This window comes from Enterobacter sichuanensis (assembly GCF_009036245.1).
In the GTDB taxonomy this organism is placed as follows: Bacteria; Pseudomonadota; Gammaproteobacteria; order Enterobacterales; family Enterobacteriaceae; genus Enterobacter; species Enterobacter sichuanensis.
Genome location: NZ_CP027986.1, coordinates 573,266 through 628,679 on the forward strand (window position 1 = coordinate 573,266; position 55,414 = coordinate 628,679).

Genomic DNA, 55,414 nt, shown 5'->3' on the forward strand with positions numbered 1-55,414 from the left:
CCGCTGGGCGAGGGCTAAGACCTGTTTTTTTCGTGCTTCCGGCATGATAAACCCGAGCGGGTTGTTGCAGTTGGGCACCAGAATCACCGCCTTGATTGACCACTGCTCCAGCGCCAGCTCGAGCGCCTCGATGCTGATCCCGGTTTCAGAATCGGTGGGTATTTCAATCGCCTTGATGTCGAAGCCGCGCAGCATCTGCATGGTGCCGTGAAACGACGGTGACTCCACCGCCACGATATCCCCCGGTTTGCATACCGAGAGCAGGGCGATCGACAGCGCGCCGTGGCAGCCGTTGGTGATCACAATGTCGCTTGCCGATACGGTGGAGCCGCTGTCCAGCATCAGGCGGGCAATCTGCTCGCGCAGCTCCAGACGCCCGTCCAGCACGTCATAGCTCAGCATCTCGCCCGGGTTATGCTGCGCAATGCGGCTCATTTCGCGCCACAGGGGTTTCAGGCTCGGCTGGTTAATGTCCGGCGAACCGCCGCCGAAGGAGATCATCTCTTTGTCGGCGCGGGCATCCAGCAGCATCATCACCTCATCCCACTGGGTAACCTCCACCGGTCGCTGTACCGGGCGGGTCATTGCCGGGACGGGCGGCTGGGCCTTGCGCGGCGAGACAAAATAGCCGGAGCGCGGCTGAGGGGTGATCAGCTGGAGGTTTTCGAGGATCTGATAGGCCTGCTGTATGGTGCTGATACTTACGCCGTGTTCCTGGCTCAGCGCGCGTACCGACGGCAGACGTTCGCCGCTGCGATACAGCCCTTGTTCAATGCGTTCTGCCAGTAGATTGGCCAGATGTTGGTAGCGCGTCATGCTGTATCCTTTGTTTTCACCATACAGATTGTTAAACCAGTACAGATTGATGGGCTAAACGCCATGCAGATACCGTTTTAGCGGATCTGTATGGTAAACAAAAGCAGTTTTTGAATCTGTATTGTACAGGCCATTTTCCATGATGATAAGCCCACTGGCACAGCGAGGAGAGCATCATGGAATTCTACGAAAATCGTTCAAAACGTCCGTTTATTGTGTTTGTCTGGATCGCGAAAACGCTGCGTAACTGGTATCGCATCAACCGTACCCGTCGCATTCTGAGCCAGATGAGCGACGAGCAGCTCAAGGACGTTGGGTTGTCGCGTAATGATGTGTGATCCACGTCGTCGCCGGGTGGCGGCTGCGCCTTACCCGGCCTACTCGAGCCCGTAGGCCCGGTAAGCGTAGCGCCACCGGGCAATTTTCAGCTTAACAGCTCAAGCGTCTGCCGCTTCGGCCTTTCCAGCAAATCCAGCGCCTCCTGATACGACCGCACGTTGTTATAGCCCATCACCAGCCCGTAGCGTTTGCCCGACCCGCGATACCACTCCGAAAGCGCATTAACCTGCAGCTGCTGTTCCTGCCAGCAGCGCGCCACGTCCTGGTCAGCGCTTCCTCTGGTGAGAAATGCCACGATATGCATCCCGCCATCGTTTTGCTCGGTGAAAAACAGATCGCCATACACCTCGCGCAGGGCGGCAATCATCCACTCCCGGCGGGTCTGATACAGGGCGCGCATCTTCTTCAGATGCCGGAAAAAATGGCCTTCATTGAGAAAGGTGGTGAGGATTTTTTGCGTCAGCACCGGCTGGCCGCTGGTGGTAATGTCTGCGCAGTCGGTAAAGGCCCCGACGGTGCTGGCGGGCATCACCACGTAGCCCATGCGCAGCGACGGCATAATGGTTTTACTGAAGGTGCCCATAAAGATCACCCGGTCGTGCCGATCGAGGCTTTTCAGCGACGGCAGAACCTTGCGGGTGTAGTGAAACTCTCCGTCGTAATCGTCTTCGATAATCCATGCGTCGTTCTGGCTGGCCCAGTCGAGCAACTGCTGTTTACGCGGCAAAGAGAGCGTGACCGCCAGCGGACTCTGGTGCGACGGGGTCACGATGGCAAAACGGGCGTCGCGATGGTGACGGAGCAGGTATTCCGTGTCGATGCCGTTGCGGTCGACCGGCACGGTGTGCAGGCGCGGCACGATCCGCTTGAGCAACTGCTGGCCCATAAAATAGCCCGGATCTTCAAACACCACCTTGTCGCTGCGGCTGGCGAGGGTGTCGAGGATCAGGCGCAGGCTGCCGCTGTAGCCGCTGGTGATCAGCACCTGTTCGGCAGTGCAGGACAATCCGCGTGAGATATTGAGATAGCGGGCGATGGCCTGACGCAGCGGATACCAGCCCAGCACCGGCGGGTTGAGCATCTCCTCCTGGCGCATGGAACGCGTCGCCTGGCCTGCCAGCAGCAGCCACTTTTTATAGGGGAAGCTGTCGAGGGAGGGGATGCCGGGACGCAGAAAACCTGCCCGCTCGCGCTGGCTGATAAGCGAGGCCGGAAGCCTGCCGGTGGCCTGTTCCGTCGGCGCAGGAGTGGCCGGCAGCAGGAGGTCCGGGTTGACCCGCGTGCCGCGCGCGCCCTGGCTTACCAGATACCCTTCCCCCGTCAGAATGGCATACGCCGTTTCGACGGTTTTACGCGCCACCTTCAGCTCTTCCGCCAGCACGCGGATGGCGGGCACCTTATCGCCCGGCTTCAGCACGCCGCGCGTGATGTTGTCGCGATAGCGGGAATAAATCTCGTGATAGCCCGGCTTCATGTCCTACCTCATTTCACGCTTTTTGTATCTTTTTACTATGTCATGAACGGCGTAGATTTGCCTCATCGCATCACACATACCGTGTAAATCAGAGGAAAGACCATGAGCACTCGCGTCAACCACCACAAAGTCACACCTGCCCTCGCTAACGCGCTGTCTGCCCTGAGCATGGAGGTGGCGAAAACCTCCATCGACCCGGCGCTGAAGCATCTGATCGACATTCGCGTGTCGCAGCTGAACGGCTGTACATTCTGCCTGGATATGCACTCGAAAGAGGCGAAAATCGCCGGCGAGCGCGAGCTGCGCCTCTACCATCTGGCGGCATGGCGCGAGTCCCCGCTGTTCAGCGCCCGTGAAAAAGCGGCGCTGGCCTTCACCGAAGCGCTGACCCAAATCGGCGTTCATGGCGTGAGCGATGCGCTCTACCGCAGCGTGGCGGAGCACTTCTCAGATGTGGAGATTTCAGAGCTGAACTTCGCCATCGTGGCGATTAACGCCTGGAACCGTCTGGGGATCACCTCCCGCATGGCGCCGGGCGCGCTGGACGCGGCTTACGGGCTGAACAAGGCTAACCTGGAATAATTCCGCGCTCGCGGACCATCGCCACCAGCGCCCGCAACCCCGGCGGGACGTGGCGATGGCCAGGATAGTACAGGCGCAGCCCGGCAAACGGCTGTGCCCAGTCGTTTAAGACGCTCACCAGCTCCCCGCTTTTCAGCTCTTCCTGAATATAAAGTTCCGGTAAAAAACCGACCCCTAACCCTGCTTTCACGGCGCGGATCGAGGCGAAGAGATCGGAGGTGGCAAAGCGCGGCGGCACGGCCAGCGCGTACGTTTCACCCCGACGGGCCAGCTCCCAGCGGTAGATCCCGCCGTGGGCCATCCGCATGCCGATCCCCTGGTGCTGCAGCAGATCGTCCGGCGTCTCGGGTATGCCGTGACGGGCGAAGTAGTCCGGCGTGGCGGTGACAAGCTGGCGGATCTCGCCGGTTAGCGGCACGGCGATCATGTCCTGCGGGACGGACTCTTCAAGACGGATCCCTGCGTCGTAACCTTCGGCGACGATGTCGATCATCCTCGCTTCGCTCACCGTTTCCACGCGCATTTTCGGGTAGCGGATCATGAAGTCGATCAGCAGCTGGTCCAGAAACAGGGTGCCAATATTGTTCGGCACGTTGAGGCGCAGCGTGCCGGCAGGTTCCCCGGTGTCGCTGTGGATCTCCTCCCCGGCGAGACGGATCTCCTGCAGGGCCGGACCAATTCGCGCCACATAGCGCTGCCCGGCGTCGGTGAGGGCCACGCTGCGGGTGGTGCGGTTAAAAAGGCGCGTCTCAAGGCGGCTCTCCAGCCCGGCGATGGCGTTGCTGACCGCGGTGGCGGACATCCCCAGCTCCTGCGCCGCGCCGCGAAAGCTGCCGCGCCGCACCACCGCCATCACCACTTCCAGCTCTGTCAGACCTGAACGATGCATAGATTATCCTGAAAATCGAAACAACCCTTGCAGCATAGCGTGGATTATCGCAACGGAGAAGCCGTGCCAGACTGGACCCACACAACCTGAGGAGGATGATATGCACATCATCGAACAGATCTTTATCAACGGCGAGTTTGTTACCCCGCATGGTACCGAACGTTTTGACTTGTACAATCCGGCAACGGCGCAGGTTATGGGTCAGGTTCGCCTGGCGGATGAGGTTGACGCCGAACGCGCTATCGCGGCGGCGAAAGCGGCGTTTCCGGCGTGGTCCCGGACCACAAAGCAGACGCGCATCGACGCGCTGAAGCGGATGCACGCCGCCGTGGCTGCCCGTCACGATGCGCTGCTGGACGCTATTGTCGAGGAGTACGGCGCGCCGGCTTCGCGCTCGGCGTGGATGGCAAGCTACCCGGCGGAGGTGATTGCTCAGGCCATTGCGGCACTGGAGGCGTTTGAGTTTGTCAGCACCGCAGGTGCCGCAACGGTACAGATGACGCCGCTTGGCGTGGCCGGGCTGATCACGCCGTGGAACAGCGATGCGGGGTTTATTTGCGGCAAACTGGCGGCCGCGCTCGCCGCGGGCTGCACGGCGGTAATCAAGCCGAGCGAAATGAGCGCCCTGCAAACGCAGATCGTTACCGAAGCGCTGCGCGATGCTGAATTGCCGCCGGGGGTGTTTAATATCGTCACCGGGCGCGGCGAGACGGTGGGCGAAACCCTCAGCCGTCATCCGGACGTGGCGAAGATCTCGTTTACCGGTTCGACCCATACCGGCAAGGCGATCCTGCGTAACGCGGCGGAAAGCTTTAAGCGCGTTACGCTGGAGTTAGGCGGTAAATCGCCGACGATCCTGCTGGAAGATGTGGATCTGGCGCAGGCGATCCCGCTGGTGATCCAGGCCGGATTTATGAACAGCGGACAGGCGTGCGTGGCCGGGACGCGCATTCTGGTGCCGCAGTCGCGCAAGACAGAAATGGAAGCCGCGCTGGCGCAGGCCGTGGCGGCGGTGAAATCCGGTGACCCGCGCAATAGCGCGACAGAGGTTGGCCCGATGGTCAGCGAGAAGCAGTGGCAGCGGGTACAGGGGTACATCCGCAAAGGGATCGACGAAGGTGCGCGCCTGCTGGCGGGCGGCGAAGGGCGGCCGGACGGGACGCGGGACGGCTGGTTCGTGCGTCCGACGCTGTTTGCCGACGTGAACAACCGGATGACCATTGCCCGTGACGAGATTTTTGGCCCGGTGCTGTGCGTGATCCCTTATCAGGACGAGGCGGAGGCGATCGCCATCGCCAATGATACCGAATACGGCCTGAGCGCGATGGTACTGGGCCGTGATGAAGAGCGGGCCCATCGCGTGGCGCAGCAGATTGTCTCCGGCCGCGTGCTGGTGAACACCCTGGCGCATGAGCCGAAAGCGCCGTTTGGCGGGTTCAAACACTCCGGCGTAGGGCGCGAGATGGGCGAGTGGGGGATCCGGGCGTTTATGGAGCCGCGGTCGATTGTGAGCTAAAACCCGCCCGGTGGCGCTACGCTTACCGGGCCTACATGCGCCCGTAGGCCGGATAAGCGCAGCGCCATCCGGCACAACATTTCGCTTCCTGCCGAAGCATTGCATTTTTCCCTCCTGCATTCTCTCCCCAACATCACAACGGAGAGAAAATCATGATCGCAGTCCTTTTTGAAGCCAAAGCCGAGCCCGCTCATCAGGCGCGCTACCTGCAGCTTGCCGCCGAACTCAAGTCGCTGCTGGCTGAGATCGACGGCTTTATTGATATCGAACGTTTTCAGAGCCTGACCACCGACGGCAAAATCCTGTCTCTTTCCTGGTGGCGGGATGAAGAGGCTGTCCGCCGCTGGAAGCAGAACGTCTTTCACCAGGCGGCGCAGGCCGAAGGGCGGGAGTCGATTTTTGCGTACTACCGCATTCGGGTGGCGCAGGTAGTGCGGGAATATACCTCTGAAACCGGAGAATATGTCGATCTATAATATTTATGTATTTTTTAGCGATATCCCCGGGGAGCCGGGCGAATGAGCGGCCGCGCTGGCCGCAGAGATCACCGAACCCTGGGCGACCCATGTTAAAAACGAGCTTACCCCCTGATAACAGCGCGGCGCTGGAACTGGCCATTGCCGCGGTGGCGGCTGCAATGGCCGATCCGTCGCGCGTGAAGATGCTCTGTGCGCTAATGGACGGGCGGGCGTGGACGGCCACCGAACTGAGCGCGGCGGCAGAGGTTGCACCGTCGACCGCCAGCGGGCATCTCGCCCGGCTGGTGGAGGGAAAGCTGATTACCTGCCTGTCGCAAGGGCGGCATCGCTATTATCGCCTTGCCGGGCCTGACGTCGCGGCGTTGGTCGAGCAGATGATGGGGCTCTCCTGGAGCCGCATTACCCCGCCGGAAACCACTGCGCCGAAAGCCATGCGTGAAGCCCGTACCTGCTACGACCATCTTGCCGGTACGGTGGCGGTGCAGATCTATGATTTTATGCAGGCAGAAGGCTGGCTGGAGGCCGACGGTTCCGCGCTGACGCTGTATGGCCGGAAGCAGTTCCTGAAGCTCGGCATTCCGTTAAGTGCTCATCCCCGTCGCAAGGCCTGCTGCGCCTGCCTGGACTGGAGCGAGCGGCGGTTTCACCTGGGAGGTGAGGCCGGCGCGGCGCTGCTTGTTTATCTGGAAAGTAAAGGCTGGATCCAGCGGGTGGCGGGGTACAGGGAGGTGGTGGTGACGGCGTCGGGGAAGGCCGCTGTAAAGAGGTTTTTTAGCCGCTAAACGCCTCTGCGTGAGGGGTTACCTCAACGCCACGCATGCACGGAGGGCCCCCTCTCCCTCGAGGGAGAGGGCTGGGGTGAGGGGGAACATACGGCTGTGGTGGTAATTCCGTTCACATTATGTTCCTTGCTACTCTGTAACAGCATGACCTGTGAACGTGCCAGGGCAGCTCAATCGCCGCCGCCCTGGCGACCCGGGCTCCCGGCGGTAAATCGCCGCTTCGCGGTACCCTCAGCTTATTCCTTCAGGCTATCGGGTCGGGCATGAGCCTGCATCCCTGCAGGCCACGCCCTCTCGGCGCATCCCTGCGCCTCGCCCCGGCCTTACGGAAACGCTTCGGCGATTTACAGCCGGACCAGGGTGTCGCTGTAAGTCATTAATTTTGCTGATGCAGCATTCATCGCTTCAGGTAAAAAATGACCAGGGGTTCCTCGGAGAGAGGGAGAGTATCGTTTTCGCAATTCCTGCGCTTTTACCTCTCGTTTCTTGATACTTACCCTGATAACTATTATCGTGGCTGCGTGTTTCGAGAGGTTTCCCCATGAGTGAAGAAGAACTGTTCTGCCGCAGGCCGATGGGCATGCGGATGGCGATGATCGTGCGCCAGTGGCGTGCCGTTATCGACGACGCCATTCTCGATACCGGGTTAACCCAGTCGAGCTGGACGGTGATGATGCAGCTTCATCAACTTGGGGATAACGTCTCGGTGAGTGAGCTTGCGGAGGTGCAGGGCATTGAGCTGCCACCGCTGATGCGCACTCTGACACAGCTGGAAAAGCAGGGTTACCTGTTGCGCACCATATCGCCTTATGACAAGCGCATCCGGCTTCTGACGCTGACGCCTGAGGGAAAAGCTGTCCTTCAAAGGCTCACCCAGGTCATTGAGACGCTTCAGACGCGCGTATCGCAAAACATCGCGCCGGAACATCTCGATATTTTCAGCGCCACCCTGAATCAAATCGCCTGCAATTTGCGGACAATCCGCGAAGAAGATAACAAGACCGAAAAATAATGACTCCTGAACAAAAGTTTGCCCGCTGGGTAAGGGTGAGTATTGCCTCTTTCCTGCTGATGTTTGTCTACTTTGTCGTCGCGGATATCTGGATCCCGCTGACGCCGGACTCCACCGTGATGCGCGTGGTGACGCCGGTTTCACCACGCGTTTCCGGCTATGTGGCGGCCGTGCATGTGCATAACAACAGCCAGGTGAAGCGGGGTGATCTGCTGTTTGAACTCGACGACACGCCGTTTCGCAATAAAGTGGAAGCGGCGCAAATCGCGCTCGAGCAGGCTCGCCTGTCCAACGAACAGCTGGACGCGCAGATCGCCGCCGCGCAGGCCAGCCTGAAGACTGCGGTTCTGACCGCGCGTAACGACAAAGTGACCTTCGATCGCTACCAGAAGCTGAGCACGTTACAGAACGTCTCGCAGGCGGATCTGGATAAGGTCCGTACGACCTGGCAGAGCAGCGAGCAATCCGTCAGCACGATTCAGGCCAACATCCGGAACCTGCGCATCCAGCGCGGGGAGCGGGATGAGCAGCACAACGTGACGTTGCAAAAATACCGCAACGCGCTCGATGACGCGGAGCTAAACCTCGGCTGGACGAAGGTTTACGCCCAGGCAGACGGCACGGTCAGTAACCTGCAGTTAAGCCCCGGCTTTTATGCCTCCTCCGGCTCCGCCGCGCTGGCGCTGGTGAACAACCAGACCGATATCGTGGCTGATTTCCGTGAAAAAAGCCTGCGTCATACCCATCAGGGCACCGATGCTGCGGTGGTGTTTGACGCCTTCCCGGGGCACGTTTTCCGTGCCCACGTGACCAGCCGCGATGCGGGGATCCTCGCCGGTCAGGAGGCCGTTAATGGCCAACTTTCCGAGCCGGAAACCTCTAACCGCTGGGTACGTGACGCCCAGCGGATGCGCATTCACGTGACGCTGGATGAGCCCCTGCCGAAGCATCTGCCGACCGGTGCGCGGGCGACCGTTCAGCTTTACAACAGCGAAGGGCCGTTTGCGCGCTTCTTCTCCGGGATGCAAATCCACCTGGTGAGCCTGCTGCACTATGTCTATTAATACGCTGGCGCGGGTCTTTACCCCGCACGGCAACATCGTCTATACGGCAAATGACTTTCGCCAGACCCTGCGCATCGTCTTTGCCGGGATGATTGCGCTCAGCATCTCCAGCTTTTATAACACCAGCTACGGCGTCTTTTTCGTGGTCTACCCGATCATGCTGCTTTCGCTGGTCCCGGTGTTTAACCGCCACGTGGCGAAGCAGTTTATCTTCAGCGCGTCGCTGAACTGCGTGGAAATGGTGATTATTATCGGCTATCTGTCGCAATGGCCGGTGATCATGACGCTGGTGGTGTTTGCTCTGTACGTGATGCGTTTTCGCTTTATGAGCAAGGGGCCGCTGTTTCTGTTCGGGTCCATGGGCGTGGTGTGCCAGAGCGTGATGCTCAATTTTATGAGTTACCCCACCACTAACTGGCACACGCTGCTGTTTTCCAACATTGAAGCCAGCGTGATGGCGGTGTGCCTGAGCGCGCTGATGAACTATCTTCTGCCGGACGTTGAGCCGCGCAAGCCGCCGCCGCTGATCGAGAAAGACGACGCCCGCGTACGCCACGAGTCGCTGCTCTCCGGTACCGTCGCGACGCTGATTTTCGTTGTTTTTCAGATTAGCGATTTAAGCGATTCGCTCTCGGCGCTGATGGCGGGGATTTTGATCCTGTTCCCGATGCACTATCGCGGCGCGGTGATGAGCTCCATCTGGCGCGTGGTCGGCGTGGTGCTGGGCTGTCTCTACATTCTGGTGGTGCAGCTAATACTCTACGATCACAGCAGCCATATGCTGCTGATGATGCCGCTGATTGGCCTCGGCCTGGCGTTTGGCGCGCGACTCCACGTGATGGAAAAAGTGGGGGCGGGCGTGGGCTTTTCCAGCATCACCACCATCGGCATTATGTTCGGGCAGAACATGCACCCGGACAGCGACCTGGTGTTCAGCGATCTCTATCGCATCACCTCCGTAACGTTTTCGCTGGTGGCGACGCTGACGATGGTGTTTCTGGTGCATGTGATCCTGAACCGCTTCGGGGCGACGCGCTATATCATCGCGCCACCCAAAGCGGATTAATGCCCCAGCACGGCGGGCAGCTGCGAGAGTAAAAACAGGATCAGGCCAATCGTCCCGCCCACCAGCGTGCCGTTGACGCGGATAAACTGCAGATCTTTGCCGATGTTGAGCTCAATCTGCCGGGACATGTCTTTGGCATCCCAGCTTTTGACCGTGTCGCTGATGTGGCGGGTCAGGAACGCCGCGAAATCCGGCGCGAGACGATGCGCGGCCTGCTCCAGATGCTCGTTCAGCGACGCCCGCAGGCTGGCGTCGTTTGTCAGCGTTTCGCCAAACCACAGCCCGGCGTTAGCGATGCGCTGCTTCACGCGAGAGTCCTCACTCTGCATATCCGCTTTCAGCCACTGGCGCAGGTCGGCCCACATCTCGCCCAGATAGCGGTTAAACGCCTCGTCATTCTTCAGGTAATGTTTGATGTTGTCGGCTTTTGCCGCCATCTCCGGGTCGTTTTTCAGGTTGTCGATAAGCTTCAGCGTGGCGCGGTCGAACGCCTGGCGGATCTGGTGCGTGCGGTCGTGGCTGATGTCGTCCAGCAGCGTGTTCACCGCGTTCGACACCATCTCCGCACTCTGATCGCCCAGCCACTCGGTGGGCAGCACCATCGCCTTGCGGGGATGCTCGGTCTTCAGCCAGTGGACAATCTGGTCGGCAATAAAGTCCCGCGTGCTTTCCCGCTGAATCAGGGTAATCAGGCGGTTGATGATGGCGTCCAGCAGCACCTGGTGACGGTTGTTTTTGGTCATGCTCTCCAGCATCACGGCGCTGGTTTCGGTGAAGTCGACCTTGTCGATGGCCTTATGCACCGCGCGTTTGAGCAGGCGCTGGATGCGTCCATCATCGGTCAGTTCAAGAAAACCGCTCATCACCTGCATCAGATGCAGCCCGACGCGCTGGGCGTTGTCGGGCTTGCTGAACCAGGCACCGATCATCTGTGCGGGTTCATAACGGCGGATCAACGCCACCAGCGACTGGGTATCCAGAAACTTCTCCTGCACGAACTGGCCAAGATTGTCGCCGATCCGGTCTTTATTACGCGGGATGATCGCCGTATGGCGCGAAATAAACGGAATGGGCACCCGGCGGAACAGTGCGACCACGGCAAACCAGTCTGCCAGCGCGCCGACCATCGCCGCCTCGGCAATGGCCTTCACGCCGCGCACCCAGAAGGTCTGCGGCAGGAACAGGGTGGTGATAAACGCCGCGGCGGCAACCAGCAGCAGCGACAGCGCCAGCAGCTTGGCGCGTTTGAGTTCAGCTATTTTTTCCATGGGTTAAGGATAGAGGTAAGTGAACCAAAAGTGCAAAACTGGTGTAAGGGGGAGACGCATTCTCAGCGTGAACAAATGGCGTCTATATAAAAAATATATACATCTAAATTATCTATTATTAATTTTTCTATATTTTTTGTGCTTATTTATTTTCGGACGTAATGTTTTGTGACCGTTGTAGTCATTTTAACGCTCTCATTAGCCATAAGATAAAGAACTATTTATGAAAGGAGACGGTATTGATGACATGGGAGTATAAAGTTTCGACGGGGGTATTGAGCCATAATGGTGTGTTTGTCGCTAACTGCTACAGCGGTGCGGGTGAATCGAAAGATAAGCCTGAGTGTGAAAGTCAGCGAAACAGAGGCCCCATTCCCAGAGGTATTTATTTTATCGCAGGGTGGAATAATCATAAAAGTGCAGAGGCCATTATTCTTGAGCCTATAGCCGGGACCAATACCTTTGGTAGGGATCATTTTCAAATTCATGGTGATAAAAAAGGTCAGCCACCAGGATCAGCATCAGCTGGTTGCATCATTATGAACGGCCAGGACAAGCGCCATATGATTTATGATTCGGGTGACACAATTCTGGTGGTGCGATAATGAAATATGTTATTGCGCTATTCTTCTTATGCTTACCGGTGGGTTTAATTGCTAAAAACCACACGCCTGAACAGATATTGCAAATGATAAACGACAAAGGAGCCAGGGTCGTTGTAAGTGAAATGGATTCAAATGATAACGGTGTGTCAGAATGGTGGAATCATGTCATTCCAGAGATAGGTAAAGGAACTCAGGCATGGTTAGCCGTAGCGACCGCCCTTGAGCCCGGAGTGGACGCCAGTACAGCTGAAGATCTCAAGGCGGCGCTTTCTAAAGCTATCCCACATAATCCTGCAGGCGTTTTGGCAATCTTAAAAGACGATAAACCGGTACTCACTATTGAACAAATCTGCGCTTTCGCTAATTTTCCGCAGACAGAAGCAGAGAGCAATAAGCTTTTTGTCGATTCAATCAGGGAGATGTTTAAAATAAAAAGTCCTGAGGGGCAAAGATGTCTCGCCGTTATGATCGCAACTGTGGAAAACTCTGTTTCATTCGATAAGGATATGTAAATGGCTATTCCGGGATATATGTCATTAACTGACGATGCGGGTAATATCATAAACGGGAATGTGAAAGTTAAAGACCGTGAAAACCAGATTGAGGTTTTGGGACTTTATCATAACGTAAGCTATAACTCTGACCTGCATAATGGCAGAGCGTTGAGCAAACGCCAGCATCGTCCTTTTCTCATTGAGAAAGAAATTGATGCTTCAAGCGTTCTGCTATACAAAGCGTTGAGCACTGGAAGGACACTCAGGAAAGCGATTATCGACCTTTACAGAATCAACGATGCCGGTCAGGAAGAAATCTATTTCACGATAACGCTGGAAGCGGTGAAGGTCGTCACGTTGTTTTCATTGATGCATGATGTGAAAGAGACTTATCATGAAAAACAGGGGCACCTTGAACTTGTTCTGCTTCGTTATGAAAAGATTACCTGGCACTATCGTGACGGTAATGTTATTCATTCGGATGACTGGGATTATCGGTTAGGCGTTTAAGAAGAGCCCTTTAAAATCCTTTCATAGCAGCCGCCACAGCACCCATCCCCCAAACCCCATCAGCACCATCCCTGCCGTGCGCTCAATCCACCAGAGCGAACGGCTAAGCCTCTGTTGCACCGCGGGCAACCCCATCAGCGACACCAGAGCCAGATCCCATACCAGCACCACCATCACCATCCAGACACCGCAGGTCGACTGCTGAAGCAGCGTGACGTCCGGCCCCAGCAACGCCGTCATCAGCGCCAGATAAAACAGCGCATTCTTCGGGTTAAGCAGCGCCGAGCCGAGCCCCAGCAGGAGCTGCTTGCGCAGCGGGGGAAAGCGCTGATGGGTTTCATTCAGTGCCAGCACTTGAGGGCGGCTGCGCACCAGATGCGAACCTGTCCACAGCAGGTACAGCGCCCCGCAAAGCTCGATAAGCGTAAACAGCCACGCAAACTGGCGCAGCGCGCTCCAGCCGATAATCACCAGCAGGATGTACACCCCGTTGCCTGCGGCGATGCCGAAGCACAGCCCCGCGCTGCCGCGCAGACGGTAGCGCGCGGCGTAGCCCACCAGCAGGAAGAAATCCGGGCCCGGGCTTAGCAGGGCAACAAAATGCGCCAGTGCCAGGGCGAGAAAAGCGGAAGGGAATAACAGTTCCATAGCAACCTCAGTGTGAAAATCTGAGGTCAGAATACGGGGCCGCAAAACCTATTTATTGTGGGATATTGATCGGCCCGTGGCGTACTGGCGCGGCGTGGCGGCGGTATAGCTGACAAAGGTCTTGTGAAAATGGCTCTGGTCGGCAAACCCGCTCTGGTAGCCGACATCAGCAATATTATCCCCGGCGCGCAGCCGCGCTTTGGCGTACTCCACGCGGGATATATTGAGGAAGCTGCCCGGCGTCAGGCCGGTGTCCTGCCTGAAGGTGCGGATCAGCGTCTCCTTGCGCAGCGAAAATCGTCGGGCGAGTTCATCAAGCGAAGGCGGTGCGGCCAGGTTGGCAAGAAACGCCTGCTGAACCTGCTGGCTGGTTGAGCGAAGCGTCTCTGCGTTATCCGCACTGCGGGGAAGGGCAGAAAGCAGCGTCTCCACGGCGGCAGGAGACATCGTCTCCACAATAGCAAGGTAGTGCTTAAAGAGCGCAGGGTCGCGAATGACCTGGAATGCCACGGGAAGATCGGTGTCGATATACAGCATGTGATAGCTGCGCGGCTTGCCGGCGACGGGGTTGCAGCTGTGCGGCGCAGAGGCCGGGATCACAATGAGTTCCCCGGGGTGAAGAATGTACTCTTTGCCATGACACACGCAGCAGGTCTGGCCTTCCACAATCGCGCCGATGGAGAGCTGAGGGTGACAATGACGTTTGTACGCCTGCGTGCTCTGCCACGTGCTGCGCCGCTCAAGGCCTGAGACGCGGTGAAAAGTCTGGCGGATGTGTCGGGTATCGGTCATAGGGGCTCCTTCTGGAGGTTTTATACCACGGCCGCGAACTGTCGGGCAGCGCTTCATTAAGAACCCTCCGGATATACCGAACTTTACCTTCAGAGCCAGTCATGTTGACTACCCTTAATACCCTAAGCGGTAAAACAAGGAGATTCGACATGGCTTATCAGACAGTAAATCCTGCCACTAACCAGCTCATCAAAGAATACCCCTCCCATACCGATGCGGATATTGAAGCGGCGCTGAAGGCGGCCGATGCGCTGTACCATTCAGAATGGGCGAAAGGTGACATCAGCCAGCGCCTGCCGGTGCTGCATAAGCTTGCTGACCTGATCGACGAGCGCACCGAGGAGCTGGCGAGAATCGCCAGCCAGGAGATGGGTAAGCTCATCGCACAGAGTCGCGGTGAGGTGAAGCTGTGCGCGCAGATTGCCCGCTATTACGCCGACAATGCAAAGCAGTTCCTGGCCCCGGTGAAGTACGATTCTGAGCTTGGGGAAGCGTGGGTGGAGCATCACCCTGTCGGCGTGCTGATGGCCGTTGAGCCGTGGAACTTCCCGTACTACCAGCTGATGCGCGTGCTGGCGCCAAACCTGGCGGCGGGTAACCCTGTGCTGGCTAAGCACGCCAGCATCGTGCCGCACTGTGCCGAGGCCTTTGCCCACCTGGTGCGCGAGGCGGGCGCGCCGGAAGGGGCATGGACCAACCTGTTTATCACTTCCGATCAGGTGGCGAACATCATCGCCGACGATCGCGTGCAGGGCGCGGCGCTAACTGGTTCCGAAAAAGCCGGCAGCGTGGTGGCCGCGCAGGCGGCGAAGCACATCAAGAAATCCACCCTTGAGCTGGGCGGCAACGATGTCTTCGTGGTGCTCGATGATGCGGACCTGGACAAAGCCGTGAAGATCGGTGTGAATGCGCGGCTCAACAACGCCGGGCAGGTCTGTACCGCGGCGAAGCGCTTTATCCTGCACGAGAAAATTGCAGATGCCTTCCTGAGTAAATTCATCGAGGCATTTAAGCAGGTGAAAATTGGCGATCCGCTGGACGAAAGCACCACGCTGGGCCCGCTGTCGTCTAAAGATGCGCTCGAAACGCTGACCAGACAGGTTAACGAGGCGGTGAAAAACGGTGCCACATTACACTACGGCGGCAAGCCGGTGCAGCGTGAGGGGTGCTTCTTCGAACCGACAATCCTGACGAATATCTCGCGCGATAACCCGGCGTACTTCGAGGAGTTCTTCGGCCCGGTGGCGCAGATGTATGTGGTGAAAAACGACGACGAGGCGGTCACGCTGGCGAACGACTCCCACTACGGCCTGGGCGGCGCGGTGTTCAGTCGTGATATTGAGCGCGCGAAGAACATGGCGTCGCGGATTGAGACCGGAATGGTATACATCAACTGGCTCACCGATACCGCGCCAGAGCTGCCGTTCGGCGGCGTGAAGCGTTCAGGCTATGGGCGCGAGCTGTCGGATCTGGGGATCAAAGAGTTTGTGAACCAGAAGCTGGTGGTGGTGCGTAAGTAAGAGGTCAAAAACCTGCCAGATGGCAGGTTTTTTGTTTCTTCGCAGGCTTAGAAGGTGACTCCACCGCCCACGTAGGCGCCGTCAATCAGCGTGTGGCCAGGACGACCGTCTTTACCATCAACGCTCACGTGGCGGTAACCCACTTTCAGAGTCACTGGCGTGATCGGCGTCCAGCTTACGCCGCCGTTGGCTTCGACGTAGTTTTTCACGCTGTTGTTCAGCCCTTCTGGAGCCGCATAGCCTTCACCATACACGTGGATGCTGTCGGTCAGCGCAACGTTTACGCCGCCGCCAATCGGGAAGGCCACGCCGTTATCGCCTTTTTTCGGGCCGAGGTAGATTGCCTTCGCGCCCGCATTCAGCATCACCGGTCCCACTTCCAGGTTGTAGCCTGCGCCAACGCCGCCGGTCTGGGTACCGTCGTCGGTGTTTTTGAGCCAGTTACTTTCCAGATAAACACCGGAGGAGGATTTCCCCATTTCCAGATTGAGGTTAGTAAAGTTTTTACCCTGCTCAACGGTGCCGCCCATTGCCAGTGCGGAACCTGATACGGCAGCCAGCGCAGAAAGAAGAAGGATATTCAGTTTTTTCATGTTTTATGCCTCGTCATTAAATTAATCTGGGCGCACCTTAACAAGTGACGTTTATGACTGCAAATGTGACGAGGGCCGATTTTTTATGCTGATGTTGTTAATTTTTTTGTTTGAAATGTTGCATCGATGTTTGGTTGTCAGGGTGTCAACGCGTGACGTTCAGGCATTTAGGAACCGTTTAATTTTTTGACTAAACACAAACTGAACGAGGAAGGGAAAGTGATGAGAGGTGAATTAATGGAGTTTCTAATAATTTCCAGAAGTATTTCTGATGTAACATAATACAACACAACCTTACATTTCCGGGCGGTGAATATACACTTCCTCGCGCAGGCTGATTGCCTTTCCATGTCATTTTTCTGACACGTTTATTCTTTACGTTGTTGGCTTCACTCACTGGACACTAACAATATGAAAAGAAAAATTATTCCTGCACTTATCGGTTGTGCGATCTCTTTCTCTGGCATGGCGGCACAGCCTACCGCTGAGCGCTACGTCGTCAGCTTCCCTGACGGCTCACATGTGAAATACAGCGGCGCGTTTGCCGATGCATTCCCGAACGGGCTCCCGGTGGGGATTGGTTCTGGCCTGCTGTTTACGGGCAAGCAGGGCGATGCCCTGACGTTTGCGACCGTGACCGATCGCGGTCCCAACGCCGATGCGCCAAAAATGGGTAAAAACGAAGCCAAAATATTTGTCACGCCGGATTTCGCGCCGCTGCTGATGACCATTCGCGTCCAGAACGGCAAAGCGGAGGCTGTTGATGCCCGCCCGCTGCATGACGATAAAGGCGAGATTAACGGTCTGCCGCTACAAAGCGGCGTGATTGGCTCCACCAATGAAGTGGCATTCAGCGACACGTTAAAGACGCTCAAGGGTGACAACCGCGGGCTGGATACAGAAGGCATCACGCCGGACGGCAAAGGCGGCTACTGGCTGTGCGATGAGTATGGCCCGTTCCTGATTAACGTCGACAGCAAAGGGAAGATCCTGGCGATCCACGGGCCGCAGGCGGCTGAAGGGGAGAAATCCATCGCCGGCGGTCTGCCAAACATCATTAAATGGCGCCAGCCAAACCGGGGCTTTGAAGGCCTGACCCGAATGCCGGACGGGCGGATTATCGCCGCCGTACAAAGTACGCTGGATATCGACGGTAAGAGCAAAAAGCAGGCGCTGTTTACACGTCTGGTGAGCTTCGACCCGGCGACCGGCAAAACCGCGATGTACGGCTACCCCATCGACAGCGCGGCCTATGACAAAAACAGCGACGCCAAAATCGGCGACATCGTGGCGCTCGATAACCAGCACATCCTGCTGATTGAGCAGGGCAGTGATAAAAACGACGGGATGCGTAACCTGATTTACAAGGTGGATCTCAGCAAGGCAAGCGATCTGGCCACCTTCGACAAGCCGGGCGAGTACCCGGAGTTTGATGATGAGAAAACCCTGGCGCAGCGCGGCATTACCCTTGCGGCAAAAACGCAGGTGCTCGATCTCCGCGCCCTGGGCTGGCAGCAGGAAAAGGCTGAAGGGCTGGCGCTGATCGACAGCAAAACGTTGGCGGTGGCGAACGATAACGACTTTGGCGTGAAGGTGGCGATGCAAAAACCGGTGGAAGGCAAGAAGCTCAAGGATTATCGGGTGAACGCGGAAGGCAAGCTGACGCTTGATGATAAACCGGTTGAAACCACGCTCAGCGTGAAGCCGCTGAAGAAGCCGGAGTCCGACAGCGAGCTGTGGATTGTGACGCTGCCGGAGGCGGTGAAATAAGTTTACCGCTCACCCCTCTCCCCACAGGGGAGAGGGGATTGTTCGGAGCGCATAGTTAAGCGGGGAGGCTATTTCTTCAGACCCGCAAACGCCGCCCGAATCTCCTCTTCCGGCAGCTGGATGCCAATAAACACCATCACGCTGTGCGGCGCTTCGTCGCCCCACGGTCTGTCCCAGTCGGCGCTGTACAGGCGCTGTACGCCCTGGAACAGCAGGCGGTTCGGCTCGCCCTCAATCCACAACATTCCCTTGTAGCGCAGCAGCTTGTCGGCAAACGACAGCAGCAGCTTCTCCATGACGCGGGAGACCTCGCTGATGTCCACCGGGTAGTCCAGCTCCACCACAATCGATGCCACGTCGTTTTGCTTATCGCCCATAAAGTGGAAGCGCGGTTTCGCGGTGACGTTCTCCTCCAGCATAAAGCCGTTGGTGTTGAACAGCAGAGACAGATCGATATCGCCGTGCGTCACGGTGTAAACCGGCGCGCGGGAGTTGATGCGCGCCAGGCGTTCGCGCAGTTTTTCGCTGTCACCGGCCACGTCGGTTTTGGTCAGCAGGATGCGGTCGGCATAGCCCACCTGAGACTGGGCGATGGTGAACTGGTTCATCTGGTCGTTGGCGTGGACCGCATCGACCAGGGCAATGACGCCGTCCAGCAGGTAGCGCTGGCACAGAATGTCGTGGGAGAAAAAGGTCTGAATAATCGGGCCCGGGTCGGCCATGCCGGTGCACTCGATCACCAGACGGTCGAAGTCGATTTCCCCGCGATCGCGGCTGTCGAGCAGATCCAGCAGGGCGTCTTCCAGCTCGTTAGAGCGGGTGCAGCAGATACAACCGTTGGTCAGGGTTTTGATCTGGGTGGCGCGATCGCCAATCAGCTGGTCATCAACGGAGACTTCGCCGAACTCGTTTTCGATGACGGCGATTTTGAAGCCATGCTGCTCGTTCAGAATGTGGCGCAGCAGGGTGGTTTTACCGGCGCCGAGGAAACCGGTCAACAGGGTGACGGCAATCGGGGTCATGGTCTCTCCTTTAGCAGCAGCGGACGCCGCCTTCTCCACTTCCGCCGTAGCGCGCTTCCTGCCGCTCGCGGAAGAATTCAGTGTAGGTCATGTACGGCTTATCCGGATGGTTGGTCTTCATATGCTCAACGTAGTTGTCATAGTCCGGAATACCAATCAGCATTTTTGCCGCCTGACCGAGGTATTTTTTTGCTTCGCCTAAGTTACCAAACATTGTGGGTTCCAGATAGAAAAAGCCCGGTGGCGCGCAGCGATCCGGGCCTACGGTTACAGGCTGGATTAATGGTGTGAAGAGGTCTTCACGCCGCCTTCCGGCACCGGCACGTACGGGGTTTCTTTATCCGTACGACCTTCAGCGTTACGCACCTTCAGCCAGGTTTTGATGCCATAGAAGATGATGCTGTACACCACCACCAGGAACAGAATGCTCAGACCCGCGTTGGTGTAGTTGTTCACCACGATATGGTTCATGTTGGCAATCTGCTGCGCGGTCAGATCCGCGCCGCCTGCGGCAATCTTCTCTTTGTACTGGTTGGCCATGAAGAAGAAACCTTCCAGCTGCGGGTTGGCGCTGAACAGCTTCAGGCCAAGCGCCCAGGTGGTGCAGAGCAGCAGCCACAGCGCGGGCACCACTGTGACCCAGATGTATTTGGTGCGCTTCATCTTCACCAGCACCACGGTGCCGAGTACCAGCGCCACGGCGGCCAGCATCTGGTTAGAGATACCGAACAGCGGCCACAGGCTCTTCACGCCGCCGAGCGGGTCAACAACGCCCTGGTACAGCAGGTAGCCCCACAGGCCGACGCAGCCCGCGGTACCGAGAATGCCCGCCACCAGAGAGTCGGTTTTCTTCAGGAACGGCACGAAGTTACCCAGCAGGTCCTGCAGCATAAAGCGACCCGCACGGGTACCGGCGTCCAGCGCGGTCAGGATGAACAGCGCTTCGAACAGAATACCGAAGTGGTACCAGAAGCCCATGTCCGCCCACGGCAGCACTTTGTGGAACACGTGTGCGATCCCCACTGCCAGCGTTGGTGCGCCACCGGCGCGGTTCAGTACCGACGGTTCGCCAATGTCTTTCGCGGTCTGCATGATCTGCTCAGGCGAAATCACAAAGCCCCAGGAGCTGACGGTCGCCGCCGCGTGTGCGCTGGCGTCTTTCAGCTGCGCCATGATCAGCGCCGCATTGTCGCCACCCATCTCGTGCAGGTTTGGCATAGTGATGCCCAGGCCCGCCGGCGGGGTGTTCATTGCGAAGTAGAGACCCGGTTCGATGATGGACGCGGCAACCAGCGCCATGATCGCCACGAAAGACTCCATCAGCATGGCACCGTAGCCGATCAGACGCGCGTCTTTCTCGTTCGCCAGCAGCTTAGGCGTGGTACCGGATGAGATCAGGGCGTGGAAGCCAGAGACCGCACCACAGGCGATGGTGATGAACAGGAACGGGAACAGGGCGCCTTTCCACAGCGGGCCGGTACCGTCGATGTACTGCGTCACTGCCGGCATTTTCAGATCCGGGTTAATCAGCAGGATGCCGATCGCCAGACCGACGATCACGCCGATTTTCAGGAAGGTGGCCAGGTAGTCACGCGGGGCCAGAATCAGCCAGACCGGCAGCAGCGCGGAGATAAACGCATAGCCAATCAGCGCGAAGGTAATCGTTGTGTCCTTGAAGGTCAGCGCCGGGCCCCAGTAAGGGTCGTGCGCAATCACGCCGCCGAAGTAGATGGAGGCGACCAGCAGCACAATACCAATGACCGACACTTCACCCACGCGGCCCGGACGGATAAAGCGCATGTAGATCCCCATGAACAGCGCAATCGGCACGGTTGAGCAGACGGTGAAGACCCCCCACGGACTTTCGGCCAGCGCTTTCACCACGATTAACGCCAGCACCGCAAGGATGATGATCATAATCAGGAAGCAGCCGAACAGGGCGATAGTCCCCGGCACGCGGCCCATCTCTTCTTTGACCATCTCACCCAGAGAGGCGCCGTTACGGCGGGAAGAGATAAACAGCACCATAAAGTCCTGCACCGCACCGGCCAGCACCACACCGGCGAGCAGCCACAGGGTGCCCGGCAGGTAGCCCATCTGCGCGGCCAGCACCGGGCCTACCAGAGGGCCAGCGCCGGCGATAGCGGCAAAGTGGTGACCAAACAGCACGTAGCGGTTGGTGGGTACGTAGTTCAGGCCGTCATTGTTAATGACCGCCGGGGTGGCACGCGTCGGGTCCAGCTTCATGACCTTCTGCGCGATGTACAAGCTGTAGTAGCGATAAGCCACAAGATAGACGGAAACCGACGCGACCACGATCCACAGGGCGCTTACGTGTTCGCCCCGGCGTAGTGCGACAACCGCCAGACAAAAAGCGCCGAGGATCCCGAGTAAGGCCCAGGGCACGTGCTTCAGTAGTTTTTTAGTATCCATAGTAAGACCTGGTTTTTTATGTAACGAAAAAAGGGTCAGGGTTCGTTGTGAGGAGGTGGTGATTAATGCTGGAGCGATCGTGCCAGAACGTCGCGCGCGTAAGGGAGGGTAAGTGAATGAGTGGTAGAAAGTGCCGGGTGAGCGGTCAAAGAGGGCGGCGAGCGGTTCCAGCTCGCCGCCAGTGGGCGAAATTATGTGATTGAGATCACTTGATTATTCGGGTTACGCTCCACGGCCAGGTAGCCCTCCAGCGTTCTGAGCAGTTTTTCCTTCAGCCAGTTCGGTTCCAGGATCTGAATATTGGGCAGCCAGTAGAACAGCAGCGGCAGGATCTGGTTCTCGTGCGCCGCCTGGCAGCGCAGCGTGACACCGTCCTGCTGCTCCTCCAGCAGTTCCTGTTCCGGGAGAAGATCCCGGCGCAGGAAGTAATGTGAAATATTATCTTTGATAAATATTTTCACTGCGAAAGTATCTTCAGATACCCAGGGATCGGGGCTTTTCTCCAGCAGCTCAAGGACATTTTCTTCCGGGGTGAATGTCGTTTTCTGAATATCAAACCAGCTAATCTGGCTCAACGAGAAGGATTTCAGGTGGCTATTTTCGGTAGCCTGTAAATACCATATATTTTTTTTGTTAATGAGTTTATAGGGATTAATCAGTCGGGTTTTACCCTTATAAACTATCTGGCAAACATTATGGTTTTTAATCGATTTCTCGATTTTCGTTAAATGGCGGCGAATATCGCGTTGTACCGTGTGTTCGGCTTCATTTGCAAGAATAAGAATATGGTTTTCGTCGACGCGCGTTTCCAGCTTCTGCCAGAACTCCGTATTTCTGTCAGGGAAAAAGCTGTCAGCATTCAGGAAGTTAGCAAGGGTGTGGTGTAAGCCTTGCCCGCCGGGCGATTGTGCGGAGTGGATCAGTCGATATAGCCCATTACCGGTATGTTCTACAATTGGAGAAAGGGCATTTAAATCCCGGTAGACGGTACGTTCGGTAATATTAAATTTCTCCATTAGCGCACTGCGATTTACCACACCGTTTAAATGTAGCTCAAGGAGAATATCGACCAGACGTTCAGCCGAGCGGCTCCGCGTCGTTTTAGCCATAAGGTCTTCCTGTATATTGAGGTATGCGCTGAATGATGCGGGTGCACTGACACGCGGTGTCAGTATTCAGGCACAGAAAATTTATCTTATGGTTATATAACGGCGTGATTTAGCGGAAACCTTAGGAGTTTTTGTAGAAAGCGGCGCTGGCCGGTAAAAAGGCCAGCGCGAAGGGGATTACACGGCGACTTCCGTCTCCAGCATGACCGGGTGGAAACGGCGTCTGAAGTAGATCAGGCCGTGTCCCGCATCACTCAGAATGATGTTTTTAATTTCAACAAGATAAACAAGATGCGTGCCGATGGTTTGCACCTGGCTAATCTCGCCTTCCAGGCTTGCCAACGCGCCCTTCAGCACCGGCTGCGCCAGCGGGCCTTTTTGCCAGCAGGAAAGGGCAAAGCGCTCCTCCATCGCCATACCGGTCATCCCGGCGAAATGGCGAGCCATGATCTCCTGCTCATGGTTCAGCACGTTAACGCACAGCCTGCCGTTGCCCTGAAATACCGGATTCATGGCGCTGTTGGCGTTGATGCACACCATCACCGACGGCGGGGTGTCCGTGACCGAGCAGACGGCGGTGGCGGTAATGCCGCAGCGGCCTGCCTCACCCTCGGTGGTCACCACATTGACCGCGGCCGACAGGCTGGCCATGGCGTCGCGAAAACGCAGGCGTTGTTCTGATTGCATGATAACCTCCCGCTGCATTATTTCAGCAGCTTATCCAGCATGTTGATATCGCTGTTGTTGTGCAGGTGCGGCACCGTCCAGCCGTGTTGGTCGTACTCGGACATGCAGCGGTCGACCATCGCCATCATCTTGTCCATGTTGCCGGAGCTCTGCGCCTGGCGCAGACACTGCAGGCGGATTTCATCCTGGCTACCGGAGTAGTTGATCTCATACAGCTCGTGACGACCGCCAAACTCGCTGCCGATGGCATCCCACATCAGCTTCAAAATCTTGATGCGTTCGACGTGATCCATGCCGTTAGAGCCGCGCACGTATTTCGCCAGGTACTGGTCGATCTGCGGGTTGTTCAGATCCCGCGCGCTGGACGGCAGGTAGATCAGCCCGGACGTCACGTTACGCTCGATGATGTTCTTGATCTTCGCGTAGGCCATCGGCGCCATCACGCGGTAAGTTTGCAGCGCGGCGTGATCCGGCAGATACGCGCCGTTGACCCACGGGGTGGCTTCGGAACACATGGAGTCGCTCAGCGCCCAGAACATGTTACGCCAGGCCACCACTTCGCCGAGATCCGCCTGTACGCCGCGGAACTCCAGGGTACCGGTGCACTCCAGGGATTTCTTCAGCAGGGCGGTGATGAAGTCGAGTTTTACCGCCAGACGCACGCAGGCCTGCAGCGGGTACATGCGGGCAAAGCCGCCCTCCATCGTCCAGCGACGGCAGCGGTCGAAATCGCGGTAGATCAGCACGTTTTCCCATGGGATCAGCACGTGATCCATCACCAGGATCGCGTCGTTCTCGTCGAAGCGGCTGGAGAGCGGGTAGTCATACGGCGAGCCGGTTGCGCCTGCCACCATCTCGTAAGAGGCGCGGGAGATCAGCTTCACGCCCTCGGCATCCATCGGCGCGACGAACATCAGCGCGAAGTCCGGGTTTTCCCCCATCACCTGCGCAGAGCCAAAGCCGATCATGTTGTAGTGGGTCAGCGCCGAGTTGGTGGCCACCACTTTCGCCCCGCTGACGATGATCCCGGCATCGGTCTCTTTCTCCAGCTTGATGTAGACGTCTTTCACCTCGTCCGCAGGCTTATGGCGGTCGATGGGCGGGTTAACAATGGCGTGGTTGAAGTACAGGCCGCTTTCCTGAATGCGGGTATACCAGTTGCGGGCGTTCTGCTCGAACTGGCCATAGAAGGTTGGGTTGGCGCCGAGGGCGCAGCCGAACGCGGCCTTGTAGTCCGGCGTGCGGCCCATCCAGCCGTAGCTCAGGCGTGACCACTCGGCAATGGCGTCGCGCTGCTGGCGCAGGTCGTCGGCGCTTTTTGCCACGCGGAAGAATTTATGGGTGTAACCACCGCTGCCGGTGTCGGTGCCCCAGCACAGCGTGTCCTGCATCTCCGGCTTGTGCAGCACGTCGTACATTTGCGCGATGGACGCCGCCGCATTGCGAAAGGCCGGATGGGTGGTGACGTCTTTGACGCGCTCGCCGTAGATGTAAATCTCGCGCCCGTCCTGCAGGCTTTTTAAATACTCTTCACCGGTTAACGGGCGTTTGGCGTCAGCACGGAACTCTTCAGGCTTCATAGGGACCTCGTATCGGAATCGGGTTGTTAAATTTATGTTTTGTTTTTGTTGTTTAATTGAAGCCTGAGAGGGGCGGGACGTGAAGGGACGTTTGGGACAACGGCAGGTACTTTTCGGGTGGGATGTGATTTTGTGATCTGTGCGGCTTTTCGGCGGGTGGCGCTGCGCTTACCCGCCCTACGGACCGCGATGCGTTCAGGAAACCGGTACTTTCTGCGCCCGGTACGCGCTTGGCGAGCATCCCACTAAGCGGTTAAAAAAGCGGGCAAAATAGGCCGGATCCTTAAACCCCAGTTGCCAGGCAATCTCGCTGACCGCGCTGTCGGAGAAGAGCAGCAGCCGCCTGGCTTCGCGCAGCTGCCGGTCGAAGATCAGCCGCTTCGGCGGACGGTTGGCGAAGCGGCGGCAGATATCGGTCAGGCGGGATTCGGTCAGGTGCAGCTCGCTGGCATATTCCGGCACCGTCCAGTGCTGGTGGTAGTGGGCATCAATTAGCTGGGTAAAGCGCTGGAACAGCTTTAACTCGCCGCGCATGCCGCCTGACGCGTGGTCGTCGAGCTTCGCGTTGCGCAGCAGCAGGGTGAAAACCGCCTGCGCCAGCAGGGCCAGGGTATGCTCACGACCGGGCAGCTGCTCCGTGGATTCCCGGGCAATCAGCTGCCAGTAGTGCCTGAGCGCCGCCAGCTCGTCCGGCTTATCCGCCAGCGAGAGGCAGATCCCCGGCAGGCCAAACGCCTCCCGCGTGCCGGGGTAGAGCACTTCCAGCAGCGGCCAGATCAGATCCTCGCGCACCGTCAGGACGTGACCGTCGCTGTCGGATTCGGTGATAAACGCGTGCGGCACCGACGGCGGCGTGAGGACGAACAGCGGGGCCTGCACCGAATAGCGGTGATCGTCGAGCTGCAGCTCAATCTGCCCGGTATCGAGAAAGTGCATCTGAAAGTACTGGTCGTGACGATGCGCCTGCATGTCGCGGCCAAAAAAGGCCGCCATGCGGGCGAAAGACTGGTAGTGCACATCGTCGGTGCCCAGGCTTTCGTCGTACTCCTTGCTGATGTCGATATTGGTAATGGGGCTCTGGCACATACCCGCTCCCTAGTGGATCTTCTGCGCCGCGATGCCCGGCTCGCGCGCCAGGCTTTCGCGCTGCGTCATCGGGATGCGCGTCAGCACCAGTGCGCCGACCACCAGCAGCCCGGCGACAAACCACAGCCCGGAGCTGAAGCTGCCGGTGGCGTCGCGCAGGATGCCAATCAGCAGCGGGCTGACGGCAGAACCGACATTGCCGATGGCGTTGATCACCGCCAGCGCCACCGCGCGGGACTGCAGGCTAATGACCCGATCCGGCGTGGTCCAGAATATCGCCATGGCGGTAAACGATCCGGTTGAGGCCATGATGATGCCAAGCAGCTGGATCAGGCTGTGATCGGTGGCCGAGGCCAGCATCCATCCCGCCGCGGCGAACAGGTACGGCAGGATGGTGTGCTTTTTTCGCTCTTTCAGCCTGTCTGAGCGGCGGCTCCACCAGATCATCCCGAGGATGGTACAAAATTGCGGGATCGCCGCCAGCAGGCCAATCACGATATTGCTGCTGCCCGTGTTGAAGCTTTGCAGGATCTGCGGCGTCCAGATGTTGATCGCGCTCAGCGTATTGGTCAGGCAGAAGTAGGCCAGCGTGTAGAGCAGCACCGCCGGGGTCAGCACCTCGCGCAGCGTTGATTTCGGCGTGACGGGCCGGGCAATGGCGACCTCCTGCTCGCGGGCGATCATCGTTTTCAGCGCCCGTTTCTCGTCATCATCCAGCCAGCTGGCCTGATCCGGCGTGTCGTTGAGGTAAAACCAGGTCACCACGCCGAGCACCACGGACGGCAGCCCCTCCAGCAGGAATAACCACTGCCAGCCTTTCAGGTTCCACAGCCCGTCCATCGCCAGAATGTAGCCGGAGAGGATCGAGCCGAGCATCATGGTCACCGGCATGGCGATCATAAACAGCGCGTTGGCGCGGGCGCGGTGATACGCCGGGAACCACCAGGTGAGATAGACCAGGATCCCCGGCAGGAAACCTGCTTCGGCAATGCCCACCAGCATGCGCAGCACGTAGAGCGTTTCCGGGCTGGTGGCGAACATGGTGCAGGTGGAGGCGATCCCCCATACCACCATGATCCCGGCGATCCAGCGACGTGCGCCGATCTTTGCCAGCATGATGTTGCTCGGGATCCCGCACAGCACGTAGGTGACGTAAAACAGCGTCGCGGCCAGGCCAAACATGGTGGAGGTCAGGCCCAGATCTTTACCCATCGTCAGCCCGGCAAAGCCGATGTTGATGCGATCGAGAAACGAGAAGACAAACAGGATAAAGAGAAAGACGATCAAACGCCGGAACAGTTTGTTAATGGCGCGCTGTTCAACAGCGTGATTATTTTGCAGGGTAGAGGTCGTCATGATGCGCTCCAGATCTTACGTTTAGTAGATGGATTTATTGTTATTAACTGACGTAACCGGGTTTTCGATAAAACGTGCCGCCAGCGCTTCCGCGCCGCGGGCGAGCAGGGTGGTGTCAACGCCGACGGCAACAAACCGCGCGCCGAGATCGAGATAGCGTTTTGCCAGCGCCTCGTTGGCCATCAGAATGCCGGGGGCTTTACCGGCGCTGAGGATCTGCGCGATCGCCTGTTCGATGGCGGCCTGCACTTCCGGGTGCTGTGGATTGCCGGCAAAACCCATGTCGGCGCTGAGATCCGCCGGGCCGATAAACACCCCGTCGACGCCGTCCACGTCCAGGATCTGCGGCAGGTTTTTCAGCGCTTCGCGGGTTTCGATTTGCACCAGCACGCACATGGCGTCGTTAGCCTGCTGCAGGTAGTCCGGAACGCGGTTCCAGCGCGAGGCGCGCGCCAGAGCGCTGCCCACCCCGCGAATGCCCGCGGGCGGATAGCGCGTCGCGCGTACCGCCAGACGGGCCTCGTCGGCGTTTTGCACCATCGGCACCAGCAGGGTTTGTGCCCCCACATCCAGCAGCTGTTTGATCTGCACCGGATCGTTCCACGACGGTCGGACCACCGGCTGGCTCGGATAAGGGGCGATGGCCTGCAGCTGGGTTAAGACGGTCTGCACGCTGTTCGGCGCATGCTCGCCGTCGATCAGCAGCCAGTCGAAGCCGGCGCCGGCCAGTAACTCCGCGCTGTAGCTGCTGGTCAGCCCCAGCCATAAACCAATTTGCGGGCGGCCTGTCTGCAGCGCCGCTTTGAATGCGTTTTGCATCGTTCTCTCCTAAACAAAGCGGCAGCTGATGGCGCCCATGTTGCCGTAGTCCACGTGGAAGGTGTCGCCCCGGCTGGCGGTCACCGGGCGGGTAAACGAGCCGCCGAGGATGATCTGCCCGGGCTCCAGCTGCACGTCATACGGGGCGAGCTTGTTTGCCAGCCACGCCACGCCGTTGGCCGGGTGGTTAAGCACGCCTGCGGCGACGCCGGTCTCTTCAATGACGCCGTTGCGGTAAAGCAGGGCGGAGATCCAGCGCAGATCCAGCTCGTCGGGCTTAATCGGGCGGCCACCGAGGATCACCCCCGCGTTGGCGGCGTTATCGGAGATGGTGTCGAAGACCTTGCGCGGGCGCTGGGTCTCCGGGTCGACGTTGTGGCAGCGGGCGTCGATCAGCTCCAGCGCGGGGATGACGTAATCCGTGGCGTTGTAGACGTCGAAGAGGGTGCAGTTCGGGCCGCGCAGCGGTTTTGCCAGCACGAAGGCCAGCTCCACTTCGATGCGCGGGACGATAAACCGATCGACGGGGATGTCGCTGCCGTCGTGGAAGAACATGTCGTCCAGCAGTGCGCCGTAGTCCGGTTCGCTAATCTGCGAGCTGGCCTGCATCGCTTTGGAGGTAAGGCCGATCTTGTGGCCCTTCAGCACGCGGCCTTCGGCAATTTTCAGGCTGACCCATTCGCGCTGAACGGCGTAGGCGTCGTCAAGGGTGATCGTCGGGTAGTCGAGGGAGATCTGGCGGATCTGTTCCCGGGACTGCTCCGCCTGATGCAGGCGATGGGCGATCAGGGTGTGGGTGTGTTTGTCGAGCATGGCGATATCCTTTATGCGGCTGTTGCCGGGTGGCGCTTCGCTTACCCGGCCTACGATGTAAGGGGCGGTGTGCGCTCGCTATTTAAACAACGCGTGCACGTTGTTTTGTTTGTAATTGAGCGTCGGGTGCAGTTCGTCCAGCTCAAACGACAGCGCCAGATAGCGGCTCGCCATCAGCTCTGCAAAATGCGTTTTGATCAGCGCAAACAGCATTTCACCCACCTCTTCCCGGCTCTCCAGGCTGCGCCCGGCACCTATCTTCAGCGTCATATGGACAAAGGCGTAATCATGTTTACCGTCGGCCATCTGCCAGGTATCAAGCCAGTGGGCGCGGCTGCGGATACCGCCGAGCGGGAAGATGCCTGTGGCTGCCAGCGCCTCGTTGACTTTGGCGAACAGCCCCGGCAGGTCGGCCTGCTCGCGGATGTTGTCGGTACATTCAGCAATAAAGTGCGGCATGGTGGCTCCTTAGGCGGGCAGAGGGAAAACGGCGTTAACCTGGCCGGTGCCGGAGCTGGCGAACAGCTCGGTGAGAAACTCCACCTTGCCGTCGTATTTGTCCCAGCCGAGCATCCCCAGCAGCATCACCGTGTCGTGCATGTTGCCCTCGCCGTAGCAGTAGTCGGCGTACTCCGGCAGCATGCTGCAGAATTCTTTGAACTGGCCCTCGCGCCAGAGCTTTACTACGCGCTCGTCCATCTGGCGGTCGAACTCGCGGGTGTAGCTGTTCATCCCTTCCTCCGCGCGCTGGTCGTCAATAAAGCGGTGCGACAGCGAGCCGCTGGCGAGCACCGCCACGGTGCCGTCGTATTTTTCGATGGCGCTGACGATGGCCTCACCCAGTCTGCGGCTGTCGGCGAAGTCGTGAACCGTGCAGAACGCCGAGATGGAGACCACTTTGAAGTGCTTATCCGCGTTCATGTAGCGCATCGGCACCAGCGTGCCGTACTCCAGCTTGAGACTCGGAATGTTGTGCGCTTTGGCGCGCACGCCGAGCTTCACCGCCTCGTCGGCGATCAGCTGGCCAAGTTCCGGGTTGCCGTCGTAGTCGTAGGTCATGTCACGGATAAAGTGCGGCAGCTCGTTGCTGGTGTAGACGCCAGAGAAATGGTCCGCACAGTTGATGTGATAGGCGCTGTTCACCAGCCAGTGGGTGTCAAACACGATGATAGTGTCCACGCCCAGCTCGCGGCAGCGCTTGCTGATCTCTTTATGCCCGTCGATGGCACCCTGACGGCAGCCGTGGTTTTTACCCGGCAGCTCGGAGAGGTACATCGACGGTACGTGGGTGATTTTTGCTGCTAACGCCAGTTTACCCATGTTCAGATCCCCCACTTTGGAATCGGATGGTCGCCCATGGAGATGCAGACGTTCTTCATCTCCGCGAACACTTCAAAGCTGTATTCGCCGCCTTCGCGCCCGGTGCCGGAGGCCTTCACGCCGCCAAACGGCTGGCGCAGGTCGCGCACGTTCTGGGTGTTGACGAACACCATGCCCGCTTCGATGTTGCGCGCCAGACGCAGCACTTTGCTGACGTCCTGGGTCCAGATGTATGACGCCAGGCCGTACTCCACGTCGTTGGCCAGGCGCAGGCCTTCCGCTTCATCTTTAAACGGCAGCAGGCAGGCCACCGGCCCGAAGATCTCTTCCTGCGCCACGCGCATGCGGTTGTCGACATCCGCCAGCACGGTCGGGCGCAGGAAGTTGCCGCCCTTCAGGTGCGCAGGCAGGTCGGTCGGCTTGTCCGGACCGCCCGCCAGCAGGGTCGCACCTTCCTCAATGCCAAGGCGGATATAGCCCGAGACTTTTTCCCAGTGTGGCTTGCTGATCAGCGCGCCAATCTGGGTGTTCGGATCCGTCGGGTCGCCCACGCGCAGGCGGTTGGCGCGCTCGGCAAAGCGCTTCACGAATTCCGGATAGATGCTCTGCTGGATGAAGATGCGCGAGCCGGCGGTGCAGCGCTCGCCGTTGATGGAGAAGATGGTGAACAGGGCGGCGTCCAGGGCGCGCTCGATGTCGGCATCCTCAAAAATCAGCACCGGTGATTTGCCGCCCAGCTCCATGGAGTATTTCTTCAGCCCGGCGTTTTTCATGATGTTGCGCCCGGTGGCGGTGCCGCCGGTAAAGGAGACGGCGCGAACGTCATGATGGCGCACCAGCGCATCCCCCGCCGTTGCGCCGTAGCCCTGCACCACATTCAACACGCCCGCCGGAATGCCCGCCTCCAGCGCCAGCTCGCCCAGACGATCGGCGGTCAGCGGGGAGAGTTCAGACATCTTCAGCACCGCGGTATTGCCTAACGCCAGGCACGGGGCGACCTTCCAGGTGGCGGTCATAAACGGCACGTTCCACGGCGACACCAGCGCGCAGACGCCCACCGGCTGCACCAGGGTGTAGTTGAGCATCTTGTCGTCAACCGGGTAGGTTTTGCCGTTCATCTGCTGGCACACCTCGGCGAAGAATTCGAAGTTGTGCGAGGCGCGCGGGATGAGGACGTTTTTGGTCTGGTGGATCGGCAGGCCGGTATCGGCGGTCTCCATGGCGGCGATCTCCGGCACGTTCTGGTCGATCAGCTCCCCCAGGCGACGCATCAGGCGCGCGCGCTCTTTCATTGGCAGATTGGCCCATTTCGGGAAGGCCTCTTTTGCAGCCGCTACAGCCTGATGGACTTCGGCTTCACCGCCGGAGGCCACTTCTGCCAGTACCTCGCCGGAGGCCGGGTTGGTAGTGTGGAAGTAGTCGCTTCCCGCCACGTTTTTGCCGTTGATCCAGTGGTTAATTTTTTTCATTTTGCCGTCTCCTCATTCACAATCCGGTTCACCAGGCGTCCAACGCCCTCCACTTCCACCACCACTTCATCGCCCGGCACCACGTCGGAGAGCCCTTTCGGTGTGCCGGTGGCAATCATGTCGCCCGGCTGCAGGGTCATAAAATCGCTCAGATACGCAATCAGGTACGGGATGCTGAAGATCAGATCCGCCGTGGTCCCTTCCTGGCGCAGCTCGCCGTTGACGAAGGTGCGCAGGGTGAGGTTGTGCGGGTCGGGAATGGCCGCTTTCGGCACGATGTTCGGGGAAATGGGCGTCAGCCCATCGCGGCTTTTGACCCGCAGATTCGGGCGGTAGTAGTTTTCCAGGTAGTCGCGGATGGCGTAGTCGTTGCAGACCGTATACCCCGCGACATAGTCCATCGCCTCGGCTTCACTGACCTTGCGTGCGGTTTTCCCGATAACCACCACCAGCTCCGCCTCGTAGTGCATGTACTCAACGTTGTTCGGGCGTACCGAGGCCTGGTTGTCGCCGTTGAATGTGTTCGGCGCTTTGATAAACACCAGTGGCTCGGTCGGCGGCTTGAAGTCCAGCTCGCTGGCGTGATCGGCGTAGTTCAGACCGAGGGCAAACAGCGTGGGATGCGGATGCGCGCCGTAAGCGATGGCCACGTCGCGTTCAGCCACCACCGGGTTTTCCAGCGGCGGAAATCCTTTCGCCAGAATGCGCACGCGATCTCCCGGCTGCAGCGCGACGCGGGAGTGTGGGGTGCCGAGCAGTATGGCATCACCCGGATTGAGGGTAGCGAACTCGCTCAGGGCACTCAGCAGTTCGGCGGCGTTACGCTGCAGATCGGCGGTGTTCCAGTGGTCCGCTTCGCGACCGTTGATCTCGGTGATGATGGTCAGGTTATCCACGTTATCAACGGTGGCCAGCTCGCCGAGCGGACAGAATCCGTCGCGGCATTTGGCCTTGATGGCCGGGCGGTAGAAGCTCTCTTCCGGCAGGCTCACCTCGTTGGCCAGCGCATATCCCGCGATGTACTCCGCGGCATTCTCGACGCGCACCCTGCTGGCGGTTTTGCCCACCACCAGTGCGACCGTCGCGCCGCTTAATACCGTTTCTCCCTGCGGGAACGGTATCGGCTCGCCGGCGCGAATCACGGTGTTATGTGGCTTGATGAACCACACCGCCGTTTTTGGCGGGGTGTTGTAGGGGGCTTTTTCGAACGCCTCACGCCAGGCTTCACTCTGGCTTTGATGGTTCAGCGCCACGGCAAAAACAGTACCTTTCATTCACATACTCCTCACCCCGGTGGTCCGGGTGGTGATTTCATTAATATGTTAATGATCTGGTTTTAAGCTTTTGCTGTTTATTTCGCAATCAGAAGTGAAGAATTTGTGATATGAATAACAATAAATTTACATATCAATCATTATTTCAAAGTAAATCAGTGTGTTAATAAAATTGACGGGTTTCTGTTAGACTTTTTGACAGAAAACGCGTTGTTTATAAAAACATCTATTAGTGATTGTTTACTTGTTAATGATGTGAAGGGGAGAGCTATGCATGACTCATTAACCATTGCGCTGTTACAGGCGCGGGAAGCGGCGATGTCGTACTTCCGACCGATTGTGAAGCGCCATAACCTGACCGAGCAGCAGTGGCGGATTGTGCGCGTGCTGGCTGAACATCCGTCGATGGATTTTCACGATCTGGCGTTTCGTACCTGTATTTTGCGCCCGAGCCTGACCGGCATTCTGACGCGGATGGAGCGCGACGGCCTGGTGCTGCGCTTAAAGCCGGTGAACGACCAGCGCAAGCTGTACGTGTCGCTCACCAAAGAGGGCACTGCGCTGTATGAGCACGCCCAGGCACAGGTGGAAGAGGCGTATCAGCAGATTGAGGCGGAATATACCCCGGAGAAGATGAAACAGCTGACCGCGCTGCTGGAAGAGTTTATTGCGCTCGGAAACCGGCATAACGCAGCGCGGGAAGAAGAGTAAAAACCCCAAATTCCAGGATGATTTTCGTAAAGTTTTCTCTTTCCAGGCCGAAAATTCTGTATCTGTCTGAGGAAAGAGAAAACATGTTAAACCGTATCAAGATTGTCACCAGTTTAATGCTGGTTTTAGCGATATTTGGCCTTTTACAACTCACATCCGGTGGTCTTTTCTTCAATGCCCTTAAGCATGACAAAGAGAATTTCACTGTTCTGCAAACCATTCGTCAGCAACAGTCCACGCTGAACGCCAGCTGGGTAGCGTTGCTGCAAACCCGTAATACCCTGAACCGTGCGGGTATCCGCTATATGATGGATCAGAGCAATATCGGCAGCGGCGCGACCGTTAACGATTTGATGCAAATTGCATCTGCGTCTCTGAAACAGGCGGAAAAAAACTGGGCTGCCTACGAAGCCCTGCCGCGCGATCCGCGTCAAAACGACGCTGAAGCGATGGAGATCAAACGTAACTATGACATTTACCACGGTGCGCTGGCGGAGCTGATTCAACTGCTGGGTGCAGGCAAAATCAACGCCTTCTTCGATCAACCGACCCAGAGCTACCAGGACGGTTTTGAGAAGCAGTATGTGAGCTACCTGCAACAGAACGACAAGCTGTACCAGATTGCGGTTGAAGACAGCAACAGCTCCTTCAGCCAGGCTATCTGGGTGCTGGTAAGCGTGCTGATTGCCGTGCTGGTGGTGATCGTGGCCGTCTGGCTGGGTATCAAGCAGGCGCTGATCTCCCCGCTGACGCGTCTGATCGACAACATTCGCCATATCGCCAGCGGCGACCTGGTGAAGCGCATTGAGGTGCAAGGCGCTAACGAGATGGGTGAACTGGCCGACTCGCTGCGTCATATGCAGAGTGAGCTGGTGCGGACCGTTGGTGACGTGCGTAACGGCGCGAATGCTATCTACAGCGGCGCGAGCGAAATCGCGATGGGCAATAACGACCTCTCCTCCCGTACTGAACAGCAGGCGGCTTCCCTGGAAGAGACCGCTGCCAGTATGGAACAGCTGACGGCGACCGTTAAGCAGAACGCCGAGAACGCCCGTCAGGCGAGCCATCTTGCGCTGAGCGCCTCTGAAACCGCGCAGAAAGGCGGTAAAGTGGTGGATAACGTGGTGCAAACCATGCGCGATATCGCGGGCAGTTCGCAGAAAATTGCCGACATTATCAGCGTGATCGACGGTATTGCTTTCCAGACCAACATTCTGGCACTGAACGCGGCGGTTGAAGCGGCGCGTGCGGGCGAGCAGGGTCGTGGTTTTGCGGTGGTGGCAGGTGAAGTGCGTAACCTGGCACAGCGCAGCGCCCAGGCGGCACGTGAGATCAAGAGCCTGATCGAAGACTCCGTGGGCCGCGTGGAAGTGGGCTCAACCCTGGTGGAAAGTGCCGGTGAAACCATGGGTGAGATCGTGAATGCGGTCACCCGCGTAACGGACATCATGGGGGAGATCGCCTCTGCGTCTGACGAACAGAGCCGCGGTATCGACCAGGTGGGTCTGGCGGTGGCGGAGATGGATCGTGTGACCCAGCAGAACGCCTCGCTGGTAGAAGAGTCTGCCGCGGCTGCGGCCGCGCTGGAAGAGCAGGCGAGCCGCCTGACGCAGGCTGTGGCGGTGTTCCGCATTCAGCAGGAGCAGATGAAAGCGCGCGAGTTTGCATCCGCAAAAACGGTGTCCGCGCCGGTGATGACGCGTAAAACCGCGACTGCCGATGCCGGTGATAACTGGGAAACCTTCTAACGCCGTGTGTGGTGCCGGGTGGCGGCTTCGCCTTACCCGGCCTACGGTTCAGGTTTTTTAGGCCCGGTGGGCGATATTACAGAGGCAGGCGCATGGCGCAGCGAGCGTCATACGCCAGACCGTGCGCTGCCTCTTCTTCCCTCTTCTGACGCAGCTCAGGCGTGAGTTCAGTGACGTATTCAAACCCCAGCCGCGCATAGAACGGCGCATTCCATGGCACCTCGCGAAATGTCGTCAACGTCAACGCTGTCAGCCCCATTTTGCGGGCATGGTCAGCCGCACAGGCGATGAGTTGTCGACCTATCCCTTTTCCCTGCCAGGCCCGATCAACCGAAATCTCCACAATAAACAGCGACGACGCGTGCGCTTCGGTAAGGATAAACCCCACGGGGCGGCCGTTCGCCAGCGCCAGCCAGCTGAACCCGCGTTCGGCATAGTCGAGGTGTTGCTCAGCGGTAATGACCTCGCCGTCAGCAAGCCAGGCGAATTCCGGGATGTCACGAAATCGTCCGGCCGCCGCGCGTTCAATAGCGGACAGGGCGGCCACATCGCCGGAACGTGTGGGACGAACGGTAATGTGAAGGTCGGCCATCAGCCTGCGGTTCTCACAATTTTGATCTCTACCATGCCAATCCCAATCTCACGCGGTGAGTGTCCAAGAATATTCCCCTCATTCGTCGACTGCGGGTCAGGTGGAACAATCACCAGGGTATTGCTGCGTGAGGGATTGTCAAAATGCAGCGTGTGTGTGGTCACGTCGTTTCCAAGCGTCAGCGTCTGCTCGCTATCGCCCACGCGGACCGGCACGGGCTTGTTGGCGTTGGGGCCGTACGCTCGGGCCGTGATCACCAGATCAAATTGTTCCGGCAGAGGATGGGTGTACTCAATTTTCACCTCGTTGCCCAGCTGCGCGTTCGACCAGCGCCCCCAGGACTCCGGACGGGAGATGCCGCTAAACTGTTTCACCTCTTCCGGCGCACCGGCCACGTTAAAGATAAAGCTGTCCGCCTTGTAGCGAATGTCGTTATCGACGATTTTCAGCATGTCGACGTTGCGCTGATAGCGCGCGGTATCAATCACCGCGTCTTTGAAAGCGGTTTTGCCTTTCCATACCGCTTTATCCACATGCTGAACGGTTTGCTCCCCGCCGAGCTGGCCCTGAGAGACGCACCAGTCGGTAGAGAGCGCCAGCGGCTGGGACCAGAGCTGGCCCATTTTGTAGCATCTGTCGACCCAGACAAAGTTATCGCGCGGGGCAAAATCGGCGAGCTGATAACGCAGCGGCGCGGAATATTCGCTTTCCGGCAGCGGCTCGACGCGACTCTCCGACACGCGTAACAGCAGCGGCAGGCGGAAGTTGCTGCCCGAGAAGGCAATGGTGTTTTTATCGCGATCGATGGTGAAATCTTTCATCTCTTTCGGGAAGTTCCACAGGCGGATGATGTCTGGCTTCCAGGCGAGGATTTTCTCCTTCATGTTGAGGAACACTTCCGACAGGGATTGCCCCGACAGCGTGCTGCGGCCAAGGCCAATAAAGTTATCTCCGCCCAGAATGTCCAGCACGGTCGCCCCGTTATCCATGGAGTTGCGTTTGGTGGCGATCACCTCCTGCCGCGGCTGGTCGCCGCGCAGGACAAAGAACAGATTGCTGCGATCCTGCTTGTTGAGCTGATCCCAGGCGCTGTTTTTCATCGCCAGATGGTCAGACGAGACGACGATGACGGTGTTTTTAAACCAGGGCGAGGCTTTGATCTTCTCGACCAGCGCGGCGATGTGCTCCTGGCTACAGGTCACGGCGCTGAAGGAGGTGTTGTTTTTGCCATCGACATCATAGCGTTTGCGCTTACAGGTGCGTGAGACGAACCCATCCGGATGATGCGTATCCACCGTGAGCGCAAAGAGCGAGAAGCGTTTGCCCGCGCGGGAGAGTTCCTCGAATTTCTTCCAGGTTTCGTCCAGCACGGTATCGTCATAGAAGCCCCAGTCGTTACGGTAGCCCGGATCGGCCACCGTCGTTTTTAACTCTTCCGAGCCGTACAGGTGGTCAAAACCGTGGGATTTCAGGAACACATCTTTTCCGGCGAAGCGCAGGTTTGCCCCCTGCATAAAATAGTTTTCGTAGCCGGAGTTTTTCAGGATGTCGCCGAGGCAAATATTCTGGGGGAAGAACGTCGACATTGAGGCTGAGGCGTTCCCTTCAAAAGGGGCGAACAGCGGAATACCGCACTGGGAGGCGACCATCCCGGCGATGGTGTAATCCGTACCGGGTAACTGCATGGTGTGGCTGAAATCGAGGCCTTCGTTTTTCAGTGCGCCCAGGTCTGGCGTCAGGTTCGGGAAGGCGTCGTTATCAAAGTAGGTGCGCTCCAGGCTTTCACCGTAGATATAGACCAGATTGAGTTTCGGGTTGGCGATCGTTTTCGACGGTTCTTTGTAGTAGGCCACAAAATCCGGGTCGCCGTCGCGCGACTGGGATTTCACCAGCTCGGTGATCTGATGGAACGCCGGGCTGGCGTCGACGGAGGCCAGCGCCAGGACTAACGCCAGCAGGCTGTAACCATGGTGGTGCGGATGATGGCGACGTCGACGCAAGACCCAGGCAAGCGCGCCAAAAATCGTCACCAGCGCGACGACGAGGCCCAGCCCCGGAAGTATGTACTTACCTACGCCTGCGCCGGTCAGGCTGTTCGTCAGCGTGTAGAGCACCGCGTCGTTAATGCCGTCACCGGTAAAGTAATCGCTGGCGTATAAAGTAATGTTTAAAATAATAAAAATGCCAAGCACCACCAGCGTGGCGATAAACCACCAGGTGTTACGGCCGGCTTTCCAGGCATAGACGCCGACAGAAGCCAGAAAAAGGGCAAGGGACATTAATTCTGACAACAGCCTATCCTCATGACGCCAGGTGCTTCGCTGGCTAACTGTTTATTTTTTAGGTCATACACTGTAATTGCGATGTCGTTTAGCTGCAATTTTAGTGTCACGAAAGTGTGCTGTTGTTAGGATTTGGTTTAGAAAATCGTTTTTATGAAGGGTGTCGCATCCTGACAAACGGACGCTCTGACGGTGGCTGGTGGGGAAAATGCTCGTTTAGCGCCGCGTTGCAAGACTATCGCATTAAACGCGGCGTGTTGTGGCAGAAAATGGGGGCGATCAGGAGATGAAATTAACGCCTTGTTTCAGCACCAGATCGCAGGCTTTGGTTTTCACCTCTTTTGCCAGAGACGAGTTGCCAAGAGTGCTCAGGTTAAGCTGCTGGCCGTTTTGCGCGTTAAGCAGACCCTGAATACCGTCCATATAGTTGGTATCCGCTTTCTGCTCCTGGGTATCCAGACCCAGTTTACCCAGCACCTGGTTTTTCACGTTTTGCGCGTCAGTCACGGAGGCCAGTTTTTGCTTCGCGCAATATTCCAGAATCCCCGCCGCGTTGTTCATCGTGCCCGCGCTCAGGCTCTGGGCGCTGTTACCCAGCAGGCTGGTGAGGGAAGAGGCGGAGAGGCCGCCCTGAGAGCTGCCGCTCTCTTTGGTCAACTGGTTTGCGGCGCTTGACAACGACTCCTGCCAGGACGCTGCCTGCGCTGCGCCGGTAACCAGCAGCGCGCCTAAAAAGGTGCTGATAACAATCTGTTTTTTCATATTGGCTTTCTCAAAAAGGTCCGTTTTGGGCCGGAAGGGGTTCCAGTATATACCTGCGCCCTGTCGGCGATTCCTGGAACTGTCTTAATACTCTTTGCCGGTGACGCGGCTGCGGTAACTTTCCCAGTCGAAGATGACATACAGGCTGTTACCCAGCTTCATGCGGTCCATGACGCGTTCCCCCAGCAAGCGGGTCATCTCATCGATATTGTGGTTCGTCAACATGCCGGTGGGGCGCTTGGAGGAGGAGCGGCGATCGACAATCTGGTTGATGATCACCTTTTCATAACGGGATTCGGTCTGAACCCCGATCTCATCGATGACCAGCAAATCCACATTACTCAGATCGTTAAGCAGTTGCTCTTCGCTGGTTTCCCGGTTGCTGAAGGTGTCTTTCATCGCAGACATGATATCGGCCACGGTGATGATAAGGACCGACTTCCCGCGCAGAAGCAGTTCGTTGCAAATGGCGGCGGCCAGATGGTTTTTACCGGTGCCCGGCTTACCGCTGAAGATGAAGCTGGCAATATTGCCGTCGAATTCATCAACATACTGACGTGCGGCGGCGAGCGCGTTCATCTGCCCGTTGGTCTCGATTTTATAGTTATCAAACGAGCAATTCTGGTGCAGGGGACGAATACCGGAACGGTTGAAGGTGCGCTGCATTTTCATCGCCCGGTTTTCGCGGGCGAGGGCCGCGGCGCGGATCTTGCCCTGCTCTTTTTGCCACGCCAGCAGCTCTTCCCCCGTCGTGAAAGCGGGCTTTACGTTGGCAGGCATCATTTTTTGCAGTCGTTTCATCAGGTCGCCGACATTCTTCATTTCGCACCTCGGAATCCACTCGGGATCTGTTTATCCGGTTCGGAAAACGCGTTGATATCGCGTTTTGGCTGGCCATTGTTACTGGCGCGGGTAATTTGCAGGTGACGCGCGAGCTTTTGCTGCCACTGAATATGGGTGAAGACTTTACCTTCCGCCTGCCACCAGGCGGTAAATGCGGCGAGCTCTTCAGCGGTAGCCGGCTGGGTTAACGCAATGCCCCACAGCGCGGCCTGGCGCTGAAAATCTGCATCCGGTTGCCAGCCCGCGTAGAGGGCAAATTTTCCCATCGGAACGGTCACGGGCGCGTTAACCGGCTCATCGAAGAACTGGTTATCCAGCGTGATATCACTCGCCGGGCGTGACAATTGCGCTTCAGTTTCCAGGAGCTGTGCCAGACGTTCCGGTGTGATTGCGTAAAACGCCGGAGCGTTGTCGGCAAAAACCGCAACCGTGCCACCTTCGGCGTGGGTCAACACACCGCGTGGGTCGCGCATAAAGGCATCAATACCAGCAATGCTGGTGGTCAGGATTCTGGAGGACATAACGCTTTCTCTACTGAATGACTTCGGGCGTGATATGGGCTTATGGTAGCACAGAGAGGATGAGGGAATGGAGGGGGATTTCCCCGGCGGCGCTGCGCTTACCGGGGCTACAGTGGCAGGACTGATAAGCGCAGCGCCATCAGGCATTTATCACGCGATGATATTCAGGGTCACGTCGATGTTGCCGCGGGTCGCGTTAGAGTACGGGCATACAATGTGCGCGGCATCCACCAGTTTTTTGGCTTCCGCCGGATCCATACCTTCAACATGGATGTTCAGCTTTGCTTCAATACCAAAGCCGGTTGGTAGCGGACCAATACCTACTTCACCTTCAATAAAGGCGTCTTTTGGCAGGGTGAATTTGTCGCGCGCGGCCACGAACTTCATCGCACCCAGGAAGCAGGCGGAGTAGCCCGCCGCAAACAGCTGCTCAGGGTTGGTGACGTTTCCGCCCATGCCGCCCATCTCTTTTGGCACACCCAGTTTGACATCCAGTACACCATCGGAAGAGGTCGCGCGGCCGTCACGGCCACCGGTTGCTTTTGCTTTGGCGGTATAAACAACTTTTTCTAAAGACATGGCAGGTTCCTCATCTTGCTTTAATGTGTGCTATTAAATAGCGTGCGATATATATGGTTAAATAAAGACGCGTAAAGTATAGCCTTACGCGCGCTGAATATGTTGTCGCAAAAGCTCCAGCTGCTGCTTGAGCGACAGCAGGGTGTCGGTATCACACTGCGCTGCGCATCCCACCGCATGGGGGATACCCGCTGCCTGCTGCTGAAGTTCACGTCCCGCGTCACTCAGGGTAACGGCGACCTGACGTTCATCCTGGCGCGAGCGCTGACGGTTTATCAGCCCGGCGCTTTCCAGACGTTTTAACAGCGGCGTTAGGGTGGCAGAATCCAGAAACAGCCGTTCACCGATGTCCGACACTGTGATGTCATCCTGCTCCCACAGCACCAGCATGACCAGGTATTGCGGGTAGGTCAGGTTCAGCGGTGCCAGCAGTTGCCGGTACAGCTTATTTAGCGCCAGATTTGCCGAATAAAGGGCAAAGCAGAGCTGGTTATCCAGCCTGAGCGCAGCGGTTGCGTCGTGTGTTTTCGCGTTCATGAGATAAATATAGGTAGTGTACGATTTAATTGCAAGCAATTTTATGGGCAGGTATAACGCAGGGCCACCTGAACGGCCATTTTACGGTAGTGCTGGCGCTGCGCCTCTTCATCTGCGCCCTCTTCAAACAGCAGCGTAAAGGTGTAGCTGTTGGCAACGTAATGAAAGCTGAAACTGCTGATCAGACGATGCAGATCGCGCGCGTCAACCGTCTGGCTGAACAACTGTTTTTCTTTCCCCCGGCACAGGATCCCTTCCAGCAGATCGAGCGCGCTACGGTTGACCTGGCGAAGGTAACTTGACTGCTGCATAAAGCGGCCACGCTGCATGTTTTCCATGCAGATAATCCGGATGTAATCCGGGTGGTCGGCGTGGTAGTCAAAGGTGGCTTCCACCAGTTCGACCAGCGCTTCGACCGGTGACATGTCTGCGAGGCTAAGCGCTTTTTCACTGGCGCGGATCTGGGTGTAAACATATTCCAGTACGAGGAGATACAGGTTTTCTTTGTTCTTAAAATGGTAAACCACCATCCGCTTGGTGGTGCCTGCTTTCTCTGCGATCTGCTCCATACGGGCGCCGTTCAACCCATATTCGGCAAAAAGCGCGATAGCGCTCTGAAAAATTTTCTCTTTCAGGCTGGATTCTTCAGGGAGTTCGCTGCCAGGGTTAGCCACATCCTTTCCTTATGTTCACCAAACGGACCAGAAAGATTATCTCCATGGCAGCGGGATAACACAAATATCAAACGCGTGGGCGTTTACGGTAGAGCCAGAGTCCGGGGATCGACAATCCGATAGAGAGCGCGCCGACAATGGATGAGGCCTTAAGAAAGTTGCTGAGAAGAAGGATCATCTGCGGTTCGGTGTAGCCAAAATGGCTGATTTTCACCGCCGAAATCATCGCCGTATAGGCCGAAATACCGGGGAACATCGGGATCACGGCGGCGACGGTGAAGACTTTCGGATGCGCCAGATACCAGCGCGACCACTGGATACCGATGCTGCCGACCAGCATAGAGGCCATAAAGGTCGACCATTCGATGTTAAAACCTGCCGTCATCATCACCATGCGCGATCCATGACCGATGGCGCCCAGCAGTGCACACCATGGCAGAGCGCGTTGCGGAACGTTAAATACCATCGCAAAGCCGACGGCAGGAATGGCGGCCAGGGCCATATCCTCAGCCAGCGCCAGCAGAAAATCTATCACGCCCATCCGCGTAACCCCCAGAGTGTCATGGCCATGACCACGCCGATGCAGGTCGCCAGGGTCAGCAGACTGGCGATCGCCCAGCGTGCCAGGCCAGTATTGATATGCCCTTTAAACATGTCGGCGACGGCGTTAATCAACGGGAAGCCCGGTACCAGCAGAAGGACACTGGCGGCCATGGCGATCGTCGGGGTGCTGGCAAATTGCGGCAGACGCAGGAGCAGGCCAGACACCGTGGTGGCGACAAATGCGGTAATGCAGAAGTTAATTTGCGGGTGTAGCTGCCGGTGTGTCAGCAGCTGGCGAACATACATGGCGATACTGCTGGCAAAAAAGGTGACGATCGCCCCATCCCAGCCGCCTTTATTGAGCTTACAAAAGCAGGCGCACGAGAGCCCCACCATCAATACGACCAGCCAGCGCGGATAACGTAATGGCTTAATCTGGTTGAACCTTTTTTCTATCTCATTGAGATCGAGAAGCTTATGTTCAGCAAGAATGACGATATGTTGCACTTCGGTCACGACGTGCATGTTAATGCCACGGTCATGATTTTTGCGGGTAGAGGTCAGGCACTGACCGTCTTTGATGGTGGTCAGCACAATGGCGTTGGATGAGATGGCGCTTTCAACGCTGTCCATACCCAAAGCCAGCCCCAGCCGTGTTGAAAGCTCCTCAACCAGCGCGCTTTCCGCGCCGTGCTGGAGCAAAAAAAGACCGCACTTTATACAGAGCCGCGTGATAGCACGCTGCGTTGACCGATCTGCCTGCATGTATTGTCCCGAAGATGATGATGGAGAGTTGCCGTTTAGCTCACGATGATTACTTTTAGCACAAAGTGCAGTGTCTCTTGCTGTGGGTCAGATCAAGGTTTATGCAAACAGTGGCAACCCGTATCGCAGAAGGGTAGGGGATTAATCTATTAATGCAGTGAATTCTTTATATAGAGATATAAATTATTTGTATTAAGTTATTCTAATTTTATATTGTCATTATTTTAATGGGTTCGGAATTAAATTTATTTGCGCTTTGTGAGATATTACCGTTGTTTTAGGCATTTCCTAAACTAAAAAACATATCTCATCTTCTGCTTGTATTAATCGGTTTTATACTCAGGGACGAAAATAGTGATAGAGCGATGTGTTTTGACGTTACACATTCTATGAAAAATGGACACGGAGGGTCTATGTTGTCATTGCATGGTAAGCATGGCGTGGTTATTAGCCGGATACCCGTCATGCAAAACGGGTTAGGGGGCGTGATGTCACGCCATTTCCCTGATGTTGAATTGACGTATTGCCGCTCACTGCAGGAGTTAACCCTGCTTCAGCTACGCCGCGCAGATGTCATTATTGCCGATATTTCAGGTGAATACAGGAATCCTCGGGGCACGCTCGAAGAGTATTACGCGTTATTGAATCAATATCGGGAAATTCACTGGATCTTTTTAGTTTCGCGCCCGCTTTATCCTGTTGCCGTTGAGCTACTGATGCGGCCAGAAAGCACGTTGCTTTCTGAAATGGAGCCGATTGAAGGCGTGGTGGCGGCTATTCGGGCTGGTCGCGAGCGGGCGGAGCGGATAAGCCAGACGTTATTAACCCCGGAACCTCAGGAAGTGGAAGAGGAAGACGAGTCATTTATCGCGCTCACCCACTCCGAACGCAAGGTATTACGGCTGTTAGGTAAGGGATGGGGTATTAACCAAATCGCCACGTTGCTCAAAAAGAGCAATAAAACGATTAGCGCCCAAAAAAACAGTGCGATGCGACGGCTCTCCTTACGAAGTAATGCCGATATGTACGCCTGGATCAACAGTACGCAGGGAATGAGAGAGCTGAGTTTAATGTCAGCCTATGGAGAGTTCGAGGAATGGAAAAAACCGATTCACCAAGACATATCGCCGTCATCGAAAATTGCACGATGAGTGCTATTGGGCTACAGAATCTTTTTACTCTGTCCACGCTGAACCATTATCAGCTGCACCTGTTCAGTGAATTTGACAGTTTTAAGAAGGCGCTTCATCAGGTCAATTTTTTCTCGCTCATCTATTCACTTTCCGATGCGCGAGAGGAACGGCGTAACTGCCTGGCACATCTGCGGGACCTCGCGTTCACGCATAGCCATATCCAGCGCATTATCCTGGTCTCTGATGTGACAGAGGCTCGGTTAATTAGCCATCTTTCGCCGTCACGTCTTCACGGCGTGGTCAGTAAGTCAATGACGCTTGAGCAGTTGCAAAATGAATTCGTGGTGTTGTTGAATGAAACGCTGCGCATCAATGACAATATGCTCAATCACTGGTACCACAGTCAAAACAGGATGTTAAGCCCAACGGAAAGGGCCATTCTGCGTTACATGTCTTGCGGTTATTCCATTCCTGAAATCGCGGCTGAGCTTGAACGCAATATTAAGACCATCCGGGCGCACAAGTTTAATGCGATGGTGAAGCTGGGGGTCAATTCTGACGTAGGGCTACTCGATGCGGCGGATATTCTTACCCATCTTCCGGCAAGGGATCCGCAAAGTTTGGCCCTCAGCAAGGCCACATTTTTATAATCCGTCTTATACGCGCCAGATGGGCTCTGGCGCTTCGGTCAGATGCAGACATCAACCCATTTTGCGGAAGTCAGCTCTGCCATTCTGTCAGGTGAAATACGCACAGCACTGTGGATGGCGCCTGCGGCTGGCAGCACTTCAGCATACTGCTTTAAAGAGACATCGCAGTAGACCGCGAGTGGATTTTCCAGTCCGAACGGGCACACACCGCCAACCGGATGACCGGTAATGGTAACCACTTCATCACTGCTGAGCATGCGCGCTTTCGCACCAAAGGTGTCTTTCAGTTTTTTGTTATCCAGACGCGCATCGCCTTTCGCCACCACCAGAATCACTTCATTCTTCACCTTCAGTGACAGGGTTTTGGCGATCTGTCCAGGCTCAACACGATGGGCGGCAGCAGCCAACGCAACGGTAGCAGTACTCTGGCTAAGCTCGATGATGTCTATATCCGGCGCGTTGTCGGCAAAAAACTGCTGTACAGACTGCAAACTCATTGTTTCCTCCTGACAAATATCCTGCGTAATCTGTCATAAGAAATTATGCTCTGTAAATATCTCTTAAGTAACAAAGATCCCGGACGGCAAAATTCTGGATCCCCTTCACAATCACGGAAACCGGTTACAGTAACCGGTTGCAGAGCGTGGTGCGTAGATTAATACTGAGTACGTAACGTCCCCTGTATCCAATAATAAGAGCAAATTATGAAACCATTTCGTCTGAGTAGTACCGCGGGTACACAAGCCAGCAAGGTTGTGAAGCTAATTTATGGAACAACGTACGGCGCGAATGCGCCTGTAATAAACGCCTGACAGGAGATCTGCCATGTCTGCCAACCATGCTGCGTTTAACCTGATATTCCGTTTCGTTGAAAATTACGTCAGCCCGATTGCCGGGCGGATCTCTTCCCAGCGTCATGTTATGGCTATCCGCGATGGGTTCATCTCCGCGATGCCATTTATGATTGTGGGTTCATTTTTATTAGTGTTCGCTTACCCTCCATTTTCGCCGGATACCACCTGGGGCTTCGCACGCGCCTGGCTGAATATGGCGAAGCAATTTGAAGGCCAGATCCTGACGCCGTTTGATATGACGATGGGTATTATGTCCATCTATATTTGTGCGGCCATTTCCTACAACCTGGGTAAACACTACGTCAAATCACATCAGCTGGATCCGTTTATGTGCGCCATGCTGTCGCTGATGGCGTTTCTGCTTGTTGCGGCACCGAAAACCAAAGGCATGCTGCCCGTCGACAGCCTGGGTGGAACAGGGATTTTTACGGCGATTCTGGTGGCCATTTACTGCGTTGAGATGATGCGTTTCCTTAAAGCGTATAATATCGGTATTCGTCTTCCGGACCAGGTTCCACCGATGATCAAAAACTCTTTTGATCTGTTGATCCCGGTGCTGGTGGTGGTATTGACCCTCTATCCGCTCAGTCTGGTGATTCAGTCACAGTTTGGCATGCTGATCCCGCAGGCGATTATGTCGGTCTTTAAACCGCTGGTTTCCGCTGCGGATTCGCTGCCTGCCATTCTGCTGGCCGTGCTGATTGGTCATCTGCTGTGGTTCGCCGGGATCCACGGTGCCGCTATCGTCTCCGGGATGCTGCAGATGTTCTGGTTGACTAACCTTGGCGCAAACCAGACCGCGCTGGCCGCCGGTCAGCCTCTGCCGCATATTTTCATGGAAGCGTTCTGGACGTTCTTTATCGTGATTGGTGGGTCGGGCGCCACAATGGGGCTGGTGATTTGCTATCTGCGCAGCCGTTCCGCTCATTTACGCTCTATCGGGCGTTTAAGCGTGGTGCCCAGTTTCTTTAACATTAACGAACCGGTCATTTTTGGTACGCCGATCGTGATGAACCCGGTGTTCTTTATTCCCTTCCTGCTGGCTCCGATGGTCAACGCTGTGCTGGCCTGGGCGGCAATGACCTTTGATCTGATTGGCCGTGTCATCTCTGTGGTACCCTGGACGGCACCAGCGCCGATAGGCGCAGCGTGGGCCCTGGGATGGGATTTCCGCGCGGCGATCCTGGTTGTGGTTCTGGCCTGCGTATCGGCAATCATCTACTTCCCGTTCTTCAAAGTTTACGAGAAACAGCTGCTGGAGCAGGAAGCGGAAGAAGCGCAGCGTAACGCGGAGGAGGATAATCAGCAGGTGGCCTAGGTAAAAGCAAAACGGCAACGCAGGTTGCCGTTTTTAGTGTTTGTTCCCTCTCCCACCGGGAGAGGGTTAGAGTGAGGGCATCAGGCTGAGCCCGATTACTTCAGCGTGCAATCCCCGCACTGCTTAACGTCCGGCAGGCGATAGCGCTGGCAGCAGGTGCGGCGCACCAGAAGCCCATCACGAAGGACAACGGTACGGAATAACGGGTTGTCTCGGCCGTCGGAAAGCTGTTTTGCAAAGAAACAGGACTGACGCAGAGCATCAACACTCTCCTCACCAAGCAGCGGCTTCATTTCCGTGAGATACCAGTGGATTAAATAGCCGGTATTGCTCCAGATAAGCTTCCCGTTAATCTCTCCCGTGGCTTCCAGCGCATCCACGACCGGGATCAGCGCCCGTGTGATCAACAGTTCCATACGTTCCCGGGCAGTCAGTCGCTCTGCGCTCTGGTCTTCGTGAAGATCAATCCAGAAACAGGCCGCGCGTCCGGTTTCGTGAAACTCGACGTGGAAATGCTCAGGTGAGAGTTCCAGCATACTCTTCTGGGTTAACAACGCCAGCATGAGCGGAGGCACCATCAGTCCGATATACCATTGCGCCCAGAGAGAGAGCAGGGGCTTATTTTCCCGCGTCATGGCAGGCTGATTGCGATAAATATGGTCGGAATAGGTGGCCAGCAGCGATTGCAGTTTTGCCGGTTGACGCCACTCAGCGAGCGTCATGGCGTGATGCGGGTGTGCTTCATCAAACCGGATAAAATCCAGCAGGTGGGCGCGCGTTTTGGCAATCTTCTCCCGTATGGCATCCGCAAGCGAAACATTCCCGCTGGTGAGGGGGGCTCGCCAGAGGAGGGGCTCGACAATATGTGCGGTATGCGTGGCCATAGGTTGGATAGAAATCTAAATGATAATGATTGCCAATCCTAACTATTGCTCATACCAATGGCAAGACTTTTGTCCTGGTGATGTTGCTGTCGTGTTTACGCCGTCTGCAACTCTTCACTCAACAGAATATTGTTGCGCCCCATATGCTTGGCTTCGTAGAGCGCTTTATCCGCTTTTTCCAGCGCGCCTTCTACATCGTCATTCTCGAAAATGGCGATACCAATGCTGATGGTGACATTTGTCGCGACGCTTTCGTTAAACAAATGCGGGATTTTCAAATCGTAAACTTTCTGACGGATCCGCTCTGCTGTCTGGCGGGCATGCTCAAGGGATATATTGGTCAGCAGCACCATAAATTCTTCCCCACCAAAACGTGCCACAATATCGCGAGAACGCACGGCATCGCGGATGGCGGCAGAGACACGTTTCAGTGCCTGGTCGCCCATCATATGACCATAGTGGTCGTTATAGGCTTTGAAGTGATCGATATCCATCAGCAGGACAAAGTGCTCGCCATTTTCTACCGTCGGCAGGTTTTCCAGACGGCTTTGCAGACCGCGACGATTATAGAGTCCGGTAAGAGGATCCATCATGCTCAGGTCGGTCAGGGTCTCTCGTTCTTCCAGCAAGCGAGAGAGCAACTCCTGCGCGAAACGATCGTTACGTCGTTGCAAAATGTTATGAATGGCAATTGCCACGACAGGAAGTGCGAAAGAGTAGGACATTCTCAGCCATATATCGTGTTCACTTAGCCACAGGCAGACAATAAACGCGGGCAGTGAGTGCAGGGTAAATGCTTTGATATTACTGGCGAATGCCAGCGTCCCGATAAAAAGCACGGTTAACAGGGCGATTAACAAATAGGTCGTTTGGTCGTGGGTAATTAAGGAGAATTTGGAGGCAATTTGCCAGGCCCACAAAATACCGAAGATCGCTGAAACGACAGGAATATTTATCTTCCGCGCTCTCTTTCTCCAGTGCCAGACGAACAGACCGGTACTGATAGAGAAAATAGCAATCAGGGGGGCAGATAACACGCGTACCGAATTGAGCGGATTTGTTACCGAGAACACTGCAGAGGTTGCGTTCAGAAATAAAAATAAACGTAACGATAATTGATATTTTCTGTGAACCAAAGACCGCCAGGATTGTGATGTCATAGTCGTGTGTTTTTATTAAAATTTAATTAAAACAAATAAGTAGGTGTTGTTTCGCAATAAAATATGCAAAAAACTCAAAGAGTAATTATCAGAAAATCTTTAGATGTTGTTAACAGGTGCGCAATTTATCACCTTAGGCAATTCCTGTCATTACGGGAAAGGTAAAGGTCGGTGGTTTTTAATTCATTCAGCTGACAAATGATAATCTTTGTCATATGATATTGGTTATCATTATCGTTGTAAGAGGCGGAACCATGTTGCACAGGGCGCTGGGAAGTGGTTGGGGGGTATTGCTACCGGGAGCCGTTCTCGGCGGGTTGATGTTTGCCGATCTCTCCCTTGCTGTCTGGAAAGCCATTATCGTGGCAGCACTATTAGTCACGTCAGCCATGATTTGGCACAAGCAACTGCGCCACTTTCTGTTACTGCCATCCTGTGTCGCACTGGTCAGTGCAATGCTGGTGATACTGATGAGTCTGAAATAACAGGGAGAAGAGAACACTCAGAAGGGGTGTAAGATAATTGGTGCGAGGGGGGGGACTCGAACCCCCACATCCGTAAGGACACTAACACCTGAAGCTAGCGCGTCTACCAATTCCGCCACCTTCGCACAGTCATCTTACTGGTTTGATATCGCCTCGTTGGTGCGAGGGGGGGGACTCGAACCCCCACATCCGTAAGGACACTAACACCTGAAGCTAGCGCGTCTACCAATTCCGCCACCTTCGCCCAGTGCGAGCAATATCATTGTGATTTATGGTGCGAGGGGGGGGACTCGAACCCCCACATCCGTAAGGACACTAACACCTGAAGCTAGCGCGTCTACCAATTCCGCCACCTTCGCATACCATCGATACTGTAAAAGTATCGTAACCACGGAGGCGCATTCTAGATGTTTTCAGCTTTACGTCAACAGAAAAGTGCGCGTGATGCCTTGATTGATGCAAAAATGGCCGATAGGCGCGTCGTGTATGGCCGGATGGCGCATTCGCTTATCCGGCCTGGAGGGGCGGTGATTACTTTTTGGCCTGACGGGTCATCACGGTGCGGTAGACTTTAAAACGTCCCGTCTGGGCGATGACTTCGTGGAAGCCGAAGGTTTCATCCAGCACTTTCGGGTATGCCAGGAAGGCGTTCGCGACGATGCGCAATTCACCGCCGCTGTTCAGATGGCGCACTGCACCACGGATTAGCGTTTGCGCGGCTTCGAGGCTGGTCTCCATGCCGTCGTGGAACGGTGGGTTAGAGATGATCATATCAAAACGACCGGTGACATCAGAAAAGACGTTACTGGCAATCACGTCGCCTTCAATACCGTTAGCGGCAAGCGTTGCGCGGCTGGCCTCTACCGCCGGTGCGCTGACGTCACACAGGGTTAAACGGACTTTAGGAGAATGGCTGGCGAGCACGGTTGCCAGCACGCCCGCACCGCAGCCGACATCCAGCACTTTGCCTTTGGTATGCGGCGTGAGGGTGGAAAGCAGCAGCTTGCTGCCCGCATCCAGGGCGTCACGGCTGAACACGCCCGGCAGGGTTTTAATGGTCAAACCGTCAAGCGTGTATTCGTCCCAGAATGTCGCGGCATCAAATGTTGCCTGTTTTTCCAGACGGCCATGGTACAGGCCACAGCGGCGGGCGCTGTCGACTTTATTCAGCGGGGCATACTCTTCCAGCATCTGCTCTGCGCTTCTCACGCCGCTGCGGTTCTCACCGACGACGAAAATATCGCAGCCGACCGGCAGCAGGGAGAGCAGGTTCATCAGCTGGAACTGGGCTTCCGGTTTGTTCTTCGGCCAGTAGTAGATCAGCGTATCGCAGTCGGCGATATCGTTCTGCTCTGCCACCAGGCTAAAGCGCGCGCGCTCGCCCATCTGGCGGCTCAGCACCTGCCAGTGATGGTAATATTGGGTATGGGCACGGCTTTCAGCACAGTCGAAACGCGCAGGCAGGTCATCCTGCATATCTCCGGCAAACAGAATACGGCTTTCTTCGAAATCATCACTGTGACGCAGCAAGACTTCACTTGCCGGGGTAAATGCAGACATGAATTGTTCCTCAATAAACTCAGGCGGGGATTATAGTAGGTAGATGGCGCAGTTTCGACACATTTGCTATATTTGCGCGCCTGAGAGACAGGAGTTTTCCCTATGACATCCCGACGAGACTGGCAGTTGCAGCAGCTGGGCATCACCCAGTGGGCTTTGCGTCGCCCGACGGCGTTGCAGGGCGAAATCGCCATCTCCATCCCGGCGCACGTTCGCCTGGTGATGGTGGCGGAAGAACTGCCTGCCCTGAATGAACCCCTGATCGGTGATGTCCTTCGCAGCCTGAAGCTGACGGCCGACCAGGTTTTACAGCTGACGCCAGAGCGGGTCGCTATGCTGCCTCCTGACAGCCGCTGTAACAGCTGGCGTATTGGAGAGGCAAATGCGATCCCGCTCCAGGGAAGCCAGATCTGCACGCCAGCGCTGGACGAACTGAAAGCCAACCCAAAAGCGCGAAGCGCGCTATGGCAACAAATCTGCGAATATGAACACGATTTCTTCCCTCACGACGCCTGACCTGACCACAGCGTTTGCGATTGAAACACGCGCCCATGCGTTTCCGTGGAGCGAAAAAACCTTCGCCAGTAATCAGGGCGAACGGTATCTCAACTACCGCCTGGACGTTGACGGCACCATGGCCGCCTTCGCGATTACGCAGGTTGTTCTGGATGAGGCGACGCTGTTTAATATCGCGGTTGATCCTGCGTTTCAGCGCCGTGGGCTGGGAAGAGAACTGCTTACGCACCTCATCCGTGAGCTTGAAACCCGTGACGTTTTCACCCTGTGGCTGGAGGTGCGCGCGTCGAATGTCGCCGCCATCGCGCTCTATGAAAGCTTAGGCTTTAACGAGGCGACAATCCGCCGTAACTACTACCCCACCGCAGAGGGACGTGAAGACGCCATTATTATGGCTCTGCCGATTGGATAACGAAAATAAGGTTGTAACGATGAATTGGGACTGGATTTTCTTTGACGCCGACGAAACGCTGTTTACGTTCGATTCGTTCGGGGGTCTACAGCGGATGTTTCTCGACTATAGCGTGACCTTCACCGCTGAGGATTTTCAGGACTATCAGGCGGTCAACAAACCGCTGTGGGTGGATTACCAGAACGGTGCCATCACCGCGTTACAGCTTCAGCATCAGCGCTTTGACGTCTGGGCGGAACGCTTAAATGTCAGTCCGGGAACGCTGAACGAGGCCTTCCTGAACGCCATGGCCGATATCTGTGCGCCGCTGCCGGGGGCCGTGTCGTTGTTGAATGCACTAAAAGGCAAAGTAAAACTGGGGATCATCACCAACGGTTTTACCGCCCTGCAGCAGATCCGCCTTGAGCGTACCGGCCTGCGCGATCATTTCGACGCGCTGGTGATCTCGGAAGAGGTCGGCGTGCCGAAACCGGATCCGCGTATTTTCGATTATGCGCTGGCGCAGGCCGGCAACCCTGACCGCGATCGCGTCCTGATGGTGGGTGACACCGCAGAGTCAGATATTCTGGGCGGCATGAATGCCGGTCTGTCGACCGTCTGGCTTAACGCGCATGGCCGCGTGAAGCCTGAAGGCATCGAGCCGACCTGGACCGTGACGTCGTTGAACGAACTGGAGCAACTCCTGTGTAAACAATGATTGCCTGCCCCCTGTTGATGGGTAAAATAGCCGCAATTTTGTATTCCATGATGCGTGGCGTGCTGCCGCGCTTATATAAGAAGATTTGATTATGACGTTGTCTCCTTATCTGCAAGAGGTGGCCAAGCGCCGCACTTTTGCCATTATCTCACACCCGGATGCCGGTAAAACGACCATCACCGAGAAGGTGTTACTGTTCGGACAGGCTATCCAGACTGCGGGTACCGTTAAAGGCCGTGGCTCCAGCCAGCATGCAAAATCTGACTGGATGGAGATGGAAAAGCAGCGTGGTATTTCGATTACCACCTCCGTGATGCAGTTCCCGTATCATGACTGCCTGGTGAACCTGCTGGATACCCCGGGCCACGAAGACTTCTCTGAAGATACTTACCGTACCCTGACAGCGGTGGACTGCTGTCTGATGGTCATCGACGCCGCGAAAGGGGTAGAAGACAGGACACGTAAGCTGATGGAAGTGACCCGTCTGCGCGATACGCCGATCCTCACCTTCATGAACAAACTCGACCGTGACATCCGTGACCCGATGGAACTGATGGATGAAGTGGAAAACGAGCTGAAAATCGCCTGTGCGCCAATCACCTGGCCCATTGGCTGCGGTAAGCTGTTCAAAGGGGTGTATCACCTCTACAAAGACGAAACTTACCTGTACCAGACCGGTAAAGGCCACACCATTCAGGAAGTGCGCATCGTGAAAGGTCTGGACAACCCCGATCTGGACGCGGCTGTTGGTGAAGAGCTGGCCGCGCAGCTGCGTGACGAGTTGGAGCTGGTGAAGGGCGCGTCTCACGAATTCGATAAAGATCTGTTCCTGAGCGGTGAAATCACCCCGGTCTTCTTCGGTACTGCGTTGGGTAACTTTGGCGTTGACCACATGCTCGATGGTCTGGTGGAGTGGGCGCCGCAGCCGATGCCACGCAAAACCGATACCCGTGAAGTGGAAGCGAAAGAAGAGAAATTCACCGGCTTTGTTTTCAAAATTCAGGCCAACATGGACCCGAAACACCGCGACCGCGTGGCCTTTATGCGCGTGGTGTCCGGTAAATATGAAAAGGGTATGAAGCTGCGCCAGGTGCGTATCGGTAAAGATGTGGTGATCTCCGACGCGCTGACCTTTATGGCGGGCGACCGTTCGCACGTGGAAGAGGCGTATCCGGGCGACATTATCGGGCTGCACAACCATGGCACGATTCAGATCGGCGATACCTTCACCCAGGGCGAAATGATGAAGTTCACCGGTATTCCGAACTTCGCCCCGGAACTGTTCCGTCGTATTCGTCTGAAGGATCCGCTGAAACAGAAACAGCTGCTGAAAGGCCTGGTTCAGCTCTCCGAAGAGGGTGCGGTGCAGGTGTTCCGCCCAATCGCCAACAACGATCTGATCGTAGGGGCCGTGGGTGTGCTGCAGTTCGACGTGGTTGTTGCGCGTCTGAAGAGCGAGTACAACGTGGAAGCGATTTATGAATCAGTGAACGTGGCGACCGCGCGCTGGGTTGAGTGTTCTGACGTGAAGAAATTCGAAGAATTTAAGCGTAAGAATGAAGTTCAGCTGGCGCTGGATGGCGGTGATAACCTGACCTATATCGCCCCAACTATGGTGAACCTCAACCTGACTCAGGAACGTTATCCTGACGTTCAGTTCCGCAAAACGCGCGAACACTAATCCCCTCTCAGAGCACGGCAGCCGCCGTGCTCTTCTTTAATTCCTGTCTTATTAATCCCTTGCGGAATGTTCTTAATTCACTGCATTTTCGCGCTTTTTGCACGTTTTTTACCCGAATCTGAAAGCGGCTCTGTGAGAGTGATCTATATTTAACTCAGTGTTTAGCACCGGGCATGGATAAATTAACTGTTCAATGCATGACTTTAGGTTATCCATTTCGTCTGCGTGTTTATTCGTAATATATATAACTACTAAGGAAGTATGTAGCCCGAATAACGGGTAAACACAGGAATAGATCGATGAATATGACAAGACTGAAG

General features: G+C 56.5%; 59 protein-coding genes and 3 tRNA genes (2 of these 62 cut by a window edge). 24 read left to right on the forward strand and 38 right to left on the reverse strand.

What is annotated here, in order from left to right; genetic code table 11:
- On the reverse strand, positions 1-816 hold the 5' portion of the coding sequence (locus tag C1N69_RS02715) for an aminotransferase-like domain-containing protein (RefSeq protein WP_155030647.1). Its footprint begins 603 nt before the window's first position; the window shows 816 of its 1,419 coding nt (coding positions 1-816); it begins with the start codon at positions 814-816; the stop codon falls past the left edge of the window.
- Between the two features lie 176 nt (positions 817-992).
- Between C1N69_RS02715 and C1N69_RS02720 the strand changes: the two genes are divergently transcribed.
- Positions 993-1,154 carry a DUF1127 domain-containing protein gene (locus tag C1N69_RS02720; protein ID WP_059386776.1) on the forward strand — a complete coding sequence of 54 codons (162 nt, stop codon included), beginning with the start codon at positions 993-995 and terminating at the stop codon, positions 1,152-1,154.
- An 86-nt stretch (positions 1,155-1,240) separates the two neighbouring features.
- Here C1N69_RS02720 and pdxR read toward each other — a convergent pair whose 3' ends face one another.
- Positions 1,241-2,629, reverse strand: a complete 1,389-nt coding sequence (pdxR, locus tag C1N69_RS02725; protein WP_155030648.1) for a MocR-like pyridoxine biosynthesis transcription factor PdxR — start codon at positions 2,627-2,629, stop codon at positions 1,241-1,243.
- A gap of 102 nt (positions 2,630-2,731) precedes the next feature.
- On the opposite strand from pdxR, the gene C1N69_RS02730 reads away from it, so the two are divergent.
- A complete protein-coding gene (locus tag C1N69_RS02730; protein WP_023310248.1) occupies positions 2,732-3,211 on the forward strand; it encodes a carboxymuconolactone decarboxylase family protein in 480 nt (159 codons plus the stop codon).
- Here the strand turns inward: C1N69_RS02730 and C1N69_RS02735 are convergent.
- Positions 3,198-4,100: a LysR family transcriptional regulator gene (locus C1N69_RS02735; RefSeq protein ID WP_155030649.1), complete on the reverse strand. Its 903-nt coding sequence runs from the start codon at positions 4,098-4,100 to the stop codon at positions 3,198-3,200. The genes C1N69_RS02730 and C1N69_RS02735 overlap by 14 nt on opposite strands.
- Before the next feature lie 100 nt (positions 4,101-4,200).
- On the opposite strand from C1N69_RS02735, the gene C1N69_RS02740 reads away from it, so the two are divergent.
- From C1N69_RS02740 to C1N69_RS02765, 6 genes are all read left to right on the forward strand, one after another.
- Entirely contained in the window at positions 4,201-5,616 is a 1,416-nt protein-coding gene (locus C1N69_RS02740) for an aldehyde dehydrogenase family protein (RefSeq protein ID WP_094917838.1), read from the forward strand.
- A 152-nt stretch (positions 5,617-5,768) separates the two neighbouring features.
- A complete protein-coding gene (locus C1N69_RS02745; RefSeq protein WP_155030650.1) occupies positions 5,769-6,092 on the forward strand; it encodes an antibiotic biosynthesis monooxygenase family protein in 324 nt (107 codons plus the stop codon).
- Positions 6,093-6,181: 89 nt separating this feature from the next.
- Entirely contained in the window at positions 6,182-6,877 is a 696-nt protein-coding gene (locus C1N69_RS02750) for an ArsR/SmtB family transcription factor (protein ID WP_155030651.1), read from the forward strand.
- A 541-nt stretch (positions 6,878-7,418) separates the two neighbouring features.
- Positions 7,419-7,889 carry a MarR family winged helix-turn-helix transcriptional regulator gene (locus tag C1N69_RS02755; RefSeq protein WP_045286437.1) on the forward strand — a complete coding sequence of 157 codons (471 nt, stop codon included), beginning with the start codon at positions 7,419-7,421 and terminating at the stop codon, positions 7,887-7,889.
- Positions 7,886-8,953, forward strand: a complete 1,068-nt coding sequence (locus C1N69_RS02760; RefSeq protein ID WP_155030652.1) for an HlyD family secretion protein — start codon at positions 7,886-7,888, stop codon at positions 8,951-8,953. Before C1N69_RS02755 ends, C1N69_RS02760 begins: the two co-directional genes overlap by 4 nt.
- Positions 8,943-10,019 carry a DUF2955 domain-containing protein gene (locus C1N69_RS02765; RefSeq protein ID WP_094917841.1) on the forward strand — a complete coding sequence of 359 codons (1,077 nt, stop codon included), beginning with the start codon at positions 8,943-8,945 and terminating at the stop codon, positions 10,017-10,019. Before C1N69_RS02760 ends, C1N69_RS02765 begins: the two co-directional genes overlap by 11 nt.
- Here C1N69_RS02765 and C1N69_RS02770 read toward each other — a convergent pair.
- Entirely contained in the window at positions 10,016-11,287 is a 1,272-nt protein-coding gene (locus C1N69_RS02770; RefSeq protein ID WP_021240620.1) for a DUF445 domain-containing protein, read from the reverse strand. The two genes, C1N69_RS02765 and C1N69_RS02770, sit on opposite strands and share 4 nt — an antisense overlap.
- Positions 11,288-11,529: 242 nt before the next feature.
- Here C1N69_RS02770 and C1N69_RS02775 point away from each other — a divergent pair, with 242 nt between their 5' ends.
- Genes C1N69_RS02775 through tssD form a run of 3 tightly spaced genes read left to right on the forward strand, consistent with a single transcriptional unit; the run spans position 11,530 to position 12,896 of the window.
- Positions 11,530-11,892, forward strand: coding sequence for a tlde1 domain-containing protein (locus C1N69_RS02775; RefSeq protein ID WP_021240619.1), 363 nt, complete (start codon positions 11,530-11,532; stop codon positions 11,890-11,892).
- Positions 11,892-12,404: a hypothetical protein gene (locus C1N69_RS02780; protein WP_155030653.1), complete on the forward strand. Its 513-nt coding sequence runs from the start codon at positions 11,892-11,894 to the stop codon at positions 12,402-12,404. Before C1N69_RS02775 ends, C1N69_RS02780 begins: the two co-directional genes overlap by 1 nt.
- Positions 12,405-12,896: a type VI secretion system tube protein TssD gene (tssD, locus tag C1N69_RS02785; protein ID WP_155030654.1), complete on the forward strand. Its 492-nt coding sequence runs from the start codon at positions 12,405-12,407 to the stop codon at positions 12,894-12,896.
- Between the two features lie 21 nt (positions 12,897-12,917).
- Here tssD and C1N69_RS02790 read toward each other — a convergent pair whose 3' ends face one another.
- Both C1N69_RS02790 and C1N69_RS02795 read right to left on the reverse strand, forming a co-directional pair.
- Positions 12,918-13,544: a LysE family translocator gene (locus C1N69_RS02790; protein WP_155030655.1), complete on the reverse strand. Its 627-nt coding sequence runs from the start codon at positions 13,542-13,544 to the stop codon at positions 12,918-12,920.
- A 48-nt stretch (positions 13,545-13,592) separates the two neighbouring features.
- Entirely contained in the window at positions 13,593-14,336 is a 744-nt protein-coding gene (locus tag C1N69_RS02795; RefSeq protein ID WP_059386765.1) for an AraC family transcriptional regulator, read from the reverse strand.
- A 149-nt stretch (positions 14,337-14,485) separates the two neighbouring features.
- Here C1N69_RS02795 and C1N69_RS02800 point away from each other — a divergent pair, with 149 nt between their 5' ends.
- Positions 14,486-15,856: an NAD-dependent succinate-semialdehyde dehydrogenase gene (locus tag C1N69_RS02800; RefSeq protein WP_155030656.1), complete on the forward strand. Its 1,371-nt coding sequence runs from the start codon at positions 14,486-14,488 to the stop codon at positions 15,854-15,856.
- Positions 15,857-15,903: 47 nt separating this feature from the next.
- Here the strand turns inward: C1N69_RS02800 and C1N69_RS02805 are convergent, their stop codons facing one another.
- Positions 15,904-16,449 carry a YfaZ family outer membrane protein gene (locus C1N69_RS02805; protein ID WP_045286446.1) on the reverse strand — a complete coding sequence of 182 codons (546 nt, stop codon included), beginning with the start codon at positions 16,447-16,449 and terminating at the stop codon, positions 15,904-15,906.
- A 411-nt stretch (positions 16,450-16,860) separates the two neighbouring features.
- On the opposite strand from C1N69_RS02805, the gene C1N69_RS02810 reads away from it, so the two are divergent.
- Entirely contained in the window at positions 16,861-18,219 is a 1,359-nt protein-coding gene (locus C1N69_RS02810; protein ID WP_155030657.1) for an esterase-like activity of phytase family protein, read from the forward strand.
- A gap of 68 nt (positions 18,220-18,287) precedes the next feature.
- Here the strand turns inward: C1N69_RS02810 and yjiA are convergent, their stop codons facing one another.
- From yjiA to hpaG, 14 genes are all read right to left on the reverse strand, one after another.
- Entirely contained in the window at positions 18,288-19,241 is a 954-nt protein-coding gene (yjiA, locus tag C1N69_RS02815; RefSeq protein WP_155030658.1) for a GTPase, read from the reverse strand.
- A 10-nt stretch (positions 19,242-19,251) separates the two neighbouring features.
- Entirely contained in the window at positions 19,252-19,455 is a 204-nt protein-coding gene (locus C1N69_RS02820; RefSeq protein WP_003856610.1) for a YbdD/YjiX family protein, read from the reverse strand.
- Positions 19,456-19,520: 65 nt separating this feature from the next.
- A complete protein-coding gene (locus C1N69_RS02825) occupies positions 19,521-21,674 on the reverse strand; it encodes a carbon starvation CstA family protein (protein WP_047957693.1) in 2,154 nt (717 codons plus the stop codon).
- Between the two features lie 191 nt (positions 21,675-21,865).
- A complete protein-coding gene (locus tag C1N69_RS02830) occupies positions 21,866-22,783 on the reverse strand; it encodes a helix-turn-helix transcriptional regulator (RefSeq protein ID WP_047957694.1) in 918 nt (305 codons plus the stop codon).
- 177 nt (positions 22,784-22,960) lie between these two features.
- A complete protein-coding gene (locus C1N69_RS02835) occupies positions 22,961-23,470 on the reverse strand; it encodes a 4-hydroxyphenylacetate 3-monooxygenase reductase subunit (RefSeq protein WP_025757440.1) in 510 nt (169 codons plus the stop codon).
- Positions 23,471-23,487: 17 nt separating this feature from the next.
- On the reverse strand, positions 23,488-25,050 hold the full coding sequence (hpaB, locus tag C1N69_RS02840; RefSeq protein WP_155030659.1) for a 4-hydroxyphenylacetate 3-monooxygenase, oxygenase component: 1,563 nt from the start codon (positions 25,048-25,050) through the stop codon (positions 23,488-23,490).
- A 195-nt stretch (positions 25,051-25,245) separates the two neighbouring features.
- Entirely contained in the window at positions 25,246-26,136 is an 891-nt protein-coding gene (hpaA, locus tag C1N69_RS02845) for a 4-hydroxyphenylacetate catabolism regulatory protein HpaA (RefSeq protein WP_155030660.1), read from the reverse strand.
- A 9-nt stretch (positions 26,137-26,145) separates the two neighbouring features.
- A complete protein-coding gene (gene hpaX / locus C1N69_RS02850) occupies positions 26,146-27,492 on the reverse strand; it encodes a 4-hydroxyphenylacetate permease (protein WP_088244068.1) in 1,347 nt (448 codons plus the stop codon).
- Between the two features lie 21 nt (positions 27,493-27,513).
- Positions 27,514-28,311, reverse strand: a complete 798-nt coding sequence (gene hpaI, locus C1N69_RS02855; protein WP_059386276.1) for a 4-hydroxy-2-oxoheptanedioate aldolase — start codon at positions 28,309-28,311, stop codon at positions 27,514-27,516.
- 9 nt (positions 28,312-28,320) lie between these two features.
- Positions 28,321-29,124: a 2-oxo-hept-4-ene-1,7-dioate hydratase gene (gene hpaH / locus C1N69_RS02860; RefSeq protein ID WP_025757444.1), complete on the reverse strand. Its 804-nt coding sequence runs from the start codon at positions 29,122-29,124 to the stop codon at positions 28,321-28,323.
- Positions 29,125-29,202: 78 nt separating this feature from the next.
- Positions 29,203-29,583: a 5-carboxymethyl-2-hydroxymuconate Delta-isomerase gene (locus tag C1N69_RS02865; protein ID WP_025757445.1), complete on the reverse strand. Its 381-nt coding sequence runs from the start codon at positions 29,581-29,583 to the stop codon at positions 29,203-29,205.
- 9 nt (positions 29,584-29,592) lie between these two features.
- Entirely contained in the window at positions 29,593-30,444 is an 852-nt protein-coding gene (gene hpaD, locus C1N69_RS02870) for a 3,4-dihydroxyphenylacetate 2,3-dioxygenase (RefSeq protein ID WP_014830538.1), read from the reverse strand.
- 2 nt (positions 30,445-30,446) lie between these two features.
- Entirely contained in the window at positions 30,447-31,913 is a 1,467-nt protein-coding gene (hpaE, locus tag C1N69_RS02875; protein ID WP_094917864.1) for a 5-carboxymethyl-2-hydroxymuconate semialdehyde dehydrogenase, read from the reverse strand.
- The gene (gene hpaG / locus C1N69_RS02880; protein ID WP_155030661.1) at positions 31,910-33,187 is read right to left on the reverse strand and encodes a 4-hydroxyphenylacetate degradation bifunctional isomerase/decarboxylase; all 1,278 of its coding nucleotides are present in this window, start codon (positions 33,185-33,187) and stop codon (positions 31,910-31,912) included. The genes hpaE and hpaG overlap by 4 nt, the downstream gene beginning before the upstream one ends.
- Positions 33,188-33,457: 270 nt before the next feature.
- Here hpaG and hpaR point away from each other — a divergent pair, with 270 nt between their 5' ends.
- Both hpaR and tsr read left to right on the forward strand, forming a co-directional pair.
- Positions 33,458-33,898, forward strand: a complete 441-nt coding sequence (gene hpaR / locus C1N69_RS02885; RefSeq protein WP_025757450.1) for a homoprotocatechuate degradation operon regulator HpaR — start codon at positions 33,458-33,460, stop codon at positions 33,896-33,898.
- Positions 33,899-33,981: 83 nt separating this feature from the next.
- Positions 33,982-35,646: a methyl-accepting chemotaxis protein gene (tsr, locus tag C1N69_RS02890; protein WP_025757452.1), complete on the forward strand. Its 1,665-nt coding sequence runs from the start codon at positions 33,982-33,984 to the stop codon at positions 35,644-35,646.
- Between the two features lie 76 nt (positions 35,647-35,722).
- Here tsr and C1N69_RS02895 read toward each other — a convergent pair whose 3' ends face one another.
- From C1N69_RS02895 to C1N69_RS02940, 10 genes are all read right to left on the reverse strand, one after another.
- Positions 35,723-36,238: a GNAT family N-acetyltransferase gene (locus tag C1N69_RS02895; RefSeq protein ID WP_155030662.1), complete on the reverse strand. Its 516-nt coding sequence runs from the start codon at positions 36,236-36,238 to the stop codon at positions 35,723-35,725.
- Positions 36,238-38,529, reverse strand: coding sequence for a phosphatidylglycerol--membrane-oligosaccharide glycerophosphotransferase (gene opgB, locus C1N69_RS02900; protein WP_155030663.1), 2,292 nt, complete (start codon positions 38,527-38,529; stop codon positions 36,238-36,240). The genes C1N69_RS02895 and opgB overlap by 1 nt, the downstream gene beginning before the upstream one ends.
- Positions 38,530-38,799: 270 nt before the next feature.
- Complete coding sequence (locus tag C1N69_RS02905; RefSeq protein ID WP_155030664.1) at positions 38,800-39,282, reverse strand: YjjA family protein; 483 nt, start codon at positions 39,280-39,282, stop codon at positions 38,800-38,802.
- An 84-nt stretch (positions 39,283-39,366) separates the two neighbouring features.
- Positions 39,367-40,104, reverse strand: a complete 738-nt coding sequence (gene dnaC, locus C1N69_RS02910) for a replicative helicase loader DnaC (RefSeq protein ID WP_014168503.1) — start codon at positions 40,102-40,104, stop codon at positions 39,367-39,369.
- A complete protein-coding gene (dnaT, locus tag C1N69_RS02915; RefSeq protein ID WP_025757460.1) occupies positions 40,101-40,646 on the reverse strand; it encodes a primosomal protein DnaT in 546 nt (181 codons plus the stop codon). The genes dnaC and dnaT overlap by 4 nt, the downstream gene beginning before the upstream one ends.
- Before the next feature lie 150 nt (positions 40,647-40,796).
- The gene (locus tag C1N69_RS02920; RefSeq protein ID WP_095451969.1) at positions 40,797-41,225 is read right to left on the reverse strand and encodes an organic hydroperoxide resistance protein; all 429 of its coding nucleotides are present in this window, start codon (positions 41,223-41,225) and stop codon (positions 40,797-40,799) included.
- A gap of 84 nt (positions 41,226-41,309) precedes the next feature.
- Positions 41,310-41,762 carry a MarR family winged helix-turn-helix transcriptional regulator gene (locus C1N69_RS02925; protein WP_045286455.1) on the reverse strand — a complete coding sequence of 151 codons (453 nt, stop codon included), beginning with the start codon at positions 41,760-41,762 and terminating at the stop codon, positions 41,310-41,312.
- Positions 41,763-41,803: 41 nt separating this feature from the next.
- Positions 41,804-42,436 carry a TetR/AcrR family transcriptional regulator gene (locus C1N69_RS02930; RefSeq protein ID WP_155030665.1) on the reverse strand — a complete coding sequence of 211 codons (633 nt, stop codon included), beginning with the start codon at positions 42,434-42,436 and terminating at the stop codon, positions 41,804-41,806.
- A gap of 67 nt (positions 42,437-42,503) precedes the next feature.
- Positions 42,504-42,977 (reverse strand): threonine/serine exporter, encoded by a 474-nt coding sequence (locus tag C1N69_RS02935; protein WP_045286457.1) that lies wholly within the window; start codon positions 42,975-42,977, stop codon positions 42,504-42,506.
- Positions 42,968-43,744 (reverse strand): threonine/serine exporter family protein, encoded by a 777-nt coding sequence (locus tag C1N69_RS02940; protein WP_025757466.1) that lies wholly within the window; start codon positions 43,742-43,744, stop codon positions 42,968-42,970. The genes C1N69_RS02935 and C1N69_RS02940 overlap by 10 nt, the downstream gene beginning before the upstream one ends.
- A gap of 413 nt (positions 43,745-44,157) precedes the next feature.
- On the opposite strand from C1N69_RS02940, the gene C1N69_RS02945 reads away from it, so the two are divergent.
- The gene (locus C1N69_RS02945; RefSeq protein WP_155030666.1) at positions 44,158-44,895 is read left to right on the forward strand and encodes a helix-turn-helix transcriptional regulator; all 738 of its coding nucleotides are present in this window, start codon (positions 44,158-44,160) and stop codon (positions 44,893-44,895) included.
- Complete coding sequence (bglJ, locus tag C1N69_RS02950) at positions 44,892-45,527, forward strand: DNA-binding transcriptional activator BglJ (RefSeq protein WP_047957703.1); 636 nt, start codon at positions 44,892-44,894, stop codon at positions 45,525-45,527. The genes C1N69_RS02945 and bglJ overlap by 4 nt, the downstream gene beginning before the upstream one ends.
- Positions 45,528-45,565: 38 nt before the next feature.
- On the opposite strand, the gene C1N69_RS02955 is transcribed toward bglJ, so the two are convergent.
- On the reverse strand, positions 45,566-46,024 hold the full coding sequence (locus tag C1N69_RS02955; protein WP_025757470.1) for a YbaK/EbsC family protein: 459 nt from the start codon (positions 46,022-46,024) through the stop codon (positions 45,566-45,568).
- Positions 46,025-46,352: 328 nt separating this feature from the next.
- On the opposite strand from C1N69_RS02955, the gene C1N69_RS02960 reads away from it, so the two are divergent.
- Complete coding sequence (locus C1N69_RS02960; RefSeq protein ID WP_155030667.1) at positions 46,353-47,699, forward strand: PTS sugar transporter subunit IIC; 1,347 nt, start codon at positions 46,353-46,355, stop codon at positions 47,697-47,699.
- Positions 47,700-47,794: 95 nt separating this feature from the next.
- Here C1N69_RS02960 and fhuF read toward each other — a convergent pair whose 3' ends face one another.
- Positions 47,795-48,583 (reverse strand): siderophore-iron reductase FhuF, encoded by a 789-nt coding sequence (gene fhuF / locus C1N69_RS02965; RefSeq protein WP_155030668.1) that lies wholly within the window; start codon positions 48,581-48,583, stop codon positions 47,795-47,797.
- 95 nt (positions 48,584-48,678) lie between these two features.
- Positions 48,679-49,743 carry a GGDEF domain-containing protein gene (locus tag C1N69_RS02970; protein ID WP_155030669.1) on the reverse strand — a complete coding sequence of 355 codons (1,065 nt, stop codon included), beginning with the start codon at positions 49,741-49,743 and terminating at the stop codon, positions 48,679-48,681.
- Between the two features lie 215 nt (positions 49,744-49,958).
- Here C1N69_RS02970 and C1N69_RS02975 point away from each other — a divergent pair, with 215 nt between their 5' ends.
- Positions 49,959-50,228 (forward strand): DUF1435 domain-containing protein, encoded by a 270-nt coding sequence (locus C1N69_RS02975; protein WP_179958050.1) that lies wholly within the window; start codon positions 49,959-49,961, stop codon positions 50,226-50,228.
- Positions 50,229-50,266: 38 nt separating this feature from the next.
- Here C1N69_RS02975 and C1N69_RS02980 read toward each other — a convergent pair.
- From C1N69_RS02980 to rsmC, 4 genes are all read right to left on the reverse strand, one after another.
- Positions 50,267-50,353 (reverse strand) — tRNA-Leu (locus C1N69_RS02980).
- A gap of 32 nt (positions 50,354-50,385) precedes the next feature.
- Positions 50,386-50,472 (reverse strand) — tRNA-Leu (locus tag C1N69_RS02985).
- Between the two features lie 28 nt (positions 50,473-50,500).
- Positions 50,501-50,587, reverse strand: a tRNA-Leu gene (locus C1N69_RS02990).
- A 172-nt stretch (positions 50,588-50,759) separates the two neighbouring features.
- Entirely contained in the window at positions 50,760-51,788 is a 1,029-nt protein-coding gene (gene rsmC / locus C1N69_RS02995; RefSeq protein ID WP_059386286.1) for a 16S rRNA (guanine(1207)-N(2))-methyltransferase RsmC, read from the reverse strand.
- Between the two features lie 102 nt (positions 51,789-51,890).
- Here rsmC and C1N69_RS03000 point away from each other — a divergent pair, with 102 nt between their 5' ends.
- The 5 genes from C1N69_RS03000 to osmY all read left to right on the forward strand — a co-directional run.
- Complete coding sequence (locus tag C1N69_RS03000) at positions 51,891-52,304, forward strand: DNA polymerase III subunit psi (RefSeq protein ID WP_025757479.1); 414 nt, start codon at positions 51,891-51,893, stop codon at positions 52,302-52,304.
- On the forward strand, positions 52,273-52,716 hold the full coding sequence (gene rimI / locus C1N69_RS03005) for a ribosomal protein S18-alanine N-acetyltransferase (protein WP_025757481.1): 444 nt from the start codon (positions 52,273-52,275) through the stop codon (positions 52,714-52,716). Before C1N69_RS03000 ends, rimI begins: the two co-directional genes overlap by 32 nt.
- Positions 52,717-52,735: 19 nt before the next feature.
- The gene (gene yjjG / locus C1N69_RS03010) at positions 52,736-53,413 is read left to right on the forward strand and encodes a pyrimidine 5'-nucleotidase (protein WP_155030671.1); all 678 of its coding nucleotides are present in this window, start codon (positions 52,736-52,738) and stop codon (positions 53,411-53,413) included.
- A 91-nt stretch (positions 53,414-53,504) separates the two neighbouring features.
- The gene (gene prfC, locus C1N69_RS03015) at positions 53,505-55,094 is read left to right on the forward strand and encodes a peptide chain release factor 3 (protein WP_045284844.1); all 1,590 of its coding nucleotides are present in this window, start codon (positions 53,505-53,507) and stop codon (positions 55,092-55,094) included.
- A 299-nt stretch (positions 55,095-55,393) separates the two neighbouring features.
- Positions 55,394-55,414, forward strand: partial view of a molecular chaperone OsmY gene (gene osmY, locus C1N69_RS03020; protein WP_047957708.1) — the beginning only. The gene runs 597 nt beyond the window's last position; only the first 21 of its 618 coding nucleotides appear in the window; the start codon lies at positions 55,394-55,396; its stop codon lies beyond the right edge, outside the window.

Bases quoted from the DNA above. Each gene is read 5' to 3' on its own strand.
- hpaH (WP_025757444.1), bottom strand. From the start codon at position 29,124: ATGCTCGACAAACACACCCACACCCTGATCGCCCATCGCCTGCATCAG.
- hpaD (WP_014830538.1), bottom strand. From the start codon at position 30,444: ATGGGTAAACTGGCGTTAGCAGCAAAAATCACCCACGTACCGTCGATG.
- C1N69_RS02830 (WP_047957694.1), bottom strand. From the start codon at position 22,783: ATGGCTAAAACGACGCGGAGCCGCTCGGCTGAACGTCTGGTCGATATT.
- C1N69_RS02935 (WP_045286457.1), bottom strand. From the start codon at position 42,977: ATGGGCGTGATAGATTTTCTGCTGGCGCTGGCTGAGGATATGGCCCTG.
- C1N69_RS02825 (WP_047957693.1), bottom strand. From the start codon at position 21,674: ATGGATACTAAAAAACTACTGAAGCACGTGCCCTGGGCCTTACTCGGG.
- pdxR (WP_155030648.1), bottom strand. From the start codon at position 2,629: ATGAAGCCGGGCTATCACGAGATTTATTCCCGCTATCGCGACAACATC.
- C1N69_RS02740 (WP_094917838.1), top strand. From the start codon at position 4,201: ATGCACATCATCGAACAGATCTTTATCAACGGCGAGTTTGTTACCCCG.
- bglJ (WP_047957703.1), top strand. From the start codon at position 44,892: ATGAGTGCTATTGGGCTACAGAATCTTTTTACTCTGTCCACGCTGAAC.
- C1N69_RS02750 (WP_155030651.1), top strand. From the start codon at position 6,182: ATGTTAAAAACGAGCTTACCCCCTGATAACAGCGCGGCGCTGGAACTG.
- hpaB (WP_155030659.1), bottom strand. From the start codon at position 25,050: ATGAAGCCTGAAGAGTTCCGTGCTGACGCCAAACGCCCGTTAACCGGT.
- dnaC (WP_014168503.1), bottom strand. From the start codon at position 40,104: ATGAAGAATGTCGGCGACCTGATGAAACGACTGCAAAAAATGATGCCT.
- C1N69_RS02795 (WP_059386765.1), bottom strand. From the start codon at position 14,336: ATGACCGATACCCGACACATCCGCCAGACTTTTCACCGCGTCTCAGGC.
- C1N69_RS02970 (WP_155030669.1), bottom strand. From the start codon at position 49,743: ATGACATCACAATCCTGGCGGTCTTTGGTTCACAGAAAATATCAATTA.
- hpaI (WP_059386276.1), bottom strand. From the start codon at position 28,311: ATGCAAAACGCATTCAAAGCGGCGCTGCAGACAGGCCGCCCGCAAATT.
- C1N69_RS02735 (WP_155030649.1), bottom strand. From the start codon at position 4,100: ATGCATCGTTCAGGTCTGACAGAGCTGGAAGTGGTGATGGCGGTGGTG.
- rimI (WP_025757481.1), top strand. From the start codon at position 52,273: ATGAACACGATTTCTTCCCTCACGACGCCTGACCTGACCACAGCGTTT.
- hpaE (WP_094917864.1), bottom strand. From the start codon at position 31,913: ATGAAAAAAATTAACCACTGGATCAACGGCAAAAACGTGGCGGGAAGC.
- C1N69_RS02960 (WP_155030667.1), top strand. From the start codon at position 46,353: ATGTCTGCCAACCATGCTGCGTTTAACCTGATATTCCGTTTCGTTGAA.
- rsmC (WP_059386286.1), bottom strand. From the start codon at position 51,788: ATGTCTGCATTTACCCCGGCAAGTGAAGTCTTGCTGCGTCACAGTGAT.
- C1N69_RS02905 (WP_155030664.1), bottom strand. From the start codon at position 39,282: ATGAAAAAACAGATTGTTATCAGCACCTTTTTAGGCGCGCTGCTGGTT.
- C1N69_RS02720 (WP_059386776.1), top strand. From the start codon at position 993: ATGGAATTCTACGAAAATCGTTCAAAACGTCCGTTTATTGTGTTTGTC.
- C1N69_RS02745 (WP_155030650.1), top strand. From the start codon at position 5,769: ATGATCGCAGTCCTTTTTGAAGCCAAAGCCGAGCCCGCTCATCAGGCG.
- C1N69_RS02835 (WP_025757440.1), bottom strand. From the start codon at position 23,470: ATGCAATCAGAACAACGCCTGCGTTTTCGCGACGCCATGGCCAGCCTG.
- fhuF (WP_155030668.1), bottom strand. From the start codon at position 48,583: ATGGCCACGCATACCGCACATATTGTCGAGCCCCTCCTCTGGCGAGCC.
- hpaG (WP_155030661.1), bottom strand. From the start codon at position 33,187: ATGAAAGGTACTGTTTTTGCCGTGGCGCTGAACCATCAAAGCCAGAGT.
- hpaR (WP_025757450.1), top strand. From the start codon at position 33,458: ATGCATGACTCATTAACCATTGCGCTGTTACAGGCGCGGGAAGCGGCG.
- hpaX (WP_088244068.1), bottom strand. From the start codon at position 27,492: ATGACGACCTCTACCCTGCAAAATAATCACGCTGTTGAACAGCGCGCC.
- yjjG (WP_155030671.1), top strand. From the start codon at position 52,736: ATGAATTGGGACTGGATTTTCTTTGACGCCGACGAAACGCTGTTTACG.
- C1N69_RS02865 (WP_025757445.1), bottom strand. From the start codon at position 29,583: ATGCCGCACTTTATTGCTGAATGTACCGACAACATCCGCGAGCAGGCC.
- C1N69_RS02780 (WP_155030653.1), top strand. From the start codon at position 11,892: ATGAAATATGTTATTGCGCTATTCTTCTTATGCTTACCGGTGGGTTTA.
- C1N69_RS02895 (WP_155030662.1), bottom strand. From the start codon at position 36,238: ATGGCCGACCTTCACATTACCGTTCGTCCCACACGTTCCGGCGATGTG.
- C1N69_RS02940 (WP_025757466.1), bottom strand. From the start codon at position 43,744: ATGCAGGCAGATCGGTCAACGCAGCGTGCTATCACGCGGCTCTGTATA.
- C1N69_RS02925 (WP_045286455.1), bottom strand. From the start codon at position 41,762: ATGAACGCGAAAACACACGACGCAACCGCTGCGCTCAGGCTGGATAAC.
- C1N69_RS02790 (WP_155030655.1), bottom strand. From the start codon at position 13,544: ATGGAACTGTTATTCCCTTCCGCTTTTCTCGCCCTGGCACTGGCGCAT.
- dnaT (WP_025757460.1), bottom strand. From the start codon at position 40,646: ATGTCCTCCAGAATCCTGACCACCAGCATTGCTGGTATTGATGCCTTT.
- yjiA (WP_155030658.1), bottom strand. From the start codon at position 19,241: ATGACCCCGATTGCCGTCACCCTGTTGACCGGTTTCCTCGGCGCCGGT.
- C1N69_RS02945 (WP_155030666.1), top strand. From the start codon at position 44,158: ATGTTGTCATTGCATGGTAAGCATGGCGTGGTTATTAGCCGGATACCC.
- C1N69_RS02775 (WP_021240619.1), top strand. From the start codon at position 11,530: ATGACATGGGAGTATAAAGTTTCGACGGGGGTATTGAGCCATAATGGT.
- C1N69_RS02755 (WP_045286437.1), top strand. From the start codon at position 7,419: ATGAGTGAAGAAGAACTGTTCTGCCGCAGGCCGATGGGCATGCGGATG.
- C1N69_RS02805 (WP_045286446.1), bottom strand. From the start codon at position 16,449: ATGAAAAAACTGAATATCCTTCTTCTTTCTGCGCTGGCTGCCGTATCA.
- C1N69_RS02975 (WP_179958050.1), top strand. From the start codon at position 49,959: ATGATATTGGTTATCATTATCGTTGTAAGAGGCGGAACCATGTTGCAC.
- tssD (WP_155030654.1), top strand. From the start codon at position 12,405: ATGGCTATTCCGGGATATATGTCATTAACTGACGATGCGGGTAATATC.
- C1N69_RS03000 (WP_025757479.1), top strand. From the start codon at position 51,891: ATGACATCCCGACGAGACTGGCAGTTGCAGCAGCTGGGCATCACCCAG.
- C1N69_RS02765 (WP_094917841.1), top strand. From the start codon at position 8,943: ATGTCTATTAATACGCTGGCGCGGGTCTTTACCCCGCACGGCAACATC.
- tsr (WP_025757452.1), top strand. From the start codon at position 33,982: ATGTTAAACCGTATCAAGATTGTCACCAGTTTAATGCTGGTTTTAGCG.
- C1N69_RS02770 (WP_021240620.1), bottom strand. From the start codon at position 11,287: ATGGAAAAAATAGCTGAACTCAAACGCGCCAAGCTGCTGGCGCTGTCG.
- C1N69_RS02955 (WP_025757470.1), bottom strand. From the start codon at position 46,024: ATGAGTTTGCAGTCTGTACAGCAGTTTTTTGCCGACAACGCGCCGGAT.
- C1N69_RS02800 (WP_155030656.1), top strand. From the start codon at position 14,486: ATGGCTTATCAGACAGTAAATCCTGCCACTAACCAGCTCATCAAAGAA.
- C1N69_RS02810 (WP_155030657.1), top strand. From the start codon at position 16,861: ATGAAAAGAAAAATTATTCCTGCACTTATCGGTTGTGCGATCTCTTTC.
- C1N69_RS02920 (WP_095451969.1), bottom strand. From the start codon at position 41,225: ATGTCTTTAGAAAAAGTTGTTTATACCGCCAAAGCAAAAGCAACCGGT.
- C1N69_RS02820 (WP_003856610.1), bottom strand. From the start codon at position 19,455: ATGTTTGGTAACTTAGGCGAAGCAAAAAAATACCTCGGTCAGGCGGCA.
- prfC (WP_045284844.1), top strand. From the start codon at position 53,505: ATGACGTTGTCTCCTTATCTGCAAGAGGTGGCCAAGCGCCGCACTTTT.
- C1N69_RS02730 (WP_023310248.1), top strand. From the start codon at position 2,732: ATGAGCACTCGCGTCAACCACCACAAAGTCACACCTGCCCTCGCTAAC.
- hpaA (WP_155030660.1), bottom strand. From the start codon at position 26,136: ATGTGCCAGAGCCCCATTACCAATATCGACATCAGCAAGGAGTACGAC.